Raw genomic sequence first — 57,671 nt, 5'->3', positions numbered from 1 at the left:
TCGGCCTCGCTGCAGGACATTATTCGCCGCCATCTGCAGCAATATGACGATCTGACCAATCTGGCCGACAAGGTCGCGATCCAGCTGAACGATACGCATCCGGCCGTCTCCGTCGCCGAAATGATGCGCCTGCTGGTCGATATTCATGGCTTCGAATTCGACAAGGCCTGGGATATCACCCGCAATACCTTCGGCTACACCAATCACACGCTTCTGCCGGAAGCGCTGGAAAGCTGGCCCGTGCCGCTGTTCGAACGGCTCCTGCCGCGCCACATGCAGATCATCTACGCCATCAACGCCAAGATCCTCGTCGAAGCCCGCAAGGCCCGCAATTTCAGCGACTCGGAAATCCGCTCGATTTCATTGATTGACGAGAACGGTGACCGGCGTCTGCGCATGGGCAATCTCGCCTTTGTCGGTTCGCATTCGATCAACGGCGTTTCCGCACTGCACACCGACCTCATGAAGGTCACCGTCTTCGCCGACCTGCACAAGCTCTATCCGGACCGCATCAACAACAAGACAAACGGCATCACGCCGCGCCGCTGGCTGATGCAGTGCAATCCCGGCCTGACCGGCCTCATTCGCGAGGCCATCGGCGATGAATTCCTCGACGATGCCGAGAAGCTGAAGCCACTCGACAAGTTCGCCCGGGACAGCGCCTTCCAGGAGAAATTCGCCGCCGTCAAGCGCGCCAACAAGGTGCAGCTTTCCAATCTCGTGGCCAGCCGGATGGGCATCAAGCTCGATCCGAATGCAATGTTCGACATTCAGATCAAGCGCATCCACGAATACAAGCGCCAGCTCCTGAACATTATCGAAACCGTAGCGCTCTACGATCAGATCCGTTCGCATCCCGAGCTGGATTGGCAGCCGCGCGTCAAGCTCTTCGCCGGCAAGGCGGCGCCGAGCTACCACAATGCAAAGCTCATCATCAAGCTGATCAACGACGTCGCCCGCGTCATCAACAATGACCCGTCGGTGCGCGGCCTGCTGAAGGTCGTCTTCGTGCCGAACTACAACGTCTCGCTGGCCGAAGTCATGGTTCCGGCCGCCGATCTCTCCGAGCAGATTTCGACCGCGGGCATGGAAGCCTCCGGCACCGGCAACATGAAGTTCGGCCTCAACGGCGCGCTGACGATCGGCACGCTGGACGGCGCCAATGTCGAAATGCGTGACAATGTCGGCGAGGACAACATCGTCATCTTCGGCCTCAAGGCGGACGAAGTCGCCAGCCTGCGTAGCGACGGCCATGACCCCCGCGCCGTCATCGAACGCTCGCGCGAGCTGTCGCAAGCGCTTGCGGCCATCGCGTCGGGCGTCTTCTCTCCCGACGACCGCAATCGCTATACCGCCCTGATCGAGGGCATCTACAGCCATGACTGGTTCATGGTCGCCGCCGATTTCGACGCCTATGCCTCCGCTCAGCGCGAGGTCGATATACTCTGGGCCGATCCGTCCGAGTGGTATGCCAAGACGATCAACAACACCGCTCGCATGGGCTGGTTCTCCTCCGACCGGACGATCCGTCAATATGCCAAGGAAATTTGGAGAGCCGGATGAAAAAGCCGAAAAGACCCGCTGACGGCACAAGCTTGAGGGACATTTCGGCAGACGAAATTGCTGCAATTCTCGCAGGCACGCATTCGGACCCGTTCGCCGTTCTCGGCGTGCATCGGACGGATGATGGGTTTGTGGCCCGCTGCTTCATTCTTGGCGCCGAGGCCGTGACCGCCATGGCACTGGACGGTTCCGTCATCGGCGAGCTGGATTGCCTTGATCCGGCGGGCTTCTTTTCCGGCGATGTGAAACTTACCAAGCAGCAACCGGTGCGCTATCGCGCCCGGCGCGGCGATGCCGAATGGGCGGTGACCGACCCCTACAGCTTCGGCCCGGTTCTCGGACCGATGGATGACTATTTCGCTCGCCAGGGCACACATTTGCGGCTGTTCGACAAGATGGGCGCCCATCCCATGAAGCATGAGGGCGTCCAGGGCTTTCATTTCGCCGTCTGGGCGCCGAACGCCCAGCGCGTTTCTGTCGTCGGCGACTTCAATAATTGGGATGGCCGGCGGCACGTCATGCGCTACCGATCGGATTCCGGCATCTGGGAGATCTTTGCGCCGGATGTGCCGGCCGGCGTAGCCTACAAGTTCGAAATCCGCGGCAAGGACGGCGTTGTGCTGCCGCTGAAGGCCGATCCCTTTGCCCGCCGGAGCGAATTGCGCCCGAAGACCGCTTCCGTCACGGCCAACGAATTGACCCAGGTCTGGGAGGATGCGGCCCATCGCGAGCATTGGGCGAGCGTCGACCAGCGCCGTCAGCCCATCAGCATCTATGAGGTCCATGCAAGCTCCTGGCAGCGCCGCGACGACGGTTCCATGCTGTCCTGGGACGAGCTCGCCTCGCGCTTGATCCCCTATTGTGTCGATATGGGCTTCACCCATATCGAGTTCCTGCCGATCACCGAGCATCCCTACGATCCGTCCTGGGGCTATCAGACCACCGGCCTCTATGCACCAACGGCCCGTTTCGGCGAGCCGGAAGGTTTTGCCCGCTTCGTCAACGGCTGCCACAAGGTCGGCATTGGCGTCATCCTCGATTGGGTGCCGGCGCATTTCCCGACCGACGAGCATGGCCTTCGCTGGTTCGACGGCACGGCGCTCTATGAGCATGAAGACCCGCGCAAGGGTTTTCATCCCGATTGGAATACGGCGATCTACAATTTCGGCCGTACCGAAGTTCTCTCCTATCTCGAGAACAATGCGCTCTTCTGGGCGGAAAAGTACCACCTGGACGGTTTGCGCGTCGATGCCGTTGCCTCCATGCTCTACCTGGATTATTCGCGCAAGCACGGCGAATGGATCCCGAACGAATATGGCGGCAACGAGAACCTCGAGGCGGTCCGTTTTCTCCAGTCGATGAATGCGAGGGTCTACGGCGCGCATCCGGGCGTCATGACCATTGCCGAGGAATCCACCTCCTGGCCGAAAGTGTCGCAGCCGGTCCACGAAGGCGGCCTCGGCTTCGGCTTCAAGTGGAACATGGGCTTCATGCACGACACGCTGAGCTATCTCTCCCGCGAGGCCGTGCATCGCAAGTACCACCACAATGAGCTGACCTTCGGCCTGATCTATGCCTTCTCGGAAAATTTCGTCCTGCCGCTCTCCCATGATGAAGTGGTGCACGGCAAGGGATCGCTGATTGCCAAGATGGCCGGCGACGACTGGCAGAAATTCGCCAACCTGCGTGCCTTCTATGCCTTCATGTGGGGCTATCCCGGCAAGAAGCTGCTCTTCATGGGTCAGGAATTCGCACAGTGGAGCGAGTGGAGCGAAGAGCGGGCGCTGGATTGGAACCTGCTGCAATATCGCATGCATGAAGGCATGCGGCGCCTCGTGCGTGATCTCAACTTCACCTATCGCAGCAAACCGGCATTGCATGCCCGCGACTGCGAGGGCGATGGCTTCGAATGGCTGATCGTCGATGATTTCGAGAATTCGGTCTTCGCCTGGCTGCGCAAGGCACCCGGTGAAAAACCGGTTGCGGTCATCACCAATTTTACGCCAGTTTACCGCGAGAATTATACGTTGCGCTTGCCGGCGGAGGGGCGGTGGCGTGAAATACTGAACACCGATGCCGACATTTATGGCGGCAGCGGCAAGGGGAACGGCGGGCGTGTCCAGGCCGTCAACGCGGGCGGAGGCGTACAGGCGACGATAACGCTGCCTCCGTTGGCGACCATCATGCTCGAACCGGAATTTTGAGATCATTACCGACAGGGAGGAATAAAATGGTAGAAAAACGTTTCCAGCCGCTGGCACGCGACGCCATGGCCTACGTTCTTGCCGGGGGTCGAGGCAGCCGATTGAAGGAACTCACCGACCGCCGCGCGAAGCCGGCCGTCTACTTCGGCGGCAAGACCCGAATCATCGATTTCGCCCTGTCCAACGCACTCAACTCCGGTATCCGCCGCATCGGTGTCGCCACCCAGTACAAGGCGCACTCGCTGATCCGCCATATGCAGCGCGGCTGGAACTTCTTCCGGCCCGAGCGAAACGAAAGTTTCGATATCCTGCCGGCCTCGCAGCGCGTGTCGGAAACGCAGTGGTATGAAGGCACGGCCGACGCGGTCTACCAGAACATCGACATCATCGAGCCTTATGGCCCGGAATACATGGTCATCCTCGCCGGCGACCACATCTACAAGATGGACTATGAATGGATGCTGCAGCAGCACGTCGATTCTGGCGCTGATGTCACCATCGGCTGCCTCGAAGTGCCCCGCATGGAAGCCGTCGGCTTCGGCGTCATGCACGTCGACGAAAAAGACCAGATTATCGACTTTGTCGAGAAGCCCGCTGATCCGCCCGGCATCCCCGGCAATCCGGATTTCGCGCTGGCCTCGATGGGCATCTACGTCTTCCACACGAAGTTCCTGATCGAATGCCTGAAACGTGATGCCGCCGACCCCAACTCCAGCCGCGACTTCGGCAAGGACATCATTCCCTACATCGTCAAGAACGGCAAAGCCGTCGCGCACCGCTTCGCGCAATCCTGCGTCCGCTCCGATTTCGAGCGCGAGGCCTATTGGCGCGACGTCGGCACGATCGACGCCTACTGGCAGGCCAATATCGACCTGACCGCCGTGGTGCCGGAACTCGACATCTATGACAAGTCCTGGCCGATCTGGACCTATGCGGAAATCAGCCCGCCGGCCAAATTCGTCCATGACGACGAGGACCGCCGCGGTTCGGCTGTTTCCTCCGTTGTCGCCGGCGACTGCATCATTTCAGGCGCGAGTCTCTACAACAGCCTGCTGTTCACCGGCGTGCGCGCCAACTCCTACTCCAAGCTGGAGGGAGCCGTGGTGCTGCCGAGCGTCAAGGTCGGCCGCCGAGCGCAGCTCAAGAATGTCGTCATCGACCATGGCGTCACCATTCCGGAGGGCCTGATCGTCGGCGAGGATCCGGAACTGGACGCCAAGCGCTGGCGCCGCACGGAAAGTGGTATCTGCCTGATCACCCAGACGATGATCGACAAGCTGGATATCTGAGGCATGAAGGTCCTTTCGGTTGCATCCGAGGTTTTCCCCCTGATCAAGACGGGGGGCCTGGCCGATGTGGCCGGCGCCCTGCCCATTGCACTGAGACCCTATGGTGTCGAAACCAGGACCCTCATCCCGGGCTATCCCGCGGTGATGAAAGCCATTCGCAACCCAGTGGTTCGCCTTGAATTCACCGATCTGCTCGGCGAACAAGCGACCGTGCTGGAAGTCGAGCATGGCGGCATTTCCTTCCTCGTGCTCGATGCGCCGGCCTACTACAGCCGCACCGGCGGACCCTATGTCGATGCCACGGGAAGGGATTACCCTGACAACTGGCGGCGTTTCGCCGCCTTGTCGCTGGCCGGCGCGGAAATCGCCGCCGGCCGATTGCCCGGCTGGCAGCCGGATCTGGTGCATGCCCATGACTGGCAATCCGCCCTGGTGCCGGTCTACATGCGCTACTATCCGACGCCGGAACTGCCGAGTGTGCTCACGATCCACAACATTGCCTTTCAGGGTCAATTCGGCCCCGGCATCTTCCCCGGCCTGCGCTTGCCGGCGCACGCCTTTTCCATGGAAGGCGTCGAATATTATGGCGATGTCGGCTTCCTCAAGGGCGGCCTGCAGACGGCCCATGCGCTGACCACCGTCAGCCCGTCCTATGCCGAGGAAATCCTGACGCCGGAATTCGGCATGGGTCTCGAGGGTGTCATCGCCAGCAGGGCGAACAGCCTCCACGGCATCGTCAACGGCATCGACGATGACATCTGGAACCCTGCGACCGACGCGATGATCGCGCAGACCTATAGCGCCGCGACACTCAAGGACCGCGCAGTCAACCGTGAGCGCGTCATCGAATACTTCGGGCTTGACCACGATGATGGGCCGATCTTCTGCGTCGTCAGCCGCCTCACCTGGCAGAAAGGCATGGATCTTCTGGCCGGCGTCGCCAGCGAGATCGTTCACATGGGCGGCAAGCTCGCCATCCTGGGCGCCGGTGATGCAGCGCTGGAAGGCGCGTTGTTCGCCGCAGCCGGCCGCCATCGCGGCCGCGTCGGGGTGTCGGCCGGCTATAACGAGCCGATGTCGCATATCATGCAGGGCGGTTGCGACGCGATTATCATCCCCTCGCGTTTCGAACCCTGTGGCCTCACGCAGCTTTATGGCTTACGCTATGGCTGTCTGCCGATTGTCGCGCGTACGGGCGGGCTCAACGATACCATTATCGACGCCAACCACGCCGCGCTGCAGGCCAAAGTCGCGACCGGCATTCAGTTTTCTCCCGTCACTGCCGGAGGGCTGCTGCAAGCCATGCGCCGTGCCATGCACCTTTTCCAGGATCGAAAGGTCTGGACGCAGATGCAAAAGCAGGGCATGAAATCCGACGTATCCTGGGGCAGAAGCGCAGAACGCTACGCCGCTCTCTACTCCAGTCTTGTCTCGAGAGGCGCTTAACCCGATGATTAAAACCGTATCCACCACCCCCTACGCGGATCAAAAACCCGGCACCTCGGGCCTGCGAAAGAAGGTTCCCGAATTCCAGCGGCCGAATTACGCGGAAAACTTCATTCAATCGATTTTCGATTCGCTCGAAGGCTATCAGGGCAAGTGCCTGGTCATCGGCGGCGACGGCCGCTACTACAATCGCGACGTCATTCAGAAGGCCATCAAGATGGCCGCCGCAAACGGCTTCGGCAAAGTGATGGTCGGCAAGGGCGGCATCCTCTCGACGCCCGCTGCCTCGCACATCATCCGCAAGTACAAGGCGTTCGGCGGCATCATATTGTCGGCCAGCCACAATCCCGGTGGCCCGACCGAAGATTTCGGCATCAAGTACAATATCGGCAATGGCGGCCCGGCGCCGGAAAAGATCACGGATGCCATCTACGAGCGCTCCAAGGTCATCGACAGCTACAAGATATCGGATTTTCCGGACATCAATCTCGACCGCATCGCCCGCGAAGATATCGGCGGCATGATCGTTTCTGTCATCGACCCCGTCGAAGACTACGCTGCCCTGATGGAGGAGCTGTTCGATTTCGGCGCCATCCGCAACCTGATCAGCCTCGGCTTCCGCCTCTGCTTCGATGCGATGAGCGCGGTCACCGGGCCCTATGCCAAGGAGATCTTCGAGATCCGCCTCGGGGCGCCCGATGGATCGGTGCGCAACTTCCTGCCACTGCCCGACTTCGGCGGCCATCACCCTGACCCGAACCTCGTCCACTGCAAGGAGCTCTACGACGAGATGATGGGCGACGATGCGCCCGACTTCGGCGCGGCATCGGATGGCGACGGCGACCGTAACCTGATCATCGGCAAGGGCATCTACGTCACGCCGTCGGACAGTCTGGCGATCCTCGCGGCCAACGCCAACCTCGCGCCCGGTTATTCGCACGGCATCGCCGGTATCGCCCGCTCCATGCCGACCAGCGGTGCTGCCGACCGCGTCGCCGAAAAGCGCGGCATTGGGATGTACGAAACCCCGACCGGCTGGAAATTCTTCGGCAACCTGCTCGATGCCGGCATGGCGACGATTTGCGGCGAGGAAAGCTCGGGCACCGGCTCCAACCACGTTCGCGAAAAGGACGGCCTTTGGGCTGTGCTGCTCTGGCTCAACATTCTCGCCGTGCGCGGCGAAAGCGTCGTCGATATCGTCACGCAGCATTGGGCCACCTACGGCCGCAACTATTATTCCCGCCACGACTATGAAGGCGTCGACACCGATGCCGCCAACGGCCTGATTGCCGCGCTGCGCGAGAAGCTGCCGACCCTGCCGGGCACGAAGTATGGCGATCTCACTGTTTCCGCCGCCGACGACTTCGCCTATCACGATCCGGTCGATAAGTCCGTCAGCCAGCATCAGGGCATCCGCATCCTGTTCGAGGGCGGCTCCCGTGTCGTCTTCCGCCTGTCTGGCACCGGCACGACGGGCGCGACCCTGCGCGTCTACATCGAACGCTACGAGCCCGACCCGACCCGTCACAACATCGAGACGCAGGAAGCGCTCGCAGACCTCATCACCGCAGCCCAGGAAATCGCTGACATCAAGGGCCGCACCGGCCGCGACGCCCCGACTGTTATCACCTGAACCTACGGATTAAGCCCCTTCTCCCCACATTTGCGGGGAGAAGGTGGCTGGGAGCCGCCGAATGAAGTGAAGCGGCGACTGGTCGGATGAGGGGCCTTCTCAAAATTCGCCGCGAACGCAGAACTTGCCGGACGCTCTGCCCCTCACCCCAGCTCTCCCCGCAAGCAGGGAGAGGGAACCATCTCTAGCGATCCGGAAAGCCCGCCAGACATGTCAGAGCCGACAATCCGCTGCCTTGGCGCTACCCTCACCGAAACGGGCATTGAATTTGCCGTCTGGTCCAGACATGCCGAACGGATCGAATTTTGCCTGTTCGATGCCGAGGGCAAGAAGGAAATCTCGCGCCTGCCATTGACCCGCGACGGCGACGAGCATCGCCTTTTCGTCAAGGGTGCCAAGGAGGGCATGCGTTATGGCCTGCGCGCCCACGGCACATACGATCCCGACCAAGGCTTGTGGTTCGATCCGTCCAAACTGCTGATCGATCCCTATGCCAAGGAGATCGACCGGCCGTTCCGATACGATCCGCGCCTCGGAACCTTCGGCGAAGACACGCAGGATCTCATGCCGAAGGCGATCGTCTCACGCGATGTCACTGTTGCCCCGGCCAAGCCGCTGTTTCAGCCGGGCGGCCTGATCTACGAGATCGCCGTCAAGCCGTTCACCATGCTGCATCCGGACGTGCCGGTGGAAAAGCGCGGCACGCTCGGCGCCCTCGCCCATCCCTCCGTCATCGCCCATCTCAAGCGCCTCCAGGTGAATGCCATCGAGCTGATGCCGATCACCGCCTGGATCGACGAACGGCACCTGCCGCCGCTCGGTCTCACCAACGGCTGGGGCTACAATCCCGTCGCCTTCATGGCGCTCGACCCGCGTCTCGTGCCCGGCGGTATCACGGAGTTACGCGAGACGGTCGCGGCTCTCCATGCCGAGGGGATCGCGGTCATCCTCGATCTCGTCTTCAACCACACGGGCGAAAGCGATCGCCAGGGGCCGACGCTATCGCTGCGCGGTCTCGACAACCCAACCTATTTCCGTCATCTGCCGGATCAGCCCGGCACGCTGGTCAACGACACAGGCACCGGCAATACCGTCGCCTGCGACCTGCCGGCGACGCGCAAGCTCATCATCGACAGCCTCCGCCATTTCGTCCAGCACGCCGGCATCGACGGTTTCCGCTTCGACCTTGCCACGGTGATCGGGCGGGGCACCAAGGGGTTCGATCCCGAAAGCATGACACTGCGCACCATGCTGGCGGATGACGTACTTCAGGATCGCATCCTCATCGCCGAACCCTGGGACATTGGTCCCGGCGGCTATCAGCTGGGGAATTTTCCAGCACCTTTTCTCGAATGGAACGACCGCGCCCGCGATGATCTCCGCCGCTTCTGGCGCGGTGACAGCAGGATCGGCGATCTGGCGACGATCCTTGCCGGCTCCTCCTCCATCTTCGGCCGCGACGGCCGCACGCAGACGCGCAGCGTCAACTTCCTCGCCGCCCATGACGGCTTCACGCTGATGGACCTCGTCTCCTATGCCGAAAAGCACAATGAAGCCAACGGCGAGAACAACCGCGACGGTCACAACGAGAATTTCTCCTGGAACAACGGCACCGAAGGCAAGACGGACGACCAGACCATCCAGAACAAGCGCCGCGCCGACATCGAAGCTATGCTTTCGACGCTCTTTGCCACGCGCGGCACGATCATGCTGACGGCCGGCGACGAAGGCGGTCGCAGCCAGCAAGGCAACAACAATGCCTATTGCCAGGACAATGCCATCACCTGGATGGACTGGTCAGCCCTCGACGAGGATCTGATCGGCCACACGGCGTGGCTTGCAGGCCTACGCCGCCGCTTCAGCGCCTTCAGCGATATGGACTTCTTCAAGGGGGACGGCGACATCCTCTGGTTTTCCGCCGCGGGTACGCCGATGTCCGTGCCGGACTGGGATGCACCGGCAGCCGACGTGCTCGCCATGGCAATCGAGACGCAAGACCAAGAAGCCGGCCGGCCAGTGCGACTCGCCATCCTCCTCAATCGCGCAGCCGACGAACTCCACGCCACGCTGCCACCATCCGAAAAAGGCGGTTGGTCGCTGTTGAGCCCGTCGGGTGAACCATTAGCCGGCGAGCAGATCACGATCCCCGCCCGCTCCGTCAGTTTCTTCGTCGAATTTTGACCCGGTTGCACTTTCTGTCCCAATTCGCCAGAAAGGGCCATTGACCCCTTAGACTGACGAGGATGGGAATGCCCGGCGATATCTCGCTTGTTGAAATCATGAAACGTGTGGGAACGGAGATCGGCATTTCCGATTGGCTCGCGGTCGACCAGACTATGATCGATACCTTCGCCGACGCGACGCACGATCACCAGTTCATCCACGTCGATCCCGAGCGCGCTAAAGCGGAAACGCCCTATGGCGGTACCATCGCGCATGGCTTTCTGACGCTCTCGCTACTCTCGGCGCTGAACTACAGCGCCCTGCCTAAGATCCGCGAGCAGACCATGGGCATCAACTACGGCTTCGAGAAGATCCGTTTCATGTCGCCGGTCAAATGCGGCGCGCGCGTGCGCGGCCGTTTCATGCTCGCCGAAACCCGGCTGCGCGGCGCCAATATGCTGATGCTAACCTATGATGTGACGGTCGAAATCGAGAATGAACGCAAGCCGGCATTGACTGCGACATGGACGACCATATCGCAGTTCGATCCGAAGGATCGGCCGGTAGAAGCCTGACCAGCCGGGATGCGGAGCCATTAAAGGCTCGCATCCTCCGCCGCTTCGGCCAGAAGGCCGAAGGCATAGTCAGAGAAGGAGCGCCAGACCTCGACGCGGAACGTTTCCTCGTCGAGCCGCAGCAGCACGACTTCGACCTTGCCAAACAGCGTGCGCGAGCAGGCGCCGACTGGGAAAGCCTGCAGCGAAAGATCCTGCGGGCAGCCGCCCGAAAGCGTTGCTTCCGCGCCGGGGCCGGACACGATCACGGCGGTATTGCGATGCGAGACATCGACTGCCGAGTGCAGCACGCCGGCCGAGGCCGCAAGGCCGACCAGATCGGCGCCGTTCTCATCGATGACGAGCCATTCGTCCGGGCCAAGCCAAAGGGCATGACGGCCGTTGGCGCTGGCAGAGGTCTTCGGCCGGTTCGGCATTTGCAGGCCGAGCGCCTGCGAAAGGCCGCCGATGGAATCGCTCGGCGCGCGCAGCGAAATGCGGCTTGCGGGCGCGGCAGGCGTCAGCCTGACGGTGGCGGAACCGCCGTGGCGGCCGGCGAGCGGCAGTTTACGGGTTGCAAGATCAACCATTGATCCGGCCTCCTTCCTTGTCAAAGAACACCAGATCCGTCACCTCGACTGATATCGTCTTGTCGGGCATCGGCACATAGAGCGTCTTGCCCAGGCGATCGCGGCCGCCGGCGACCAAAGCGAAGGCGATGGAGCGGCCGAGATTTTCCGACCAGTAGGCTGAAGTGACATGTCCGAGCATGGTCATCGGCTTCTGCTCATTGGGATCGGCGACAATCTGCGCGCCTTCCTCCAGCACCACCTTCGGATCGCGAGTGACGAGGCCGACGAGCTGCTTGCGGCCGTCCTTGATGAGATCAGGCCGCTTCAGGCCGCGGATGCCGACGAAATCCGTCTTCTTCTTGGAGACGGCCCATGAGAGACCGGCATCGTCTGGCGTCACCGTGCCGTCGGTATCCTGACCGACGATGATATAGCCCTTTTCGGCGCGCAGTATGTGCATGGTCTCGGTGCCATAGGCGCAGGCGCCCAGCGGCTCGGCCCGCGCCCAGACGGCTTCGAGAACCGACCGGCCGTAATCGGCCGGCACGTTGATTTCATAGCCGACCTCACCGGTAAACGAGACGCGGAACAGCCGCGCCGGCACGCCGCACACCTTGCACTCGGCCACGCTCATATGCGGGAAGGCCTCGTTGGAAAGATCGAGCCCCTCGACCAGCGGCTCGATGATCTCGCGCGCCTTCGGACCCTGCACGGCAATGACAGCCCATTGTTCGGTCGTCGACGTTAGCCAGACTTTCAGATGCGGGAATTCCGTCTGGAGATAGTCTTCCATGTGATGCAGCACACGCGGTGCGCCGCCGGTTGTGGTGGTCACGTGGAAGCGGTCGTCTGCCAGACGTCCGACGACGCCGTCGTCATAGACGAAACCGTCCTCGCGCAGCATGATGCCGTAGCGGCAGCGGCCGGGCTTCAGCGTGTCCCAGGCGTTGGTGTAGATCAGGTTCAGGAACTCCGCCGCATCCGGCCCGACCACCTCGATTTTGCCGAGCGTCGAGGCATCGAACACGCCCGCCACCTCGCGCGCCGTGCGGCATTCGCGGTCGACGGCCTGATGCATGGTTTCTCCGGCGCGCGGATAGAACCACGCGCGCTTCCAGTTGCCGACATCCTCGAAGATTGCGCCATGCGCCTCTTCCCAGGCATGCATCGGCGTCTTGCGGGCGGGATCGAAAAGAGACCCGCGCGAATGGCTGATCAGCGTGCCGTAAGTGACCGGCGTATAGGGAGCGCGGAAGGTGGTGAGACCCACCTGCGGGATATCCTTGCCAAGCATTTCGGCGGCGATCGCCAGCCCGTGCATATTGGAAAGCTTGCCCTGGTCGGACGCCATGCCGTTGGTGGTGAAGCGCTTGATATGCTCGATGGAATGCATGCCCTCGCGCACGGCAAGGCGGATATCCTTGGCGCAGACGTCGTGCTGGAAATCGACGAAGGCCTTGGCATTGGTGTCCGGTCCTGCGCCCTCGGCAGCACCGATCATGCCACCGGTCCATTCGAAAGCCTGCTCCGCCTGGAGCTGGATCTTTTCCCCGCCACTTGCTCCGGCTGCGCGCGCCATGAGCTCGCCGGCGGCAAGTGATTCCTCGATTGCCGCCTGCAGCCCGTCGGTGCCGTTGCATGCGCCGACGGAAAGACAATCCTGGACATAGGTGCCCGGCAGGAAACGCTGCTTCTCCGCATCGAACTTCAGCTTGCCGCGCGATTGCGAGAACAGATGCACCGACGGCGTCCAGCCGGCCGAAACCAGCAGCGCATCCACGGCGATCTTGCGAGAGCTGGAGCTGCCATTGCGCGCAACGGTCATGGACGAGACCCGCAGCTTGCCGGCCGTATCGACAACAGCATAATCAGCCATGACCTCGATGCCGAGCCGCTTTGCCTCGGCAACGACTGCCTCGCCCGGCCGCACCCGGCTGTCGACGATGGCAACGACTGAGACACCGGCGCGCTTGAGATCGAAAGCGGCTTCGTAGGCCGAATCATGCGCGGTATAGACGCCGATCTTGGCACCGACGGCGACGCCATAATGGTTGAGAAAGGCGCGCGCGGCCGATGCCAGCATGATGCCCGGCCGGTCGTTGTTCGGGAACACCATGTGGCGTTCGATCGCGCCCGTCGCCAGGACGACGCGCTTGGCGCGGACCTGCCACAGGCGCTCGCGCGGCAGGTTGCGGCCCGGCTTCGCCAGATGATCGGTCACCCGCTCGGCAAGCCCGAAGAAATTGTGATTGTAGTAGCCGAAGGCCGTCGTGCGGGTCAGCACCTCGACATTCGGCATCGCCTTCAGCCTGGCAACAATCTCCTGCGCCCAGGCATAGCCCTCGACGCCGTCGATCTTGACGCCGGTATCGAAGCGCAGCGCGCCGCCCGCTTCCGCCTGCTCATCGCAGAGGATGACCTTCGCGCCGGCTTCGGCAGCGGCCAATGCCGCCGAGAGGCCGGAAATGCCGGCGCCGACGACCAGCACGTCGCAATGGGCATAGCGGCTGGCATAGTGATCCGGATCCTCTTCCGTCGGCGCGACGCCAAGGCCGGCAGCGCGACGGATGAAGGGCTCGTAAATGTGCTTCCAGGCCGCCTTCGGCCACATGAAGGTCTTGTAGTAGAAGCCGGCGGCAAAGAAGGGCGACATCAAATTGTTGACGCCGCCGATATCGAAGGCGAGCGACGGCCAACGGTTCTGCGACTGCGCCTTCATGCCGTCGAACACCTCCTGCACGCTGGCGCGGACGTTCGGCTGGCGCCGGGCCGCATCGCGGGAGATGTCGAGCAGCGCATTCGGCTCCTCGGCTCCGGCCGACAGGATGCCGCGCGGGCGATGATACTTGAACGAACGGCCGACGAGATGAACGCCATTGGCAAGCAGTGCGGAGGCGACGGTGTCGCCTTCGAGCGCCGTGTAGCTTTTGCCGTCAAAGGTGAAGCGGGCGGTTCTGGCGGGCGTCAGACGCCCCTTGCCCGCAATACGATTGGCGCCGCTCATTCAGCAAATCCCTCTTTTTGTGCCGTCTGTTCTTGTTCGCACTGGCTCGGGGCTATCGGCTCGGATGCGCCCGGCAGCAGCGTTGAAGGATCCGGCTTCGGCTCGCCGGCCTTGTAGGTGCGGTAGAAATGGTCGCTCACCGTGTCGCGCGCCGCATTGAAGAAGCGGCCGCAGCCATGGATATGCCGCCAGCGTTCGAAGATCAGGCCCTTCGGATTGTCGCGCAGGAAGAAATATTCCTCGAATTCCTCGTCAGAGATCCCGGCGATATTGGCCGGCCGCACGATATGCGCGTCGCCGGCGTTGCGGAATTCGAGTTCCGAACGCTCTTCCTCGCAATAGGGGCAGTAAATCAGCAGCATCGTTTTCTACCTGTGTTAAAGCTCGGAGCCGGAAAGGCTTGTACCGGGAGGCTGCGCGCAAAGCTGCCGTCCCATGGTGACGAAAGGCGTTATGCGCTTCAGCAGCGCCTCCAGCGACCCGTAGGGTTTCAGCACGTTGGTCATCCCCAGATTGATCAGACTCATGCCCAGCAGATCCGTGTCGACTTCGAAAGCCCTCGTGGCCGCCGGCGTCTGTTCCGGCACGAAATAAACGGCCGGCTTGTTCAGCACCTTGACGCAGGCAAGCACGCCGCTTTCGGCCACGAACGGCCAATCCGCTTCGTCCTGTGCCTTGTGGATCACCTGCATGCGAACATCCCCGGCCCCCGGAAAGAGATCGCTGACCTTGGTCACGATCGTCCCTGCCGGAAGCGAAAATCCCGCCGCAAGAACGATCCCGACCGCCGCCAGCATCAATGCGCCACGGCAGCCGCTGCCGCCTCGTCGATCAATCGGCCAGTGCGGAAACGATCCAGATTAAGCCCGGCATTGAATTTGTGCGGCTCGTCGCGGGCAATCAGATGCGCAAACAGATTGGCCGAACCCGGCGTTGCCTTGAAGCCGCCCGTGCCCCAGCCGCAGTTGACATAGAGCCCCGGCACCGGTGTCTTCGACTGGATCGCGGACCGATCCGGCGTGTTGTCGACAATGCCGCCCCAGGAGCGCATCATCTTCACGCGCCGGAACATCGGGAAGAGTTCGCAGATCGCATCCAGCGTGTGGGTGATGATCTGCAGGCCGCCGGTCTGGCTGTAGGAATTATACTGATCCGTGCCGGCGCCGATAACGAGCTCGCCCTTGTCGGACTGCGAGATATAGGCATGCACCGTGTTCGACATGACGACGCAGGGGAAGATCGGCTTCAGCGGCTCGGAGACCAGCGCCTGCAATGGGCTCGACTGCAGCGGCACACGCACGCCCGCCATCTGCATGACAACGGTGGTATGACCGGCTGCGGAAACGCCGATCTTCTTGGTACCGATGAAGCCCTTGCTCGTGTCGACACCGGTCACGCGGCCGTCCGACCCGCGGCGGATGCCGGTCACTTCGCAATTCTGGATGATATGCACGCCGCGATCCGACGCCGCGCGGGCAAAGCCCCAGGCGACCGCATCGTGCCGCGCCGTGCCACCGCGACGCTGCAGGGCGGCGCCATTGATGGGGTAACGCGCGGTGCTGGAAATATCGAGCGGCGGACAAAAGGCCTTGGCCTGCTCCGGCGTCAGCCATTCATTGTCGATGCCGTAGAGGCGGTTGGCGTGGATATGCCGTTTGAACGATTGCTGGTCGTGCACATTGTGCGACAGCATCATCACGCCGCGGGGCGAATACATGACGTTGTAATTGAGATCCTGAGACAGCCCTTCCCAGAGCTTCATCGAATGCTCGTAGATGTGCATGCTCTCTTCATAGAGATAGTTCGAGCGGATGATCGTGGTGTTGCGGCCGGTATTGCCGCCGCCGAGCCAGCCCTTCTCGATAACGGCGACATTGGTGATGCCGTGCTCCTTGGCGAGATAATAGGCCGCGCCCAGGCCATGACCGCCGGCGCCGATGATGACGACATCATACTCCTTGCGCGGCTCCGGCGAGGTCCATTGAGCCTCCCAGCCCTTGTGAGCCCGCATCGCTTCCCTTGCCACGGCAAAAACCGAGTATTTACGCATTCGCCCTCAACTCCTTCAGGCATGACGCCCTTTTATGGGTCATACAGATCGCAAATCAAAAACCGACACAACGGCTCTTTTGCGACGCATTCAGGACCGGCTTTCGACACGGTGAAAAAGAATGGGCGAACGCAACGTCAAACCATCTGTGGAGTCTGTGCCGATGTGGCCGAATTCATGTCCGCTTGAAGAACAAACCACATTGTTGCGTCACGGGTAAAAAGAAGACACGCGGCAAGCGAATAAAAGGAAGTCATCAAAATTAGCAAAGCAAATTCGAAAACCGTTCCCTCTGCGTGACCCTTAATAGCGAGTACTCCGAAGCCGAAACCAATCAAAAACATCATAGCGAATTGCCCGCAAAGTGTCATCCAGCGCGCCCAGTTCACCCGTTTATGGACAACCAGCCAAACCCAGAAGATTTGGATGCAAAGAATCGCAATTTGTAAAATCGTGAAAGCCAATGGTGCTTCAGCAAAACGACTGGCCGTCCGATCCCAGTTCACCACCTGATTTATCAAAACAACCGCCACCCCAGCATATGTGAGGCGTTCGTAATATCGAACGCTCGTTGGCATGGTCTTATCGCTCATAATTCCCAGCTCCATCCTACTTGCGCTGTAGGTGACAAACCTTCACCCGGCCACCACGGCCGTCGCTGCGCCAGATGCATCCTTCCTTGCGCGGCTTATGGTTGTAAAGGTAGATTCTCGCGCGATGCTTGCTATCGAAGGTCTGGTTCGAAAAATCATGACCGCCGACGCGGACGTTCTTACCAAAACGCACCTCACCGGCTGCGGCAGGCGCAAGCATTGCAGCAAGAACGACCAAAGCAACCATGGGCATTGCAAGCAGCCTCCCGGCAGCAACGAGGCCGAGTGATTCCATAAAGTGATTCCTCCTCTCGCATCGGACGACTGAACGGACGCGCGAATGGTTGTGATACAGAACCTTTGCACCGGCATGTCAGCGGTCGCTAAACATCGAAAACCAAGTCCGCACCCTATACGGCGAAGGTACCAATAGCCCAATTCAGGGCTCGACAAGCCGCTTTTTACCCGGCAAACTCACGATCTGGCTAGACTTTGACAAACCGATCTGCTATCTCGCCTAACCAATCGCAAGGCTACGGCTGCGCGAACGTTATATTTTTGCCTCCTGGCGCCGCCGTCGCCGCTGGCATTAACCAAACCAAAGGAACGTGATTCTCGTGCAGGTACTTGTCCGCGATAACAATGTCGACCAGGCTCTCCGCGCTCTCAAGAAGAAGATGCAGCGCGAAGGCATTTTCCGCGAAATGAAGATGCGCGACTACTACGAAAAGCCGTCGCAGAAGCGTGCTCGTGAGAAGGCTGAAGCTGTTCGTCGTGTTCGCAAGCTGGCACGCAAGCGCGCGCAGCGTGAAGGCTTGGTCGCACGCTAATCGTCGTCTTTTCGACGTTTTCAGATGTATGTGTGGCGGGGGCGAGTCGTTCGCCGCCGCCTTTTTGATTTATTCTGCGTACAAATCGGATTAGATCAGAACAGCCTGATATGACGCATGGGAAAGCGAACCCGATAATGGCAATCACGACTACCGAACGGCTCCGTACTTCGAACCTGCTCTTTTTTGTTTCGAAGCGCGCCGCCGCACTGCCAGCTTTGGCGATTCTTGCCGCAATCAGCCTATCCGGCTGCCAGACTGCTTCCACCGATAACGTGATCCGCATCGACAAGGCGCAGGGCTCCTCGGAGAATATCGCTTCGCTGACCTCGGTCATCAATGCCAATCCACAGGATCCGGAAGGCTACAATGTTCGCGGTACGGCCTACGGCCGCGGCGGAGATTTCAGCCGCGCGCTTGCGGACTTCAATCAGGCGATACAGCTCAATCCGAAGTTCTATCAGGCCTATGCCAACCGCGCGCTTATCTACCGCAACATGGGCAAGCTGCCGGAAGCGGTCGCGGACTACAATGCCGCGCTGCAGATCAATTCCAACTACGACGTCGCCTATATCGGCCGGGGCAATCTCTATCGCCAGTCAGGTCGCGACGACGACGCGTTCAACGACTATTCCAAGGCGATCAGCTTGGGAACGACGGATGGCCGTGCCTTCAACGGCCGCGGCGTGATCTATCAGAAGCGCAATCAGCAGGATAAGGCGATCGACGATTTCTCCAAGGCGATCTCGCTGTCCCCGAACTCGCCCGAGCCCTACAACAGCCGCGGCATTTCCTATCTTGCACAGAACGACGACGACAACGCCTTCGCCGACTTCAACCATGCGATCGATCTTGACAACAAGGTCGCCCAATCCTGGGCGAACCAAGCCTTCGTCTACGAGCGCAAAGGCGACAAGGCGAAAGCCCGCCGTTCCTACCAGCATGCCGTCAACCTTGATCCAAACTACCAGCCGGCCAGAGATGGCTTGGCGCGCGTGGGCGCCGGCTCCTGACATAGCCGCATAGCAATGAGACGTTGAGCCGCCGACGATCCTTCGTCCGGCGGCTTTTCTTTGCGTCATCGAACGCCTAGTCTCGAATATCTCCCCATCCAAACGAGACCACGACATGCCCTCCCCCCAGAAAATCATCGTTATCGGCGCTGGCATCATCGGCGCCTCCATCGCCTGGCATCTCCAGCGCAAGGGTGCGTCCGTCACGACAATCGCGCAAAAGATTGGCGGCGAGGCAACACCGAATTCCTTCGCCTGGATCAATGCCAGCTGGGGCAATCCCGAGTTCTATTTTCATTTCCGTCACCGCTCGATGGCCGAATGGTCGCGGCTTGCGGCGGATCTGCCCGGTCTGCCACTGTCCTGGTGTGGCGGATTGTGCTGGGATATGCCGGAGGCCGCACTGGATGCCTATGCCGCGCAACATCATGGTTGGGGCTATGGCATACAGCCGGTCAATCGTGCGACGAGCGTCATGATCGAGCCGAACCTCGCCACCCCACCCGACTATGCGTTGCATATCGCCGAGGAAGGCGCCGTCGAGCCCGTTGCTGCAGCCGAGCTGCTGCTGCAGGACGCCGGTCGTCATGGCGTCGGGCTTCTGCACGGTGTCGAGGTGACAAGTCTATTGACTGAGAACGGCAGGATCGCCGGCGTCGAGACAAATGAAGGGCCGATGCACGCCGATCATGTCGTTCTTGCCGCCGGCGCCGGCACGGCAGCAATTGCCGCATCGGCCGGCATTCATGTGCCGCTCGAAACGCCGCCTGGTCTGATCGTTCATTCCCGCCCCACGCCGAAACTGCTGAACGGCCTGGTGATGGCTCCGGAACTTCACATGCGCCAGACGATGGAAGGCCGGATTATTGCCGGCGGTGATTTCGGCGGCACCGCTCCCGGCGACAATCCACAGAAAGCCGCAGGCGAGCTTTTCGCCAAGGTGAAGGCGGCATTGAAGGGAGGCGATGCGTTGGAACTCGATTTCCATACCATCGGCTATCGTCCGACACCGAAAGACGGCCTGCCCATCCTCGGCGGTGTCGACGCCAGGCCAGGGCTCTATCTTGCGGTCCTTCATTCCGGCGTCACGCTCGCGCCGCTCGTCGGGCTGCTGGCAGCGGAGGAAATCCTCGATGGCAAGGAGGTTACGGAACTCTCCCCTTTCCGACTATCGCGCTTCGCCTAAGGCGGACGATGGGGTGCGGACGCGCAACCACAACGATGCATCACCGCCCCGTAAACGCCCGGGATTATTTACGATTTCACGGCAATGAATTTTCAGATGTTGCAAGGCAATTTGCCGAGCCCTAACATGGGTGCCCTGAGAGTATGTAGCTCAGGGTCTAGGCATGGGGGCGCTTGGCATGATGACCGGAACCGTTATTCTTGCTTCCGCAAGCGCTCCCGATCGTCATCGAGGTACGATCGGTTGATCGCACCATGAGGAAGCTGCATTTCCCGAAGGCGTCGATTGGGGCTTATCTGATCGCCATCGCACTGGCGATTGCCTTGCCCATTCTCGCCTTCGTCGCGCTGCTTTTGGTCCAGCTCGAAAACAATGAACGCGATGCATTGAAAGGCGACACCGTTCAGGACGCCCAGTCTTTGGCCCGCGTGATCGATCGGCAACTGCAGGATATGGCGACGACCCTGCGGCTGCTCTCCTCTTCGCCTGAGTTGGAGCACAACGATATCGAGACCTTTTTCACCCGGACGGAGACGGTGTTGCGCACCGATGCGCTTTTCGTCCTGCTCCTGGAAAAGGATGGCCAACTTCGGTTGAACACACGCTGGCCGCTCGGCAAGCCGCTTGGCAAGACGGGCAACATCGCCGCGCTGCAATCGGCGCTGGACTCCGGACGCATCGAGGCGTCCGATGTCTTCGTAGGCCCGAACGCCCGTCGATGGGTCTATAACGTCACCCTCCCGCTCGATCATTCGCCGGCCGGCGCCGCATTGGCGATAACCCAGGATGCGGATCAGCTCGCCAAGCTCATCACGACAGAAGCGCTCCCCCCGGGCTGGTCGGCCGCGGTCCTGGACAAATCCGGCCACGTCGTCGCCGCCGGCGGCCCGACGATCCTTTCCCCCGGCGATACATTCAACAAGGATATTCTGCCCAAATTGATCGCTTCCAGCGGCGTCTATCAGGATGACAAGGTCCTGCCGCACTCGCTGCTCGGCTATGCGCAGATCTCCGGCTGGTCATGGAAAGCGGTCGTGTGGGGGCCTGTCATCTCGGCACAGGCATCGCTGATGAGCACATGGCGTTTCCTGATTTATGGCGGCGTCACATTGCTGCTGGTCGCGCTGATCGCCGTCTATGCCCTGGCGCGCCAGGTGCGCATAACCATACAGAGCATCGCCGACATGGCGGATCGCATGGGCCGGGGCGAGATCGTGTCGCCGATCGACAGCAGTGTCGTCGAGGCCAATCAGGTGGCCGTCGCGCTTTCCAACGCGTCCTTCGACCGCAGCGTCACCGAAGACCGGCTGCATTTCGTCATGCACGAGCTCGTCCACCGCACCAAGAACCTGCTGGCGCTCGCCCAGGCGATGACCCGCCAGCTCGCACGCCAGACAGATAGCGTCGATACCTTCCAGCGCGCGGTCGCCGACCGGCTGGAAGGATTGGCGCGCTCGATAGAGGTCCTGACCAGCGAGCAATGGTCCGGCGTCTCGCTGCGCCGCGTGATCGACATCCATCTGGCGACCTTCCTGCAAGGGCCGCAACAGCTCGACGTAAAAGGCAACGATTTCCTGTTGAAGCCCGAAGCGGTGCAGAATCTCGGCTTGATCCTGCACGAGCTGGCAACGAATTCGGTAAAATACGGAGCGCTCTCGGCCCCCGAGGGCAAGATTGCCATCGAATGGACGAACGAGCCAGGTGAGACCGGACCGATGATCCGGTTCGTCTGGACTGAAAGCGACGGCCCGCCGGTCAAACCACCGACCGAGACCGGCTTCGGCACGACGGTCACGAAAGCCCATGCCGCCGCATCCTTCAGCGGTCATGTCGAGATCGATTTCCGGCCCGCTGGCCTCGTATGGATACTCACCGCCCCGCGCGCCACGATGGAGCGCAAGCGAACATAGAACGGGTTACGATCGGGAATGGGGTGTGAACGTTACTCGTTCATAGCCTTGACGATCTCTTCCGTCACCTTCTTGGCGTCACCAAGCAGCATCATCGTCCCGTCCTTGTAGAACAGGGTATTGTCGATGCCGGCATAGCCGGAGCCGAGGGAGCGCTTGACGAAGAGGCAGGTCTTGGCCTTGTCGACGTCGAGGATCGGCATGCCGTAGATCGGCGAGGTCTTGTCGTCGCGCGCGGCCGGATTGGTGACGTCGTTGGCACCGATGACATAGGCGACATCGGCCTGCGCAAATTCGGAATTGATGTCCTCGAGCTCGAACACCTCGTCATAGGGCACGTTTGCTTCGGCGAGCAGCACGTTCATATGGCCGGGCATCCGTCCGGCGACCGGATGGATAGCATATTTCACTTCGACGCCGTGCGCCTTCAGGCGATCGGCCATCTCGCGCAGCGCATGCTGGGCCTGGGCAACCGCCATGCCGTATCCTGGCACGATGATGACCTTTGAGGCATTCGCCATGAGATAGGCTGCATCCTCAGCCGAGCCGAGTTTGACGGTCTTGTCGGAATTATCGGCGCCGCCCGACACGCTTTCACCACCGAAGCCGCCGAGAATGACCGAGACGAAGGAGCGGTTCATGCCCTTGCACATGATGTAGGACAGGATCGCACCGGAGGACCCCACAAGCGCGCCGGTGATGATGAGCGCCAGATTGCCGAGCGTGAAGCCGATGCCGGCGGCCGCCCATCCGGAATAGGAATTCAGCATCGACACGACAACAGGCATGTCCGCCCCGCCGATCGGCACGATCAAGAGCACGCCGAGCGCCAGCGACAGGACGACGACGGCCCAGAAATCGAAATGGCTTTCGCTTACCGCAAGGCCGATGATGAAAAACACGATCAGGATAAGCAGGGCGGCATTGATGATGTGCCGGTATGGCAGCAGGATCGGCTTGCCGGACATGCGCCCGTCGAGCTTCAGGAAGGCGATGATCGAACCGGTAAAGGTCAAGGCACCGATGGCCACACCGATCGCCATTTCGATGCGGGCCTCGGTGTGGATGGATCCGATATTGCCGATGCCGAAGGAGGACGGCGTATAGAGCGCCGACGCCGCCACCAGAACCGCCGCCAGGCCGACCAGCGAGTGGAAGCCGGCCACGAGCTGCGGCATCGAGGTCATTGGGATGACACGGGCAATGTAGGCGCCCGCTCCGCCGCCGATGGCGAGGCCGAGAACGATCAGCACGAAGCCGCCGAAGGACGGCGTCGCCAGCACCAACGTCGTGACGATGGCAATGCCCATGCCGATCATGCCGTACAGATTGCCGCGCCGGCTGGTTGCCGGATGGGAAAGGCCGCGCAGCGCCAGAACGAACAGGACGCCGGAAACCAGATAGAGGAAAGCCGCGATATTGGTCAGCATGCCGCCCTCACTTGTCTTTCTTCTTGTACATCGCCAGCATGCGCTGGGTGACAAGGAAGCCGCCGACGATATTGACCGAAACGAGCACCAGCGCCACGAAGCCGAAGCCCGTGGCCAATCCGCTGGCGGAAATACCGACCGCCAGCAGCGCGCCGACGACGATGACCGAGGAGATGGCGTTCGTTACCGCCATCAGCGGCGTGTGCAGGGCCGGCGTCACCGACCAGACCACATAGTAGCCGACGAAGATCGCCAGCACGAAGATCGCGAACTGGAAGACGAAGGGATCGATCGCCCCGCCGGTTGCGGCGCTGGCCGCCTCAGGCGCTTGTGCCGCAGCGGTCATGACGGCGGTAACGGCATCATTCAGTTGCTGGAGTGCCCGATCCATTGCTTGGCTGGCCATTTCAGAGATCTCCCTTCTTGACCGTCGGCTGGTCGGGATCGACGAAATTCGGGTGCACGACTTCGCCGCCATCGGTCAGCATCGTCGCCTTGATCAACTCGTCGGCGCGATTGAGGCCGAGGCTCTTGCTGTCCTTGTCGACCATCGTTTCCAGGAAGGTGACGAGGTTCTTGGCATAGAGAGCCGACGCGCTCGCCGGGATCCGGCCGGCCATATTGGGATATCCGACCACCCTGACGCCTTCGACATCGGCCACGGCGCCGTATTCAACGCCCTCGATATTGCCGCCGCGCTCGACGGCGAGATCGACCGCGACCGCACCCGGGCGCATGGCCTTCAGCATGTCGCGGCTGACAAGCCGAGGGGCAGGACGTCCAGGGATAAGCGCTGTTGTGATGACGATATCCTGCTTGGCGATGTGATCCGCGACCAGCGCTGCCTGCTTGGCCTGATATTCCCCGGACATTTCCTTGGCGTAGCCGCCGGCGGTTTCGGCGGCCTTGAACTCCTCGTCCTCGACAGCGATGAATTTCGCGCCGAGCGAGGCGACCTGCTCCTTGGCTGCCGGACGCACGTCGGTGGCCGACACCAGAGCACCCAGCCGCCTTGCCGTCGCGATCGCCTGCAGACCGGCGACGCCGGCGCCCATGACGAAGACCTTTGCCGCCGGCACCGTACCCGCCGCCGTCATCATCATCGGCAGCGCCCGGTCATAAACGGCGGCAGCCTCGATGACTGCCTGATAACCGGCAAGGTTTGCCTGCGACGACAGGACATCCATCGACTGCGCGCGCGTGATGCGGGGCATCAGTTCCATGGCGAAGCTCGTCAGCCCGGCGCGCGCCATCTCGACAAGGGCTGCCTCGTTGCCATAGGGATCCATGATGGCGATCACGATCGCGCCGGTCTTGTAGCCGGTCATCTCCTTGCTCGTCGGTCGCCTGACCTTGAGAATGACATCGGCCCGCTTGGCATCCTTCACAGCGCCGATACGCGCACCGATGGCCTCGTATTCGCGGTCAGGAATGCGCGAGGAAGCGCCCGCACCGGCTTCAATCACGACGTCGAAGCCGAGGCTTCTCATCTTTTTCACTGTCTCGACGGACGCCGCGACGCGCGCTTCCTCCGCCACGCTTTCCTTGGCCACGAAAACCAAATTACCCAACGACAACACCTCGCATCAAACGGCCGCACGCCCTAATGCGGTGGCGTGACAGCCCGCAGAATTACGGGAAGGCCCGAGCCAGATAGGCCCGGCGTCGATCAGCGCTGGAATGTCAGCGCAACAGGATAATGCTGGCGATGGAAAGAACAATGAAAATGAGGACGCCACCGAGGAAGCCGGCATGGCCGAAGAAGCCTGCCGCCATGGCGATCAACAATGCGGCAATGATCGCAGATCCGACCCGGGCGCTCGAGAGGAAAAGATTATAAGTCTTCTCATGCTCCTTGTAGTCCATAGGAGCACCGGTTTCAGCGGGTCCGGTATTATGTTCGGCCATTCAAAAATCTCCCCTCGATGCGCTCCTCCCGAAAGACCCGACAACAGACGGGCGGTTGGAGTTCGTCCTCAAAAGCCACGGCATCTGGTAAGGAGATGCCGCAGCCGAATTTCCTCTACCGAGGGGTTACACAAAGCGACGAAAAATGCAATGCACGAGAAGGTCGCATCAGTGCGCAGGCTAGCCGAATTGCCCGCGAATATCACGCCGGACGCCGCTTGCCAGTCTCGCGGTCGGCAGAATGGTCAAGGGAGGCGAGCCGGTATCCTCGCCGCGGGAAAACATCATGCGCCGCTCGCAGGGCTCGGAATCGAAGAACGGATATCGCTGCATCAGCTTGCCGCGGATCTCCTTTGATCGAGATGCCAGAAGCGTCAATTCGAAACCATAGGTCTTGGTCATGCGGGGCGGAACGACCGTATCGGCGTAGAACACACGCTTGTAAAAGGCCGCATGCGCCGGACGAATATGCTGCATCACCCTGTCGGTGTCGAAATAGATGGCACCCACGATCGCCGGTCTCAGCGTCAGATAGGGCAAGGCCGGCAATTCCAGCTCGAAATCGGGGTCGACGGCAAAGCGTGCCGGGTCGATCAACGTCATGCCGGCATCGAGGAAGGCATGAATTTCGTCCGGGAAAATGCCGGTTGACTGGCACACGCGATGATCCGGCGTGACATGGTGTATCCGCACCGTGCTCACCAGCTCCTCGTAATAGTAGACGCCGAAGATATAGGCATGGTCGTCGAAGTCTATGTCGTCGATCAGGTTCTTGGCCGCCACGGGCAAGACTGCGTGCGCCTTATAGGCCTTGTAACGCAGCCGCGCGACATCCTCCATGTCCTCGCTGCTTTCAATTCGGCGGTATTCTACGTGATCGAGCACCTCCATCAGCTTGCCGGCAAAGCCGCTTTCTTTAATACTCACATGAGTCATGGTTAATGTTCCGTTATGATTAACGGAACATTATTGGTATTAAGAGAAAAATTGATCAATGTTTGTTTCAAATTTTCATTAACTATTCGTTCATAAAGGTTAATTTTTCAACGAATACCGGTATAGATTCGAATATGATCAGGTTCTGAATATTGCATTACTGCTATTCATGAAGGTGCGCATGCGGCCACCGGAACCATCCTATGAAGGCACAGGCCTGATATTCGTGGAGGCAGTCAGGTGACTGTCAGCTCTGGTCTGATGTGGAAAGAACGACGTGAATGGCATGCACCGGCGGGGCGGTGAGACACGGTCGTTACTATGCGCCTTTCAGGGCAGGTGCTTCAGCGACGCGGTCTGAAAAGCTTCGACCGCCTCACGCGACATTGTCCTGCCGCAGGGCCGGCTGCCGGCGGCTGAGGCTGTCGACCATCTCGGCGACTTGTTCGCGCGACACGGGAACAGAGAACACATAACCCTGGATGATGTCAGCCAGGTTCTTCTCAACGACTAGCGCCAGTTGCTCGAGCGTCTCCACACCCTCGATCACGATGTGGAGGCTGAGGGCGCGGGAGAGATCGACGATGCCGCACAGCAGCTTGAAACGACGGCTGTCGGTCGTGATGTCGCGGACGAAGGAGCGATCGATCTTGACGACATCCACGGGCAGCGAATCGAGATAGCTAAGGCTGGAGAAGCCCGTTCCGAAATCATCGATGGCGACCGTGATGCCTCTGGCACGCAGATCGGCAAGAATGGACCGGACTGTCGCCACCTCGTCCATCAGGCAGCTTTCCGTGACTTCGAGATGCAACCGTGACGGCTCCAGCCCCGATGCTTCCAGTGCATCCATGACGATATCGACGATGTCGTTGCTGCGCAGATCCTGTGCCGAGAGGTTGACCGACACCGACACTGGCGCTGGCCATGAAACGCAATCCCGACAGGCCTGGTTGATCATGAAGCGGGTGATACCGCCAACGATGCCCATCTCCTCGGCGATCTGCACGAAGATGTTGGGAGGGATGGAGCCCTTCTCCGGATGAATCCATCGCGCCAGGGCTTCGCAGCAATCGATGCGGGAGCCATCCGGCGTGAACATGGGCTGATACACCGCCTGAAGGCGGCCGGCTTCCACCGCCTCGCGCAGATCCTCCTTCAGCTTTTGCCGCTCGACGTAGCGCGCATCCATCTCCTCTTCGAAGGCGGTGCAGCCACCCTTCATCCGCAGCTTGGCATCGAACAGCGCCAGGTCGGCCTTGATCTGCCATTCCTCCGAGCGGAATTCGCGGCTCGACATGGTCACGTAACCGCCGCTGAAGGAAATCCGAAAGCTGTTGCCATCCACATCGTAAGTGCCCGTCACCGCGGCATGCAACGCCTGCACGCAGCTACCCACGTCCGACGCGCCATCCTCATTCGGGAAAAACAGCACGAACTGATCGCCCACCAGACGCGCGGCAAGCGCCGTGGTGCCGGCAAGCTCCTTCAGACGCTCAGCGATGGCGACCAGCAGACGGTCTCCGGTCACATGCCCCTTGGTGTCATTCACATGTTTAAAGTCGTCGACATCGAGAACCAGGATGCCGATCTGGCTTTCTCTGGTGCGAGCGGCAAGCTGCTCCTTGACCAGCTCGACGAAATATTCACGGTTCGGCAAGCCCGTCAGTGGGTCGTAGCGCACCATATGCAGGATCTTGCGCTCCGCCCGGATACGCACTGTCACATCCTCGAAGATCAGGATAACGACACCGTCGGCGCGACGGCTGGCCGCGAACTCCAGAAACTGATCCTCATTGAACTGAATGAGCGTGCGGGAGAGCGAACCGCTGACGAGTTGCGCCATCTGCCGCTGGATCAATCCAGGCAAGGAGCCGTCGATGAATGCATGACGCGCACCATACCGCAGCACGACGTCGAATTCGCAATCCTTCAGCTGCTCCTGATGTGTGAAATTCAGGAGTTCGCATGCCTTGCGATTGACCACGAGGATACGGTTATGGGCATCCAGCATGAACAGGCCATGCGTCATATTATTGAGCGCGGTGTCGAACCGGTCGGCAATCTGCGATATCTCACGCGACGCGATGACATTCTTATAGAGAAACTCGCGCACGCCGTTTGCCATCGCGCGCGTCGTCAACCCGAAGGGAACGAGCATGATGGAAACGATCGCCTTATAGAGCTGTTGCGACATCAGGCAGGCGATGATGATCGGCAGGCAGCATGCCAGGGTCTGGAGGTCGATCGCTTTCTGGGAACCATAGTTGCGGCCGACGATCGACACCATCGACGCCATGGTCACCGCGATGCAGATGAATTCAGCCAGCGGATCCTGCACGATCAGGATGGCATAGCCGCTGCCGATGCCGAGAATGGACGCGGTTGCCGCAGCACCGATCACATAGCGGGTTTCCCAACGAGCGATATCGGCACGCGCGAAGCTGTGCTTGTCGGCGGCATCGAATAACCAGAAGGAGTACATGCGTAACGCAAAGACAGCGGCAAAAGCCAGGCACAGAACGAGATATATATTTGCACGCGTACTCAGGAAAACGACGACGTATGTCAGGATGTGAACGAACACCCCCGTAAACAGCGTTTTACGGTTTCCGAAAAGCGAACTGACGAACGACAGATAGACATCTGTCGGTACGGTGTCCGGGCTTGGAGGCTTCATTCAGAGTTCCCCTGATGCGGCGGACACCCTAGGTGAAACGTTTTAAAATTTGATTGCCCAAATAGGATGCATCCGGGCGAATTTACCAATCATGCCGGTAACTTACGCTGATTTAAAGTTGCACACCACATCGTATTCGCGCATTCACCTAACGATTACTCTACCCGCGATATATGTTTCAAGTCACTCATGAAAAGCAGAGTATTACCGAGGCTTAAACAACGTCGATCAAAGTTTGCCCGCCCGCTGCTGGATCATCATGAACGTATCGAAAGTATATTCCGAGAGCTGCATCCAAAGATAGGCATCCTTTTTATAGGCTACCTGATCCTCATAGATACGTTTGAAGTAGGCGTTCGACTTTGAAAGATCGGCGTACAATCCGCTGGCCGCCTGAAAACAAGCTTCCATGATCTCCTGGCTGAAAGGACGAAGCGTCACGCCCTGCTGCACGATATCCTTCAGCGCGTGGGGGTTCTTGACATCATATTTCGCCAGCATGTTGGTGTTGGCGAAGGCACAGGCATCGGCCAGGATCGCCTGATAGTTTTTCGGAAGCGCGCCCCATTTTTCCAGATTGAAGAAGGCGTGCACGACAGCACCGCCCTCCCACCATCCGGGATAATAGTAGTATTTGGCGATCTTCTGCAGCCCGAGCTTCAGGTCGTCGTAGGGGCCGACCCATTCGGCGGCATCGACCGTGCCCTTGTCCAGCGCGTCGTAAACGCCACTGACGGCAATGTCCTGTTGCGGTATCACGCCGATCTTCTCGATCACCTTACCCGCAAGGCCCGCGATGCGCATCTTCAAGCCCTTTAGATCATCCAGCGTATTGATTTCCTTGCGGAACCAGCCGCCCATCTGCGCCCCGGTATTACCGGCCGGGAGGCCCATTATGCCTTGCGTGGCATAGAACTCGTTCATCAGTTTGTTGCCGTCGCCCTGGTAGAACCACGCATTGGTAAGCCGGGCATTCAGGCCGAAGGGAATGGCCGTGCCAATGGCGTAGGTCGGGTCCTTGTTCCAGAAATAATAGGAACAGGTGTGCGCGGCATCGACCGTGCCGGCGCTCACCGCATCGGCAGCCTGCGCGCCAGGCACGATTTCGCCGGCTTCATAGGTCTGGATGACGAAATTGCCGTTTGTCGCGTCGGAAACATGCGCGGCGATATCCTCGGCACCGCCGTAGATCGTATCCAGGCTCTTCGGAAAGGACGATGTCATCTTCCAGGTGATCTTGGGATATTCCTGGGCCAGGGCCGGGCTCGCAAGCGCGGAGGCGGCAGCACCCGCGCCAACTGCTCCTGCCCGCCTGATGAAGGAACGGCGATCCATTGAAATCTCCCATACGGACGGCATTGCTGGGGAACGACGTTCCCGGTCATGGCGCAAGGCATGGAACTAACCACGCCGCACACGGTCTTTCAAGTTTGCTTTCGCATCGCATTATGGCGATTCCTGTACATCCTCATGACGAACGGAAACAAAGCCTTATCGAAACCGCTCCGCGTTGCCGGCCGCGCGCTCTTCGCGTAGATTTGCAGCCGGGATAATCCGCCCTCGGATTGACATCATGATCATTCAGGGGTCTCAACGAATAATCGTTTCGCATCTTCCGGAGCCTTGAATGTCCAGACCGATCATCGCCATTCCCGCAGACATCCGCGAGTTCGACGGCGCGACCTGGCATGCGGTGCAGCAACAATACGTCCAGGCCACCGTCAAGGCTGCGGGGCTGATGGCGCTGATCGTCCCGGCGCTGGAAGCAGAGAATGATGCGGACGCCATTCTGGACCGCGTCGACGGACTGCTCGTCTCCGGCTCTGCCAGCAACGTTCATCCATCGCTCTATGGCAAAGAGGCTCTTGAGAGCGACGGTCCTTTCGATCCGGCACGCGATGCGACATCTTTGCCGCTCATCCGCCGAGCCATCGATCGCGCCATTCCCATGCTTGCCATCTGCCGCGGCATTCAGGAACTGAACGTCGCCCTCGGCGGCACGCTTGCAAGCGAGATCCACGAACAGCCGGGCATCTGGGACCATCGCAAGCCGCAGAATGTCGATCGCGATACGATGTATTCCATCCGCCAGAGCGTTTTCGTCAAGGAAGGCTCCTGCATCGCCCGCGTCGTCGGCCCGGGCGAAGTGCGGGTCAACTCGCTGCATCGCCAGGCGATTGCCGATACGGCCCCGAGACTGCAGGTAGAGGCTCTGGCCGAAGACGGCACGATCGAAGCCGTCTCCGTCATCGGCGCGAAGGCCTTTGCCGTCGGCGTGCAATGGCATCCGGAATATTGGGCGGAAACGGACTCGCCGTCACGCAAGCTCTTTGTGGCATTCGGCGACGCCGTGCGCGACTATGCTGCGAGCAAGGAGCGGCTCGTCGCCGCTTCTCATCAGCAAAAAGCCGTTTGATCAGCCGCGCGGCTTGACCGGAGTTTCCGGCACCGGCGTCAGCGGCTTGCCCTTTTCGAACCACTCGATGATGTTGTCGGCGACGAGATCGGCCATAGCGTCGCGTGTTGGCACAGAGGCGGAAGCCACATGCGGCAATAGCGAAACGTTCGGCAGCGTGAGATAGCCGGCCGGAACGTTAGGCTCGTCGTAAAACACGTCGAGGCCGGCGGCGCCGAGCGTTCCGTTGCAGAGTGCCGCGATCAGGGCGTCGTCGTCGACGGACCAACCGCGACCGACATTGATGAACACGCCTCGCGGTCCAAGCGCCGAAAGGATCTCGGCATTGATCACCTTATGCGTTTCCGGCGTCTTGGGCACGATGGAGATCAGCGTATCCACCGATTGAGCCATCTCCTTCAGGGTCGGATAGTAGTCGTAGGGCAACGAGTCGCGCGGCGAGCGCGTGTGATAGCCGATCTTCACCTTGAACGGCTCAAGCCTTCTCGCGATCTCCAGGCCGATGCGGCCGAGACCGTAAATGCCGACTCGGCGTCCCTTCATCGAGAAGGGCGAGAGCGGAAAGGCACCATCCTTCACCCAGCGCCCATCGCGCAGCCAGCTTTCCGCTTTCGGAAATTGCCGCAGCGTGTTCAGCAGAAGAGCGATCGCCGTGTCGGCAACTTCATCGTTCAGGACATCGGGCGTGTTGGTGACGACGATCCCCTTCGAGGCGGCATGCTTGACGTCGATGCCGTCATAACCGACGCCGAAATTGGCGATGACTTCGAGATGCGGAAAGGCATCGATCCAGGCGGCATTCACGCCACCGGCGACCGCAATGCCGCGCACACGCGCCGCGACGTCCGCATCGACCTGAGGCCCATCGGTGCGATCGACGGAGACGACCTCGAATTGCTTCCCAAGCCTTTCAAGAACACGCGGGTGTATCTTCCCCGGAACGAGGACGGTAGTGCGATTATCGGACATGGATCTTCCTCTTGAGAAACGGTTCGGCGCTACTGGCGAGCTTTGTAGGGCGTCGTCGACTGGCGGATGCGCATTTCCGGCTTGATAAGATGAATACCATCCGGCTCATGGCTTCCCGCTAACCTATCCAAAAGTGCTCGGGCTGCAAGCCTTCCGACCTCGGCCTGGCCGTTCCACACGGTGGTCAGCGCAGGCGTTGCGATCGCCGCCTCCTCCAGGTCGTCATAGCCGGTGACCGAGATGTCCCGTCCCGGCACGAGACCCGCGCGGGAAATGCCGTTCATGAGGCCGATGGCGACCAGATCGTTCCAGCAGACCGCCGCGGTCGGCTTCTGCGGCAGCGACAGGAAATGCACGGCTGCCTCGAAACCGCCCTGCTTGGAGCGCGCGCCGGGAATGCGCAGATCGGGATCGACTTCGATGCCCGCCTTGCGCAGCGCATTGACATAGCCCTGATAACGGTCGCGCCCGGTCGAGGTCTGGTCCGTGCCGCCGATCATGGCGATGGTGCGATGGCCGAGGCTGATCAGGTGGTTGGTCGCAAGCGAAATTCCGTAGCTGTCGTCGCCGCGAAAGGTCGGCAGATCCAGCGCCTCGATCTGGCGCGCCACAAGGATGGCCGGCATGCCGTTTTCTTCCGCCAGCTCGAAATCTTCGGGCGGCGTTCCAATCGCCGGCGACATGATGACACCGTCGCCGCCGAGTTGCAGCAGCGTCTCGATGAAGGTCCGCTGCTTCTCGACCGAATCATAATGGTTGGAAAGGATGAAGGTGTGGCGGCTGCGGTCGAGCTCGCTTTCGATCGCCTTGAGGATTTCCCCGTAAAAGGGGTTCATGATGTCGTGAACGACGACGCCGATGATCCCGGACCGCGATGTCCTGAGACTGGCCGCGCGACGGTTGTAGATATAACCCAGCGCGCGAGCCTGATCCTTGATCTTTTCGCGCGTGTTGGTCGCGACCAGCGGACTGTCGCGTAAGGCTAAGGATACCGTTGCTGTTGAAATGCCAAGCGTTTCCGCAATCGTCGAAAGCTTTATCTTTTGCGCCACGCGCACCCTCCCCGTGAAACGCAGCCATATTCACATTCCGTCGTTTAGCGATTCCGGAATTTAAAATATTTAATTAAAAGGTTTAATCACGTCGTGCAACTTGAATTCTCGGGGATTCTCAAAATTCGTCTTCGTCCTCGTCGTCATCCCCGGCCTGGAGATTGCTTTCGATCGCCTTGAGCAGGCGCACGAGCGAGCGGATGTCCTTCTCGGAGAAGCCGCGTGTAGCGAGTTCGTCACAACTGGCCGCCGAGCTTTCGATCTCGCTGACGCTGTTGCGCCCCGTTTCGGTAAGATAGACCTTGGTCAATCGGGCATCCTCGGCATCCGGCCGCCGCTCGACGAAGCCCTGCGCCTCCATGCGGCCGATCGTACGCGTCATCGTCGGCGCCTTGACGCCGAGCTTCTGCGCCAGCGATCCGGCGGGTAAGCCATCGCTTGCAGCGAGCGCGAGAATGACGCCATCCTGCCCGGCATAAAGACCGCTCGCCGTAAGGCTCCGCGTTATCACCGTACGCATCGACCGCGCCGCCTGCGTCAATGCTGGCGACAGATCGGCAAGCGTGTAGTCGCGGTGATCCTTCTTTTTACCTGACTTACTTTTCTTCCCGACCTTGTTCTTCTTACCCATCGTGATTCCGTTGACCTTTTCGCCGATGCGCCATCACGCTATGACATTGCGCAGGTTATTGACATAAACAAGAGGCACACCCTCAGATGGCGCATCCTTTGCCATGTTTCGACGACAATGATGGGACATTGACGCCGCGGGAGCGGGCAAACTGGATCGCCGTGCTGCCGCTTGGCGCCTATGAGCAACACGGCCCGCATCTGCCCTTCGAGACCGACACGTTGATCGCCGAAGGCATCGTCTCGCGTCTGAAGGTCGCCCTGCCCGCCAATTTACCCGTCACCTTCCTGGCCGTCGAGCCTGTCGGCTACTCCGTCGAGCATATGGACGTCGCCGGTTCGAAGACCCTGGCCTTCGACGAAGCCATCTGCCGCTGGCTCGGCATCGCCGAGCGGATGAGCGGGCTCGGCATCCGCAAACTCGTCATGCTCAATGCCCACGGCGGAAACTCACCGCTCATGACCATCGTCGCGACGGAAGCGCGCGTGCGCTTCGCCATGCTGGCGGTGGCAACCAGCTGGACCCGCTTCGGCATTCCGGACGGACTGATCGCGCCTGATGACAAGGCCATCGACATTCACGGCGGCGATATCGAGACTTCTGTCATGCTTGCCCTGCATCCTGAAAAAGTCGATATGTCGAAGGCTGCGGATTTCCCATCCCTGCAGTCCGACTATATGCAGCGCTTCAAGCACTTGCGAGCCTATGGGCCGCATGCATTCGGCTGGAAGATGTCCGATCTGAGCACTCAGGGTGTCACCGGCAATGCTGGCGCCGCCACAGCGGAAAAAGGCGAAAGGCTGATTGCGCATGCGGTGCAAGGGCTTGTCGAACTGCTTGAGGATGTCGACAGCTTCGATGTGACGACGCTGACCTGACCACGCGGCCCAATCTCCTGATCCCAAACCTAATGTGATCTTATAACATACAAAAGCCTTTGAACTGACGTTGCCAACTCCTTATATGGAACCCGATCAATGTCCGCTCCCCGGGGCAACCTTCCATATTTCGAGGCTCCCATGACCGAAACAGCCACGCAAAAGCCCATTCCCGTTACCGTTCTCACCGGCTATCTCGGCGCCGGCAAGACGACGCTGCTCAATCGCATCCTCTCCGAAAACCACGGCAAGAAATACGCCGTCATCGTCAACGAGTTCGGCGAGATCGGCATCGACAACGACCTCATCGTCGAGTCGGATGAAGAAATCTACGAGATGAACAATGGCTGCGTCTGCTGCACGGTGCGCGGCGACCTCATCCGCGTCGTCGAGGGCCTGATGCGCCGCCCTGGCCGCTTTGACGGCATCATCGTCGAAACGACGGGCCTTGCCGATCCGGTTCCCGTCGCCCAGACCTTTTTCATGGACGACGACGTCCGCGCCAAGACCGAACTCGACGCCGTCGTTGCGCTTGTCGACGCCAAGCACCTGCCGCTGCGCTTGAAGGACAGCCGCGAGGCCGAAGACCAGATCGCTTTTGCTGACGTTGTCGTCATCAACAAGTCCGATCTCGTATCGCCGGCCGAGTTGGCCCAGATCGAGGACATCGTCCGCGCGATCAACCCGGCCGCCCGCGTCTACAAGACGACCCGCTCCGGCGTCGACCTCGCCCGCGTGCTGAACCAGGGTGCCTTCAATCTGGAACGGGCTCTCGAAAACGACCCGCATTTCCTCGAGCACGGCCATGACGACCATGTCTGCGGCCCGGATTGCGATCATGACCATCACGACCATGATCACCACCATCATGGCCACGACCATCACCACCATGATCATGACCACGACCACCATAGCCACGCCCCTTCGCCCATCCACGACGTGACCGTGCAATCGGTGTCGCTGCGCGGCGGCGAGATGAATGCGGAGCGCTTCTTCCCCTGGATCCAGAAGATCACGCAGACTCAGGGGCCGAACATCCTGCGCCTCAAAGGCATCATCGCCTTCAAGAACGATCCGGAGCGCTATGTCGTCCAAGGCGTGCACATGATCATCGAGGGCGACCATCAGCGTGCCTGGAAGGATGGCGAAAAGCATGAGAGCCGCCTGGTCTTCATCGGCCGCGAACTCGACCGCGAAAAGCTGGAAGCAAGCTTCAAGGCTTGCGAGGCGTCTGCCTGATGCCGACTGTCGCTCCGCTTGATATCGACGGCCACGTTCTGGCCGTCGAATTTTTGGGGGACACCCCCTTCTTCGCCAGCGCCGCCGGCGCAATCCATCGCCTGGAAGGTGGAGACAAGGTCACCGAGGCACATCGGGGCATGCTGACCTGCATTCGCGACCCCCATAGCGACAGCCTGATTTCCGGTGGCGAGGACGGTAAAGTCCTGCGGATTGCGGCCGATGGCAGTGTGACGGTTCTGGCCGAGGTCCCGCGCAAATGGATCGGGCAGATTGCCGCCGGTCCGCAGGGTGCGGTGGCCTACTCCTATGGAAAGAGCACCTTCGTGCGGCTGTCCGACGGCACGACGAAGGAGTTTCCGGAAGAACGCACGGTCGAGGGCATCGCCTTCGCTCCCAAGGGCTTGCGCATCGCCGTCGCCCGCTACAACGGCGTGTCGCTTCACTGGGTCGGCATGAGCGCGCAGCCGGTCAATCTGGAATGGAAGGGCGCCCATACCGGCGTCACTTTCTCGCCGGACGGCCAGTTCATCGTGACAACCATGCAGGAAAACGCCCTGCATGGCTGGAAGCTGGATGTCAAGCCAGGCGCCGAAGCCAGGCACATGCGCATGACGGGCTATCCCGCCAAGGTGAAATCCCTGTCCTGGTCCAACAAGGGCAAATGGCTCGCCTCTTCCGGCGCGCCGGCGGCGATCGTCTGGCCCTTCCAGGGCAAGGACGGACCGATGGGCAAGGCGCCGCTCGAGCTCGGCACCCGCGCCAACATCATGGCGACCTCGGTGAAATTCCACGCCGCCGAGGATATTCTCGCCATCGGCTTCATCGACGGCATGATCCTGGCGGTCCGTCTTGGCGACGCCAAGGAAGCGCTCTTGCGCCGGCCGGGCAAGGGTGCGATCACATCGATGAGCTGGAGCAAATCCGGCAAGCTGCTCGCCTTTGCCTCCGAGGCCGGCGATTGCGGCGTCGTAGACGTTTCCGGTTGAACAGAAAGACAGGATCATGCCTCAGTCGGGAACGGCAATTGCCGGAAATGCCCCTGCCCCAGCCGAAAACGTCTGGGATGTGATCCGCCGCGAGGCCGCCGATCTCGCTGAGCGCGAGCCGACGCTCGCCCCGCTGCTGCGAGCGCAGATCCTGGCCAGCCGCTCGGATGCAGACAGCCTTGCCAATGTGCTCGCCGCACGGCTTTGCGTCGTCCGGATCGAGCACGACGATCTGCTTTCGCTGCTGTCCGGCGTGCTGGCGCGGCATGTCGCAATTCTGCAAGCGACGGAGGCCGATCTCGTCGCCGTGCGCACCCGCGATCCCGCCTGCACGACCTATCTGCATGCGCTTTTGAATTTGAAGGGCTTTCACGCCCTGCAGACCCACCGCATCGCCCATGCGCTCTGGACCGAAGGCCGCACCGAAATCGCCAGCTGGCTTTCCAACCTCGTCTCGCTCGTCTTCGGCCCGGATATTCATCCGGCGGCCAGGATCGGTTCTTCCATCATGCTCGATCATGGCTCCGGCATCGTCATCGGCGAGACAGCCGTGATCGAGGATGAGGTTTCCATCCTGCAGAACGTCACGCTTGGCGGCACCGGCAAGGAAAGCGGAGACCGGCATCCGAAGATCCGCCACGGCGTGATGATCGGCGCCGGCGCCAAGATCCTCGGCAACATCGAAGTCGGTGCCTTCAGCAAGGTGGCGGCGGGCAGCGTGGTGGTGAAGCCCGTCCCACCCCACTGCACCGTTGCCGGCGTCCCGGCCACGGTGGTGCGCATCCACCCAGCCGACGAGATCCCGGCGGAAACGATGGATCAGAATATCTAATTCTAGTTTCCGAGCCATCGTGGCCACCCCTCCTTCGAGGCTCCGCCCCCTTCGACAGGCTCAGGGGCTGCGCACATCGGGATAAGGCGGGGTGAGTTCGGAGCCACGACAAACGATTGAGCCTTCTTTGCCGCCAAGTGGGGAAGAACTAGCCCTCATGGTGAGGAGGCCCACGGGGCCGTCTTGACCCCCGAGGGCGGGTGATCAGCTGCCTCCCCCGCCCGTGACATAAGGTAGCATCGCCAGCGCCGTTATGTCTCGCCAGCATACAAACCTCTCCGTCATCTCAGCAAAATCAGCCGCCCAGCCGCACCCCTCACGCGCGCAATCCTCCTCCCCTTCATGGAACTGTCATACTCCGTTGATAGCTCGAAAGAGTTCTCTATGCCCGGCGCGGCGCAACAAGCGCCGGAGCAATGCCCCCACTCGAAGAGGATATGACGATGACCAGTCTTTCGCGTCGCGCCGCCCTTGCAGCCGGCAGCGCGCTTACCCTTATTTCGCTCTGTTCCACCGCCGGCGCCGCCGATATGGCGCCCGCGCCGAATACCGCAACGCCGATCAAGCACCTGGTGGTTATTTTCCAGGAAAACGTCTCTTTCGACCATTACTTCGCGACCTACCCCAAGGCCGCCAACATCGCCGGCGAGCCGGAATTCAAGGCCGCCGACAACACGCCGACCGACATCAACACGCTGGCAAATGCGGGCCTGCTGGACAACAATCCGAACAAGACCAACACGGCGAACGGCGCCGACGCCGCAGCCCCCTTCCGCCTCGATCGCACGCAGGCGGCCACCCAGTCCCAGAACCACGGCTATACTGCCGAGCAGGCCGCCTATAACAATTTCGCCATGGACCTCTTTCCGGCCAATACCGGCAGGGGCACCAAGGGTGCGGCCGGCGCCTTCGGCACGAAGGGCCAGGTCATGGGCTATTATGACGGCAACACCGTCACCGCCCTCTGGAACTACGCTCAGCATTACGCACTGAACGACAATTCCTTCTCTACCAACTTTGGCCCCTCGACCCCCGGCGCCCTGAACCTCATCTCCGGCCAGACCAATGGTGCCATCCTGCCGCCCGGCTACACGTTGGAAAGCGACGGCACCTATTCGAAGGGGCGCATCGTGCCCGATGGCAGCGGCGGCTGGACCGCGATCAGCGATTTCGACCCGACAGGCGACGTCTGCTCGACCGGCCAGACGGCCCTGATGTATGGCAAGAACATCGGCGACATGCTGAACGAGCACAAGATCACCTGGGGCTTCTTCGAAGGCGGCTTCGACCTGACGTTGACCAACCCCGACGGCACGACCGGCTGCAAGCGTGCGACCACCTCGACCGTCACCAAGGTCAACTACACGGATTACATCCCGCATCACCAGCCGTTCCAGTACTACGCCTCGACCGCCAATCCGACGCATGCGCGCCCGTCCTCCGTGGCCGCGATCGGCACCACGGACGCCGCCAACCATCAGTACGACACAACCGACTTCTATGCGGCGCTGAAGAACGGCAACATGCCGGCCGTCAGCTTCCTGAAGGCGCCTGCCTATCAGGACGGCCATGCCGGCTATTCCGACCCGCTCGACGAGCAGGAATTCGTGACCCAGCTGGTCAACACCGTCCAGGACTCGCCGGACTGGAAGGACACCGCCATCATCATCCTCTACGACGACTCCGATGGCTGGTATGATCACGCCCATGCAGTCGTCAATCCGTCCAAACTCGGCGTCAAGGGTTATGACGTGCTGACAGGTGGCGACAGCTGTTCGACCGGCACGCCGCTGCCCGGTGTGAGCGGACAGCCGGCCCAGGGCCGTTGCGGCTACGGCACGCGTCAGCCGCTGCTGGTCATCTCGCCCTACTCCAAGGTCAACTTCGTCGATCACACGCTGACCGACCAGACCTCGGTCATGCGTTTCATCGAGGATAACTGGATGGGCGGCGCCCGCCTTGGCGGCGGCTCATTCGATGCCATCTCCGGCTCGCTGAAGGCCATGTTCGACTGGTCCAAGGGCGATACGCCGAAGCTGATCCTCGATCCGAAGACCGGCAACCAGGCCTCTTGATGCACAAAGGGGGGACGAAAATGCCCTTGCAGATCGACCGCCGTCTCCTGCCCTTCATCGCACTCGCGGGCCTATCGCTCGCGAGTGCGGCCATTGGCGCGGCAAGCAAGCCGGTCGCCAATGCTGCCGCCACGGACGGCTATGACAGCCCGGCGCCGCTGAGTGCCGTCGCCCAGCTCGGCAAGCAGCTCTTTTTCGATCCGACGCTATCGGGCGGCGGCCAGATGTCCTGCGCCACCTGCCACGATCCCGGCAATCATTATGCGCCCGCCAACGATCGCGCCGTGCAGCTCGGCGGCCCGCATCTCGACCAGCCGGGCATCCGCGCCGTGCCGAGCCTCGCTTACAAGATGTCGACGCCTTCCTTCTCGGTCGGGGCGGAAAGCGCTGCCGACGAGGCTGCCGAAGCCGCGCCGATGACCGAAGCTTCAGGCGTGGCACTCGCCAACGCGCCGGCGGCCATAGCCGGGCCGCTGACGGCGCAAGCCGTCGTCAAGGCCGATTCGACCGCTCCGGATCTAGTGCCGCAAGGCGGAATGTTCTGGGATGGACGCGTGGATTCGCTGGAAGAGCAGGCTTTGCAGCCGATGATCTCACCGTTCGAAATGGCGAATGTGGATGCGGCCACCGTCTATGCGAAGCTGAAGAAAGGCTACGGCAAGGACATCTCCGCACTCTTCGGCAAGAATATCCTCGACGATCAGGACATGACGATCGCCGAAATCGGCTTCGCCCTTGCCCGCTACCAGATCGAGGAGCCGTCCTTCCATCCCTATACGAGCAAATATGATTATTACCTTCGCGGCAAGGCGGTGCTCACGGATGCGGAAGCACGGGGATTGAAGCTGTTCGACGATCCGAACAAGGGCAATTGCGCCTCGTGTCACCTCGACAAGATGACCGGCGACGGACAGATGCCGAACTTCACGGATTTCGAATTCGAAGCCCTGGGAGCGCCGCGCAATCCGGCCATTCCGGCCAATGCCGATCCGAACTACGACGATACCGGCATTTGTGGCCCGCTGCGCAATGACACCTATTCCGCCCAGCCGCAGAATTGCGGGCTGTTCAAGACGCCGACATTGCGCAACGTCGCCGCTCGCCACGTCTTCTTCCACAATGGCGTCTATCGCACGCTCGAGGACGTGACGCGCTTCTACGTCAAGCGCGACACCAATCCTGGGAAGATCTATCCGAAGGATGCCGGTGGCAAGGTGATGAAATACAACGATCTGCCTGAGCAGTACCGGGCCAATATCGACGTCATCGACGCGCCGATGAACCGCAAGCTCGGCGACGCACCGGCGCTCAACGACGTCGAGATCGCCGATGTCGTCGCATTCCTGAAGACGCTGACGGACGGTTACGACCCTGCGAAGGAAAGTGTGAAGGCGGCGAATTAAGCCGCTTTTTCAACGGCTTCTTTGGGCTGGGTCTGAAACTCGACGCGATCCCGCCCGTTGCGCTTGGCGCGATAAACGGCTTCGTCAGCTCGTTCCAGGAGCCGTTCGAGGCTGTTGCGGCCCTCGGCAATACCGATCGACAAAGTCGGCGAGACCTGTAGGTCGCTTTCCCGCGACATGGCATCGGCGAAGGCTGCACGAATGCGTTGCGCCAGTCGCACCGCCTCGTCCGCCGCGGTGTATTCGACGACGAGCACGAATTCATCCCCGCCCTGACGTGCCACGATGCCTCGGACGCCAAGCTGCGATTTCGCCACCTGCACGAAGAGACTGAGGATGCGATCCCCCACCGCATGGCCATGGCTGTCGTTGAGCGTTTTGAAATGATCGATGTCGATCAGGAACACGGCAACGGGCAGCCTTCCGGCCAGCCGCGTATAGGCGCTGGCAAGACCGCTGCGGTTCATCGCGCCGGTCAGCGGATCGTGATGGGCAAGCTCGATCAGCTTGTTACGGTTGCGCTCGGAAGCCATCAGAACAATGGTGATGCCGCGCAGGCAGATGAAAACCGCGGCCGTCAGCGCCAGCCACTGATCGCCGCTGGGTTTGTCGAACAGGCCGTCGCCACCCAGCCGGCCCAGGAGGGCAAGCGTTGCCCGTCCCGCAAAGATCAACGATGTCGGGGCAAAAAGGCCAACGAGGATCCAGCCGGAAGCCAAAGTCTCGCGCCGGACAAGCCTGTATCCCTCACGCATGATCGCGAGATCGCAGAAACTGAAGATGAAGGAGAGATAGGCGATGCGCGGCAAATAGCTGGCGCCGTCATCGAAAACGAGAAACAAGGGCAATGAGCCGATGGCGATGACGGCAGCATAGCCCCGTAAATCGATGGGTTTTCCGGCAAAGATCTTGATAGCCGCGAGCAAGGCTACGTAACCCGCCAGCGTCAGGCTGTTCGCCACGCCGACCGTTATGAAATCCGGAGCGATATCGCGCAAGGCGACGCCGAGAGAGCCAAGGCCCAACAGCACATTGCTTCCGCCCCACCACAGAGGCCAGCGTTCGAACCGTCCCGTCGCAAACGCGAGAAGCTGCACGCAGCCCAGCACAAGACAAGCGAAACCACAGACAACATAGATCGTCCGCAGATCCAGCACCATGATGACGTCGTCCCTTGTCGACCCTCTGAGAGTTCGAGGATACGACAGGCCGCTTGCGGTTCTCTTAATTCAACATAGCAAATTGAGGCTGTCTCGCTGCGGTTTGCGAGGCAGCCTCGGCGTCTCAGGCGGCCCTTGCGACAGGCGGCTGGGCCAGCTTGCGACCGCTGGCGACGATCATGCCGGCAGCGCCGTTGAGCCAGCCTTCCTTGAGTTCAAGAGCGAGGAAGCGCTCGCGCTGGAACGGGCCTGGCATCACCAGATGGCGGGTCTTTTCGGCAAAGAAGCCGAAACGCTCGTAATAGGGTGCATCGCCGACGAGCAGGATGGCGCCATGGCCGCGCTTCTTGGCTTCCAGGATGGCGGCGCGCATCAGCGCCGAGCCCATACCCTTGCCTTCATACGCAGGATCGACGGCCAGCGGACCGAGCAGCAGCGCATCGACCGGACGGGTCTCGCGATCGACGCCAGCTTCGACGTTCCATAGGCGAACCGTGCCGATGACGTGGCCGGTGCGATCGCGCGCGACCAGTGCCAGACCTTCGGCCGGAACGCGGCCCCGGCGCAGCTTTTCCGACGACTTCTTGCGGCGGTCGGCGCCCATGGCGCGATCGAGCAGATTTTCGCGAGCAACGACGTCGCCTGCGTTTTCCAGGTCGAGTGTGAAAGTAGTGGGCGCAAAGAATGCGCGGACAGAATCAAGAACAGCGGCCATCTCGGCCTCCCGTTGCCCAATACCGTTATCAGCGGTGGTGACAAATAATTGTGAGGGTGCCGCCCCGGCTGATTACGGGGTCGGCAAAGTCAGACCTTAGATGATGTAGGCCTTCAGCGGATCGAAACCGTTGAACGCCACAGCCGAATAGGTCGTGGTGTAGGCGCCGGTGCCTTCGATCAGGACCTCGTCGCCGATGGTGAGCGTCACCGGCAGCGGATAGAGGTTCTTCTCGTAGAGCACGTCAGCGGAGTCGCAGGTCGGGCCGGCGATGACGCAGGCTTCCATCTCGTCGCCGTCGCGCTCGGTGCGGATCGGGTAGCGGATCGCCTCGTCCATGGTTTCGGCGAGACCGCCGAACTTGCCGATGTCGAGGAAGACCCAGCGAGCGGCATCATTGTCCGACTTCTTCGAAATCAGGACGACTTCAGCCTTGATCACGCCGGCATTGCCGACCATGCCGCGGCCCGGCTCGATGATCGTGTGCGGGATCTGGTTGCCAAAATGGGCGCGCAGAGACGCAAAGATCGCCTTGCCATAGGCTTCGGCAGACGGAACGTCGCGCAGATACTTGGTCGGGAAACCGCCGCCCATGTTGACCATCTGCAGGTGGATGCCCTGCTTGGCCAGCGAGACGAAGACGCGCTTGGCATCGGCAAGAGCCGCATCCCAGGCATCGACCTTGGTCATCTGCGAGCCGACGTGGAAAGACACGCCGTAGGATTCCAGACCCAGCTGATGGGCATAGACGAGCACGTCGACAGCCATCTGCGGGACGCAGCCGAACTTGCGCGACAGCGGCCATTCGGCGCCTTCGCCATCCGTCAGGACGCGGCAGAACACACGGGCGCCGGGAGCGGCACGCGAAATCTTCTCGACTTCCTCGTGGCTGTCGACGGCGAAGAGGCTAATGCCGAGCGCATGCGCACGGGCGATATCGCGCTCCTTCTTGATCGTGTTGCCGAAGGAGATGCGGGCAGCGGTCGCGCCGGCGTCGAGCGCCATTTCGATTTCGGCGACGGACGCGCAATCGAAGTTGGAACCGAGGCTTGCGAGCAGGCGCAGCACTTCCGGAGCCGGGTTGGCCTTGACGGCATAGTAGATGGCGCTGTCCGGCATGGCATGACGAAAGGCACGAAAATTGTCGCGGACGACATCGAGATCAACCACCAGGCAGGGACCGTCCGGACGTCGGGTAGCGAGAAAGTCGCGAATACGTTGCGTGGTCATGTCAATTCCCTTTCAATTCCAATAGCTCCGGGGAAAACCCAGAGGACAAAGGGCGACGCTCATTCGCTCAGGAACCAGCCGGTGGAGACCCCGGTACCGTGCAAATGCGCGAAGCGCGGATGATGAACGAGTGCCGCAAGCGGCGCTAATTCGCTTTGTCTGCCATGGATTGGAGGGATTATCCCAACCGCACTTCCGGCAATGAAGGTGTGCCTCTTCAGTAACCCCGGCTGATGGAAAGCCGGGAGAGAACAAAAAGGCCCGCACCGTCGTTGCTTTAGATGTCCTCGCATTTTTCGGTTGGCCGAAATAGCGACTGGAGGGGTTAGTTCCAGGTACCTTACCGATTTTCTCACCACATCGAGGATCGGCGGACACCCACGGGCACGTGCGACTTTGGGCTGATCGGGAAATAGGTATATTCGCCGTCATAATCAAGAAAATTTTTCACCCGCGTCCTAAAAAAATAATTGAACAAACCGGCGGGTTTTGTTCAACATCCGGCAACAATTAACGGGAGACTTCACCATGGACACGTTGACCCGGATTCGCGCCTTTATCGACGTGGTCGAAGCCGAAGGATTTTCAGCGGCCGCGCGCAAGACCGGCCGCTCCAAGGCGCTTCTCTCCAAATATGTCCGTGAGCTCGAAGACGAGCTCGGGGCGCTGCTGCTCAACCGCACCACCCGCCAATTCTCCATGACCGAAGCCGGCCACACATATTATCGCACCGCCTCCGACATCCTGAAGGAGATCGACAATCTCGCCGACCTCGTTCGCGAGAACAACCAGCAGCTCAAGGGACGGCTGCGCGTCTCGGTGCCGCGCACCTTCGTCGATGCCGAGGTCGGGCAATCACTGATCGATTTCGCCAAGGAAAATCCCGACCTGGCACTGGAAATCGCCGCCGACGACCGTTTCGTGGATCTGATCGAGGAAGGCTTCGATGTGGCCGTCCGCATCACCAAGCTTGAGGATTCCGGCATGATCGCCCGCAAGATCTCGGATTTCCGCGTCCATCTCTGCGCAACCCAGGAATTCCTCGATCGCTATCCGGCCTTGGAGCACCCGACCGATCTTGCACGAGTGCCTTTCATCATCGACAGCAACAACCGTTCGCAAGGCAATATTCGCTTCGTCGATGCCGACAGTACCACCTTCAACGTCGCCATCACCGGCACGCTCGAGGTCAACAGTCCGCATGCGACTTTGCGAGCTGCCCTGAACAGTCTCGGCGTTGCCGTCGTTCCGGATTTCATCGGTCGCAAGGCGATCGAAAGCGGCCAATTGTTGACGCTGTTCAACGATTATCTTCCGACCGATCGCGGCATCTATGCGGTCTATCCGCATCGCCGCTATCTCCCGGCCAAGGTGCGTATGTTTGTGGACTACCTGCATAACTGGTTCCGCAAGAACGGCTGAGCGGCGCAGACGGGCCGTCCGGTCCCAATTCCGTCTTATTTTCTGACCAGAAGTCGAAGTGAATCAATGCTCGCGAAACATATCGGACGCATGAGAAAATCCACGATTATCCACACTGCCGCCCTCGCGGGGGGTCTGCTGCTCGCGCCCGCCGTGGTGTCGGCGCATCCGCATATTTTCGTGGAAGCGCGCCTGGAGGTTCTGGCCGGGCCGGACGGCAACGTGCAGGAATTGCGCAACGTCTGGCGCTTCGATGAGGTGTTCTCCTCCTCCGTGCTGATGGACTTTGACAAGAACACCAATCTGAAGCTCGATCCCGACGAGCTGAAGGAAGTCGGCAAGACGGTGCGCGATTCCCTCGCCGAGTACGAGTATTACACGAACCTGACGCTTAACGGCAAAACGATCAAGGTGGCCAAGCCTGACGTCATCAATGTCGATTATCGCGATGGTCAGCTTCTCATGTTCTTCGCCGTCAAGCCGTCCGAGCCGATGCCGCTGACGAAGGGCAACAAGCTCAGCTTCGGCATCTACGACCCGACGCTCTACACATCGATCGACTTCCCGAACGACAAGGAACTGGTGACGGAGGGCGACGCCTTCAAAAGCTGCACGCACCAGATCGTCCGCCCCAATCCGGACGAAGTCATCGCCGAAAACAGGACGACATTGACGGATGCCTTCTTCAACGATCCGACGGGAACGACCATGTCGAAGCTCTTCGCAACGCGGATAGACGTCCAATGCTGATTTCGAAACCATGGCGGTTGCTTCCAGTGGCAATGCTTGCCCTTCTCGCGGCAGCGGGGCTTGCGCATGCCACGGGATCCCCGCTGGGCATCGGCACGGCCGAACCGAGCTTCCAGCCGACGGGCGGCCCGCTGGCGCCCATCTTCCTTTATGTGAATTACGAGCAGCAGGCTTTCTACCGGGCTCTCACCAAATCGATCGAAGCGATGCGCCAGGACCCCTGGCAGCTCTGGACGCTGATCGGTCTCTCCTTTGCTTATGGCATCTTCCACGCAGCCGGCCCCGGCCACGGCAAGGCGGTCATCTCCTCCTACATGGTCGCCAATGAAATCGAGCTGAAGCGCGGCGTCGCCATCTCGTTCGTCTCCGCGCTGATCCAGGGCGTCGTCGCAGTCCTCGTGGTCGGAGCCGCTTATTTCGTCCTGCGCGGCTCCGGCATCACCATGACGATGGCCACCAACGCCATGGAGATCGCGAGCTTCGTCATGGTCATCCTGTTCGGCGGCTGGCTTCTGTTTCGCAAGCTGCGCACGATGATCCGGAACAGGGCACAGTACCGCAAGGTCCAGCTGGCGACCTCCGCGGGCCCGATCGGCCTGGCGCTTTTCGAAGACGCCGCAACCGGCACGGGCCCCGCCAGAAGCCTTTCCCGCAGCCGCGCAGCTGCCATGCCTGCCGCCGACGGCTATCAATGCTATGACCCCGCTCACGCGACAGGCGACGGCGCCTTCTGCGAGACCTGTGGCCATGCGCATCTTCCCGATCCAAAAATGCTGTCGAACGAGCAGTTCAGCGCCCGTGAAGCCGTGTCGGCGATCATCGCTGTGGGTTTGCGGCCTTGCTCCGGCGCGCTGCTGGTCATGACCTTTTCGATGCTGAACGGTCTCTATCTCGGCGGGCTGCTATCGGTGCTCGCCATGTCGATCGGCACGGCGCTCACCGTCTCGCTGCTTGCGATCATCGCCGTTTTCGCGAAGGGTACCGCCGTGCGTTTCACCGGCCGCGGTTCGAAGCTTTCGACATGGGTCGGCGATGGCATCGAAATTTTCGGTGCCTTGCTGGTCATCTGCACCGGCGTCATCCTCCTCGGCGCCTCGTTGCAGACCTGACGGGAACCGAACCTACAGGCCCTTGCGCCTTTGATAGCGAGCCCTGAGCCAGAACACGAAGAAGAAGGCCAGGATGACCAATACGCCGAAGCCGGTGCCGAGCCATGGCGAAATCGTTCCGAGCCAGACGATGACGTTCGGCATGAGATAGAGCACGGCTGTTGCGACCAGCAGAATAATACCGGCGGCGATCGCCGCCGAACGGGTGTCGCTTTTTCTGTCCGTCAAATCGCCGATCCCTAGCGCGCCGTGAAATGTTTCGGCGAAGGCTTAGGCCAGCCGCCGATGAAAGGCAACGGTCCCCAGAGCAATTCCAGCAAAAGTGCGCTGCGGCTTTCCGTCCGAAATTGCGTAAAAACAATAGCATAGAGCGGTAAAGCGATCCCATGAAACGCTTTACCGCGCTGTCCGTCAGAGTTGCACTTTGGCGCCCGCAACCGTCGCCTCGATATGATCGACCAGCGCATCGGCCAGGCCGAGCCGCCCGGCAAGCAGATCGAGATAGCCGCGCTCGGCCCTGGAATCCGGCTCGATTGCGAGGCGCGAGGCCGTGTAGACCTGCACTCGCTGCTCCTCGGTCTGCGCCGAGGCGACGATGGCGTCGAGATCGACGGGGTTGGCAAGCTCGCGCTGGAAGAAGGCTTCCGCCTCGGAGCCGACGCCGGCCTCCTGCACCTTGCCGAGAATGCGCTGACGCTCCGCGTCATCGATATGGCCATCAGCGCGGGCAGCTGCGATCATTGCCCGGACCAGGGAGAGCGCAAAATCATTGCTCGCGACTGCAGGTGCAGTGCTGAAGCCGGAGTTCGACGGCGGCGGCAGGAATTGCGGCTCGGCCTGCGGAACCGATTGCGGCGCCGGCTGCGGCTGATTGCCGTCCCTATAATTCTTGTAGGCCTGATAGCCGAGCCCGGCGATAGCGGCGAGGCCGCCGAGTGCCAGCGCATTGCCGGCGACCTGGCGCCCGGTTTTCGTGCCGAGCAGCACGCCTGCGATGGCGCTGGTCGCCATCGGGTTATCCCTGGCGAGATTGATTGCCTGGGTTGCCTTGTCTTTCACGCTTCCTTGCATTCCTGGAACCTGCGACCCCAGGAATTGGTCAAGAAGCTTGCGGGCGTCGATCATCTGAATGGTCCTCCGTCCTTTTGATGGTGAAAGGGAGATAGGAAGCGCAACCGCAAATACAAATCCGCGACAAAGAAAAAGGCGCGCATGAAGCCATGCACGCCTTTGAAATCGATGGGAGAGAAATCGTTCAGCCCTTGAGGGCTGCGGCCTCGGCTGCGAGCTTGGTGATCCCGGCCCAATCGCCGGCCATAACCAGCTCTTTCGGCGCGACCCACGAGCCGCCGACGCAGATGACGTTCGGCAGCGACAGATAATCATGCGCGTTCTTCAGCGAGACGCCGCCGGTCGGGCAGAAGAGCGTGCCTGATAGCGGCGAGGACAGAGCCTTGAGATAGGCGGCACCGCCGGCCTGTTCGGCCGGGAAGAACTTCAGCACCGTGTAGCCCTCCTCGCGCAGGGCCATGACCTCGCTTGCCGTGGCAGCGCCCGGCAGCAGCGGCACATGCGAGGCGCGGGCGGCATCGAGAAGCTCCTGCGTCGTGCCGGGGCTGACGATGAACTTGGAACCGGCTTCGACGGCCGCGTCCCACTGGGCGACGTTCAGGATCGTGCCGGCACCGACTTCGGCGCCCTCCACCTCTTCGGCGACGGCGCGGATGGCGTCGAGCGCGCCGGCGGTCCGCAGCGTGATCTCGATTGCCTTCAGGCCGCCGGCAACCAGCGCCCGGGCAAGCGGAACGGCCGATTTCGCATCATCGACGATCAGCACGGGAACGACCGGCTGCAATTTCAGAACGGAAAGAAGCTTCTTGGTTTTCTCGCCCATGGTCGGTGCGCTCCCTTAAAACGATTGAAATCCGGCCTTCGAATAGCCTTCCCGAAGGTGCTTGTCGAGACAAAAGCCCGCGTTAGATACGACGGGTAGGAAATCGCCAGAACTTGCTATAGTCTACTCTGATCTGTGCCGGTGGAGCATGTCAAACGCATGGCAAAAGAGATCGAGCGGAAGTTTCTGGTGCGCGGCGATCACTGGCGTGATTTCGTCTCCGAGAAGCTTATCCTGAGACAAGGCTATATCGCCTCCATGGACGATCGTTCAGTGCGCATAAGGCTGACGAACGACAAAACGGCGACCCTGACGATCAAGATCGGCAGGTCGTTGACGCGTGACGAATTCGAGTATGAAATCCCTATCCCCGACGCGGAGGAATTGCTGGGAACGGCAATCGGTCTTGTCATCGAGAAGACCCGCCACAAGGTGCCTTTCAAGGGATTTGTCTGGGAAGTGGATGTCTTCCGCGGCGCCCATCGCGGCCTTGTGATCGCTGAGGTCGAGATGGAGGACGAAAGCGATGCTCCGGAACTGCCGGACTGGATCGGCCGCGAGGTGACCGGCGAATACCGCTATTCCAACCAGGCCCTCGCGACGCAGTTCGAACAGGAATACGATGAGCTATCGCATACGGCCTGACCGGCCCCTTGATGACGAGGTGCAAAGGGTCGCCGCGCATCAACTCGGCAAGGCGATGGCCGTCCTGACGGACCGACCGCAAGGCCTGCACGAAGCAGTGCATGCCGCCCGCAAGAACATCAAGCGCGTGCGCGGCCTTTATCGATTGATCGCCCCGCGCGCGCGCGAATTTCAGCAGCAGGAGAATGACAGGCTTCGGGACATGGCCCGTACGCTCTCAGGCGTGCGTGACGCCACGGCACTGATCGAGGTCAGCCACTATCTGCAGGCGACTGCGACGTCCGAGGACGAGCTTCACGCACTCGCTCGCGTCACCGAGGTCCTGACAACCCGGCGTGACCGCTTGTCAGAGGCAGAGACCGACCTTGAGGACAAGGCACAGGCGGCAATCGCCACCTGTGGCGAAGCGATCCAGGCGCTGAAAGGTGCCTCCTTCGAGAGCGGCCGGCGCGACACCGCCCGCCTTTTCCAGAAAAGCTGGCGCAGGAACGGCGACAAGGCCATGCAGGCACTCTCCGAATGCCAGGGCGAAGCTGCCCATGCGGAGAGCTTTCACGACCTGCGCAAACGCAGCCAGGACTGCTGGATGCACCATATGCTGCTGCGGGATGTCTGGCCGGCGGCCATGCATGCCAAGCAACTCGAGGCCAAGGCATTGGTCGACGTACTCGGCCGCTATCTCGACCTGTCGATATTATCCGGCGTCGCGGACCGCGAGCCGCATCTTTTCAATGGAAGCGACGACCGCGCACGTTTGCTGGAAGCGATCATCTCCCGTCAGCAGACTGCTCGCGAGGAAGCGCTGAACAGGGGCCGCTGGGTCTTTGCCGACAAGCCGGAGCGCGAGGCGCGAACGATCAAGCGACTTTGGCTAGAGATGGCGGAATGAAGCACTTGCCGCGACATTATGCCGATCACGCAGGGCTTCCGCGTAAATCCTGATTGCCTGGTGACGCACAAAATTGTATTTCCCCCGCATGACAGACATCCTTTCCAGCCCACGGCATGAGGCGACCGGCGCATTCCTCGTTGCGGCGCTCTACCATTTCGTTTCCTTTCCGCGCTTCGAAAGCCTGCAGGAGCCGCTGCTTGCGCTCTGCGAGGCAAACCGCGTCAAGGGCACGCTGCTGCTCGCGCACGAGGGGATCAACGGCACCATCGCCGGCACGGACGCCGCCATCGGCACCGTGCTCGGCTTCCTGCGGGCGCAGCCGGAATTTTCCGGCCTGGAGCACAAGGAAAGCCGTGCGTCGAAAATGCCTTTCGTGCGCATGAAGGTGAAACTCAAGAAGGAGATCGTCACCATGGGCGTCGAGGATATCGACCCCACCAGGGTCGTCGGCACCTATATCGCGCCGAAGGACTGGAACGCGCTGATCTCCGATCCCGATACCATCGTCATCGATACCCGCAACGATTACGAGACGGCCATCGGCGTCTTCAAGGGCGCGGTCGACCCGAAGACGAAGACTTTCCGCGAATTCCCCGAATGGGTGCGCCAGAATGCCGGCCTGCACAACAAGCCGAAGATCGCCATGTACTGCACCGGCGGCATCCGCTGCGAAAAGGCGACCGCCTTCATGAAACAGCAGGGTTTCGACGAGGTGTTCCATCTCAAGGGCGGCATCCTGAAGTATCTGGAGGAAGTGCCGCCGGAAGAGAGCCTGTGGGAAGGCGCATGCTTCGTCTTCGACGAACGCGTCTCCGTCGAGCATGGCCTGAAAGAGGGCAATCACAAGCTCTGTCACGCCTGCCGCCAGCCGATCACCGCGGAAGAAGTGACATCGCCCTTCTACGAAGCGGGCGTCTCCTGCAGCCATTGCTATCATGAGCGCAGCGAGGAAGATCGCGAGCGCTATCGCGAAAGGCAGCGGCAGATCGCGCTCGCCCGCAAGCGCGGGCAGGAGCATATCGGCGGCTGACGATCTCAGGCGGCGGCGACACGCTCTTCATCGAGGACAGTCGCCATCTGCGCGGCAAGGCGCTTACTGATTTCGGCCTCCGGCATAGGCTTTCCGTAGAAATAGCCCTGCAACTCGTCGCAGCCGAAGCCCTGCAGCGCCCATCCCTGCTCTTCCGTCTCGATGCCTTCGGCGGTGACGGGAATGTCGAGCGAGCGGGCCAGCGCCACCGTCGCCTGCAACATCTCGCGGGCGCTGCTGTCCTCCAGTATATTCATCGTCATCGAGCGATCGATCTTGATGCGATCGAAACCGAATTGGCGCAGATAGCCGATGGAGGAAAAACCGGATCCGAAGTCGTCGAGGGCCACCTTGACGCCAAGCGCTTTCAGCCGCTCGATCGACCGGCGGGTGCGCTCCGGATTTTGAATGATGTAGCCCTCGGTGATCTCTAGCGTAACGCGATCGGCTTCGATGGCCGCGCTGTTCAGAACGTTGCGAACATAGTCGGCGAATGCGGGATTGCGGAATTGCCCCGGCGAGACGTTGACGGCGATCCGCAGGTCCGGCCAGCGCCGTGCCGCCTCGCAGGCCTTGCGCAGGACCAGCAGCCCCAGCGCCTCGATCAAGCCGCTGGTTTCGGCAACGGGAACGAAGTCATCGGGCGGAACCGGCCCATGACCGGGCCGGTTCCATCGCACGAGCGCCTCGACACCGATCATGTGGCAGCTCGACGCATCCACCAGCGGCTGATAGGCGACGGTCAGCTCCTCCATTTCGATCGCGCGGCGCAGATCGAGCTCCAGGGCGTTGCGTTCCTCGCGATGGGCGTCCATGGCCGTCTCATAACAGGTCATGCGGGCACGGCCGGCTTCCTTGGCCTTGTACATGGCAAGGTCGGCGCGACGCACCAGCTCCTCGCGGTCGATCCGACCTTCCGGTGAGCTGGCGATACCGATGCTGGCACCGACCACCACCACCCGCCGGCCGATTTCCAAAGGCTCCGAAAGAAAATCCAGTACCTGTTCCGCCAGCCGCAGCGCCGGCGCATCGTTGAGCTCCCGGGTCGGAAAGGCAATGGCGAATTCATCGCCGCCGAGCCGCGCCAGTGCCGCATGGGGCGGAACGAGGACGCCCAGGCCTGCAGCCACAGCGCGAATGAGCTGATCGCCGGTGCCATGCCCATAGGAATCGTTGATTTCCTTGAAGCCGTCGAGATCGAGATAGAGAAGCAGAACATTGCCGCCGTCGCCGCGCGCCTGCTCGACCAGGCGGTCCACATCGAGGCGCAGCCCTTCGCGATTGAGAAGGCCGCTCAAGCGATCCCGAAGAGAGCCCTGTCGCGCCTGGACTTCCTCCGCGCGCAACCGGCGCCCCGCCAGCGATCCCAGAATGAGCAGCACGACGAAGAACAGCCCGACCAGACCGAGCGCGCCGAGCACCAGCGGACGGACCTGCTGATAACTGAGGTCACCCGGTTGGCGCGAATTCCAGATCAGCCGTCCCAGCGACATGCCGAGCGGATCGACTATGGAAACGGCATAGCGCACGACGGTATCCGGCGGCACCAGCTTGAGACCGCTGATGACATAGGTATTGGACAGCATCGTGATCCTGGCGGCATCGAGATAACGCACGAGGATCAGGTAGCGCCGCTGGCCTTCGGGCACGGGAATACGGCCGGATCTTTCCCGGATCGTCGCGGCCGCGGCAGCGGCAATGCCGTTGCTGGTCATGATATAGCCGCCCGCTTCGGGCACTCCGGTCACACGCGTCATCCGGGCCTGGTCGACCAGAGCCCAAACGGCGGTGCCGAGAATGCCCTCGATTCCCTCCGTCACCAACTCCCCATCGTGATAGGCGACGATCGGCTTGTTGTTGTCATCGACGATGACGGCGATATCGAACAGGGCGCCATTGGAGGATATGTCGCCGTAATTGCCGGCGATCCAGCCTTGCTCGTCCTTCCCGTAGATACTTCTCGCGGCATCATTGCGCGCCGAGTGATCGTGCAGCGTCGCCTCGAGCTGTCCTTGAAAAGTCTTGAGGGCGCCGACCGTCGTTTCCCAGGAACGTTCGTCATCCAGCTTATTGGAGTAATCGGCGACGCGACCGATCGCGGTAAGCACCATCAGGGTCACTACGGCAACGACTACTGCGAAAGAAATCAAAACGGCCGTCACGATGGAATGACGACCGATGTGCGTACCTCGCCCAAATGACTGTAAAATTGCGCCCAACGCCTTTTCTCCTTGGCATGGAAGTCTGCCGTCAGGTCTTCAACAAACGGTTAAGGCGAGTTCGAGATCCCTACAGGACGGAGTTATATGTCTGCCGCTGGCGATGGAATTCACGCCTCTGTGCAAATCGCCTCCGCGAAACGGCTGAGACTGGCCTGCAACAGGCCGCTTTCGCGCGCCTGCGACAGAATTGCCGCCTGCGCCTCATCGCCCTTGCCAGCGATCGGTAAACGCAAAAAGGCATCCGACACGATGCGTAGCGACATGGTCTGCAGCACGTCGGCAAGTTGTTCCAGCACAAGGTCGCCGCGATGAGAGGCATGCGCGAACATCAGCGGCTTGAACGGCACCTCGTCGCGCGACACCAGCCAGTCCAGCGCATTCTTGAATCCGCCGGGAATGCCATGGGCATATTCGGGGCAGGAGACGATCAAGCCATCGGCTTCGCTGATCTTCCCGGCGAATTTTGCGACGACAGGCGGCGTCCTCTCGCCCTCGTCATCCGGATTGAAGATCGGCAGGCCGGCGATCAGATCGCAGATTTCGATGGTGATGCCCTCGGGGCATGCGAGCCGCAGGGCTTCCAGCAGCCGACGGCTGGCCGAAGCCTGCCGCTGGCTGCCGCAGAGTGCATAAAGGAAAAGCGGAGGCGAGCTCATGCGCTAGACCTAACAGGCTCCACCGATTCGGACGATAGCTATCCCCCTTGAGGGGGAGGGTCGGACCAGAGGTCAGGGGTGGGCTGACCATTGCGGACACCGGAGGTCACCCCCACCCGCGCGTTCCGTGCGACCTCCCCCCAAGGGGGAGGCAGAACCGCATCAATCCGCCTTGTGGTTGCCCTTCGGGAATTGGGCGGCGAGCTCTCGGTACCATTTGCCGCTTTTCTTCACCGTGCGCACCTGCGTCTCGTAATCGACATGCACAAGGCCGAAGCGCATGCGATAACCCTCAGCCCATTCGAAATTGTCCATCAGGCTCCAGGCGAAATAGCCGCGCATCGGATAGCCGTCCTTGATGAGATCGGCGACGATACCGAGATGCTCGATGTAGTAATCGAGACGCGGCTGATCATCGACCTCGCCTTTGACGATCCCCATGTTGTAGCAGGCGCCGTTCTCGGTGATGTAGCACTCCGGCAGCTCGTAGCGCTTGTTGAGATCCTCGACGACGTGCTTCAGGCCCGGCGCGTAGATTTCCCAGCCGATATCGGTCTTCACGTCGCTGACCGGCGGCGCTTCCTTCGTCCACGGGAAATCGCCGCTCTTGGAAGCGTCGTCGAAGACGCGCATCGGCATGTAGTAATTCAGGCCCCACCAATCGAGCTTCTGGTTGATGGTCTTGAGGTCGCCATCCTCGATGACAGGCATGCGGTCGCCGAGCGCCCCGACGAAATCCTTCGGATACTCGCCCTTGAAGATCGGATCGAAGAAGGCGCCGTTGTGGAACTGATGGGCGCGCTCGACCGCAGCCAGATCTTCGGGACGGTCAGAACCCGGCAGGATAGAGGCTGCGTTGAGCACGATACCAACAGGCACCTTCGGCGCCACGGAACGGATCGCCTCCACGCCGAGACCGTGGGCCAGGTTCATATAGTGCATGGCGTAGAGTGCCGCCTGCATGTTGCGCTCGCCCGGCGCATGGACGCCGTAGAGGTGGCTCAGCCAGACGATGCACCACGGCTCGTTGAAGGTGGCGACGGAATCCAGACGGTCGCCGAGGCGTGCCATGACGGTCTTGGCGTAGCGCTGGAAGGCATGCGCGGTCGACCGCGCCGTCCAGCCGCCGTCGCCGGCAAGCGTCAGCGGCAGATCCCAATGATAGAGCGTTGCGAAGGTCTTGATACCGCGGGCCTTGCAGCCGTCGACGAGACGATCGTAGAAGTCGAGGCCTGCCTCGTTCACCGGGCCGGTGCCGTCGGGGATGATGCGCGGCCAGGCGATCGAGAAGCGATAGGCTTCGACGCCCATCTCCTTGATCAGATCGAGATCCTGCTCCAGCCGGTTATAGTGATCGCAGGCGACATCGCCATTCTGGCGCTGAAAGACGCGGCCGGGCATGTTGGCGAAGGCGTCCCATATCGAGGGCTTGCGGCCATCCGCCTTGGTGGCGCCTTCGATCTGGAAAGCGGCGGTGGCGACGCCGAACGTGAAATCGCCGGGGAAGCGATCGGCAAGAAGCTTCGGATCGATCATGATGAAAATCCCGTCTGTTATAGGCTTCGTTGGCTGCGGTTTAGCCAAGCCGCGTGACAAAGTACAGTGCCGATATCAAAGAGCTGCAACGTTACAGACCCTGAAAATGCGAGCCGGCTACCGGTTTTTCGGAAGATTGCTCCGACTGGCGCCAGAGCCTTTCGGGTGGTCCGATAACATCAATGTCAACAGTCGTGACTTGTGTTTTCGACCTGGATCAATTGAGGGTAGCAGTCATTTCCCAAACGGAAGGACCGAAATGCTCCCTGTGCTCCACTCTCTCCACCCTTATCTGCTGAGCCTCCTGCGCATCGTCTCGTCGCTCGTGCTGTTCAGCTATGGAACGCAGAAGATCCTGCATTTTCCCGCCGCTCAAAACGTGCCATCCGCCTGGTCCTTGCCGTGGATTGCCGGTCTGCTCGAGCTTGTCCTCGGCTTTCTCGTTCTGATCGGCTTCCAGACACGGATCGCTTCCTTCGTGCTGTCAGGCCTGATGGCTTTCGCTTATTTCCTGCGCCATGCGCCGCAGAGCTTCTATCCCGCGCAAAACGGCGGCGTCTCCGCCATTCTCTTCTGCTTCATTTTCCTGTTTCTCGTCGGCGCCGGCAGCGGCCCGTTCAGTGTCGACGCGCTGACAAAGCGCAAGCAGGAACTTGCCGCCTGAACTGCGATTTCTCCATGAGTTCGAGGCGGCCTACGCCGCCTCGAACAAGAAGCTCGAACCCTACAGCTTGATCCAGGCGCCATTGCGCTTCGAGGAGGCAACGCAAGCCTCGACGAAAGCAACACCCTTCACGCCGTCATCGACGGTCGGATAGATCACGGCGGGATCGACGGCCACACCCTTCTTGCGGGCGTTGATGGCGCGCGCCGCCTCGGTGTAGATCGTGGCGAAGGCTTCGAGATAGCCTTCCGGATGGCCGGACGGGATACGCGAAACACGGGCCGCAGCAGCTCCCGAG

Annotated in this window: 52 protein-coding genes (2 of these 52 running past the window's edge); 25 read left to right on the top strand and 27 right to left on the bottom strand. The window is 61.0% G+C overall.

What is annotated here, in order from left to right; genetic code table 11:
• From FHT29_RS01160 to FHT29_RS01130, 7 genes are all read left to right on the top strand, one after another.
• Positions 1 to 1,563: the 3' portion of a glycogen/starch/alpha-glucan phosphorylase gene (locus FHT29_RS01160; RefSeq protein ID WP_037196357.1), read on the top strand. Its footprint begins 900 nt before the window's first position; only the last 1,563 of its 2,463 coding nucleotides appear in the window; its start codon lies off the left edge, out of view; its stop codon occupies positions 1,561 to 1,563.
• Entirely contained in the window at positions 1,560 to 3,767 is a 2,208-nt protein-coding gene (gene glgB / locus FHT29_RS01155) for a 1,4-alpha-glucan branching protein GlgB (RefSeq protein WP_037196355.1), read from the top strand. Before FHT29_RS01160 ends, glgB begins: the two co-directional genes overlap by 4 nt.
• A gap of 26 nt (positions 3,768 to 3,793) precedes the next feature.
• Positions 3,794 to 5,056, top strand: a complete 1,263-nt coding sequence (gene glgC, locus FHT29_RS01150) for a glucose-1-phosphate adenylyltransferase (protein WP_034503413.1) — start codon at positions 3,794 to 3,796, stop codon at positions 5,054 to 5,056.
• A 3-nt stretch (positions 5,057 to 5,059) separates the two neighbouring features.
• Complete coding sequence (glgA, locus tag FHT29_RS01145; protein ID WP_047555316.1) at positions 5,060 to 6,502, top strand: glycogen synthase GlgA; 1,443 nt, start codon at positions 5,060 to 5,062, stop codon at positions 6,500 to 6,502.
• Between the two features lie 4 nt (positions 6,503 to 6,506).
• Positions 6,507 to 8,135, top strand: a complete 1,629-nt coding sequence (locus FHT29_RS01140) for an alpha-D-glucose phosphate-specific phosphoglucomutase (RefSeq protein ID WP_047555315.1) — start codon at positions 6,507 to 6,509, stop codon at positions 8,133 to 8,135.
• Positions 8,136 to 8,345: 210 nt separating this feature from the next.
• Complete coding sequence (glgX, locus tag FHT29_RS01135; protein WP_168599013.1) at positions 8,346 to 10,316, top strand: glycogen debranching protein GlgX; 1,971 nt, start codon at positions 8,346 to 8,348, stop codon at positions 10,314 to 10,316.
• Positions 10,317 to 10,384: 68 nt separating this feature from the next.
• Entirely contained in the window at positions 10,385 to 10,873 is a 489-nt protein-coding gene (locus tag FHT29_RS01130) for a MaoC family dehydratase (RefSeq protein ID WP_047555313.1), read from the top strand.
• A gap of 20 nt (positions 10,874 to 10,893) precedes the next feature.
• On the opposite strand, the gene FHT29_RS01125 is transcribed toward FHT29_RS01130, so the two are convergent.
• The 7 genes from FHT29_RS01125 to FHT29_RS01095 form a co-directional block, all read right to left on the bottom strand.
• Positions 10,894 to 11,442 carry a sarcosine oxidase subunit gamma gene (locus FHT29_RS01125; protein ID WP_037196349.1) on the bottom strand — a complete coding sequence of 183 codons (549 nt, stop codon included), beginning with the start codon at positions 11,440 to 11,442 and terminating at the stop codon, positions 10,894 to 10,896.
• Positions 11,435 to 14,428, bottom strand: coding sequence for a sarcosine oxidase subunit alpha (locus FHT29_RS01120; RefSeq protein WP_047555312.1), 2,994 nt, complete (start codon positions 14,426 to 14,428; stop codon positions 11,435 to 11,437). Before FHT29_RS01120 ends, FHT29_RS01125 begins: the two co-directional genes overlap by 8 nt.
• On the bottom strand, positions 14,425 to 14,790 hold the full coding sequence (locus tag FHT29_RS01115; protein WP_047555311.1) for a sarcosine oxidase subunit delta: 366 nt from the start codon (positions 14,788 to 14,790) through the stop codon (positions 14,425 to 14,427). Before FHT29_RS01115 ends, FHT29_RS01120 begins: the two co-directional genes overlap by 4 nt.
• A 15-nt stretch (positions 14,791 to 14,805) precedes the next feature.
• A complete protein-coding gene (locus FHT29_RS01110; protein WP_037196346.1) occupies positions 14,806 to 15,225 on the bottom strand; it encodes a hypothetical protein in 420 nt (139 codons plus the stop codon).
• Positions 15,225 to 16,478, bottom strand: coding sequence for a sarcosine oxidase subunit beta family protein (locus tag FHT29_RS01105; protein WP_047555310.1), 1,254 nt, complete (start codon positions 16,476 to 16,478; stop codon positions 15,225 to 15,227). Before FHT29_RS01105 ends, FHT29_RS01110 begins: the two co-directional genes overlap by 1 nt.
• Before the next feature lie 137 nt (positions 16,479 to 16,615).
• Positions 16,616 to 17,071 carry a hypothetical protein gene (locus FHT29_RS01100; RefSeq protein ID WP_131511946.1) on the bottom strand — a complete coding sequence of 152 codons (456 nt, stop codon included), beginning with the start codon at positions 17,069 to 17,071 and terminating at the stop codon, positions 16,616 to 16,618.
• 16 nt (positions 17,072 to 17,087) lie between these two features.
• Positions 17,088 to 17,324, bottom strand: a complete 237-nt coding sequence (locus tag FHT29_RS01095; RefSeq protein WP_052211992.1) for a hypothetical protein — start codon at positions 17,322 to 17,324, stop codon at positions 17,088 to 17,090.
• A gap of 364 nt (positions 17,325 to 17,688) precedes the next feature.
• Here FHT29_RS01095 and rpsU point away from each other — a divergent pair, with 364 nt between their 5' ends.
• From rpsU to FHT29_RS01075, 4 genes are all read left to right on the top strand, one after another.
• Positions 17,689 to 17,901 (top strand): 30S ribosomal protein S21, encoded by a 213-nt coding sequence (gene rpsU / locus FHT29_RS01090; protein WP_003585885.1) that lies wholly within the window; start codon positions 17,689 to 17,691, stop codon positions 17,899 to 17,901.
• A gap of 137 nt (positions 17,902 to 18,038) precedes the next feature.
• Entirely contained in the window at positions 18,039 to 18,914 is an 876-nt protein-coding gene (locus tag FHT29_RS01085) for a tetratricopeptide repeat protein (protein WP_037196343.1), read from the top strand.
• A 115-nt stretch (positions 18,915 to 19,029) separates the two neighbouring features.
• Entirely contained in the window at positions 19,030 to 20,100 is a 1,071-nt protein-coding gene (locus FHT29_RS01080) for an FAD-binding oxidoreductase (RefSeq protein ID WP_047555307.1), read from the top strand.
• A 254-nt stretch (positions 20,101 to 20,354) separates the two neighbouring features.
• Complete coding sequence (locus FHT29_RS01075; protein ID WP_037196585.1) at positions 20,355 to 22,010, top strand: sensor histidine kinase; 1,656 nt, start codon at positions 20,355 to 20,357, stop codon at positions 22,008 to 22,010.
• 32 nt (positions 22,011 to 22,042) lie between these two features.
• Here the strand turns inward: FHT29_RS01075 and FHT29_RS01070 are convergent, their stop codons facing one another.
• From FHT29_RS01070 to FHT29_RS01040, 7 genes are all read right to left on the bottom strand, one after another.
• Positions 22,043 to 23,437 (bottom strand): NAD(P)(+) transhydrogenase (Re/Si-specific) subunit beta, encoded by a 1,395-nt coding sequence (locus tag FHT29_RS01070; RefSeq protein WP_037196584.1) that lies wholly within the window; start codon positions 23,435 to 23,437, stop codon positions 22,043 to 22,045.
• 10 nt (positions 23,438 to 23,447) lie between these two features.
• On the bottom strand, positions 23,448 to 23,846 hold the full coding sequence (locus FHT29_RS01065) for a proton-translocating transhydrogenase family protein (RefSeq protein WP_037196341.1): 399 nt from the start codon (positions 23,844 to 23,846) through the stop codon (positions 23,448 to 23,450).
• Position 23,847: 1 nt separating this feature from the next.
• Positions 23,848 to 25,011 (bottom strand): Re/Si-specific NAD(P)(+) transhydrogenase subunit alpha, encoded by a 1,164-nt coding sequence (locus FHT29_RS01060; protein ID WP_037196340.1) that lies wholly within the window; start codon positions 25,009 to 25,011, stop codon positions 23,848 to 23,850.
• A gap of 112 nt (positions 25,012 to 25,123) precedes the next feature.
• Positions 25,124 to 25,348 (bottom strand): aa3-type cytochrome c oxidase subunit IV, encoded by a 225-nt coding sequence (locus FHT29_RS01055; RefSeq protein WP_037196339.1) that lies wholly within the window; start codon positions 25,346 to 25,348, stop codon positions 25,124 to 25,126.
• Between the two features lie 180 nt (positions 25,349 to 25,528).
• Positions 25,529 to 26,284 (bottom strand): hypothetical protein, encoded by a 756-nt coding sequence (locus tag FHT29_RS01050; RefSeq protein WP_037196338.1) that lies wholly within the window; start codon positions 26,282 to 26,284, stop codon positions 25,529 to 25,531.
• Between the two features lie 376 nt (positions 26,285 to 26,660).
• Entirely contained in the window at positions 26,661 to 28,964 is a 2,304-nt protein-coding gene (locus FHT29_RS01045; protein ID WP_047555306.1) for an EAL domain-containing protein, read from the bottom strand.
• A 228-nt stretch (positions 28,965 to 29,192) separates the two neighbouring features.
• Complete coding sequence (locus FHT29_RS01040) at positions 29,193 to 30,299, bottom strand: TRAP transporter substrate-binding protein (RefSeq protein ID WP_037196336.1); 1,107 nt, start codon at positions 30,297 to 30,299, stop codon at positions 29,193 to 29,195.
• Positions 30,300 to 30,591: 292 nt separating this feature from the next.
• On the opposite strand from FHT29_RS01040, the gene FHT29_RS01035 reads away from it, so the two are divergent.
• On the top strand, positions 30,592 to 31,380 hold the full coding sequence (locus FHT29_RS01035) for a gamma-glutamyl-gamma-aminobutyrate hydrolase family protein (protein ID WP_047555305.1): 789 nt from the start codon (positions 30,592 to 30,594) through the stop codon (positions 31,378 to 31,380).
• Here the strand turns inward: FHT29_RS01035 and FHT29_RS01030 are convergent, their stop codons facing one another.
• The 3 genes from FHT29_RS01030 to FHT29_RS01020 all read right to left on the bottom strand — a co-directional run bounded on the left by FHT29_RS01030 (position 31,381) and on the right by FHT29_RS01020 (position 34,032).
• Complete coding sequence (locus tag FHT29_RS01030; protein ID WP_047555304.1) at positions 31,381 to 32,349, bottom strand: 2-hydroxyacid dehydrogenase; 969 nt, start codon at positions 32,347 to 32,349, stop codon at positions 31,381 to 31,383.
• Positions 32,350 to 32,378: 29 nt separating this feature from the next.
• A complete protein-coding gene (locus tag FHT29_RS01025) occupies positions 32,379 to 33,401 on the bottom strand; it encodes a LacI family DNA-binding transcriptional regulator (protein WP_037196333.1) in 1,023 nt (340 codons plus the stop codon).
• 118 nt (positions 33,402 to 33,519) lie between these two features.
• Positions 33,520 to 34,032, bottom strand: a complete 513-nt coding sequence (locus tag FHT29_RS01020) for a MarR family winged helix-turn-helix transcriptional regulator (protein ID WP_037196332.1) — start codon at positions 34,030 to 34,032, stop codon at positions 33,520 to 33,522.
• A gap of 86 nt (positions 34,033 to 34,118) precedes the next feature.
• On the opposite strand from FHT29_RS01020, the gene FHT29_RS01015 reads away from it, so the two are divergent.
• The 6 genes from FHT29_RS01015 (at position 34,119) to FHT29_RS00990 (ending at position 41,448) form a co-directional block, all read left to right on the top strand.
• Positions 34,119 to 34,910, top strand: coding sequence for a creatininase family protein (locus FHT29_RS01015; RefSeq protein ID WP_047555303.1), 792 nt, complete (start codon positions 34,119 to 34,121; stop codon positions 34,908 to 34,910).
• A gap of 141 nt (positions 34,911 to 35,051) precedes the next feature.
• On the top strand, positions 35,052 to 36,149 hold the full coding sequence (locus FHT29_RS01010) for a GTP-binding protein (protein WP_047555302.1): 1,098 nt from the start codon (positions 35,052 to 35,054) through the stop codon (positions 36,147 to 36,149).
• Complete coding sequence (locus FHT29_RS01005) at positions 36,149 to 37,138, top strand: WD40 repeat domain-containing protein (RefSeq protein ID WP_168599012.1); 990 nt, start codon at positions 36,149 to 36,151, stop codon at positions 37,136 to 37,138. Before FHT29_RS01010 ends, FHT29_RS01005 begins: the two co-directional genes overlap by 1 nt.
• 16 nt (positions 37,139 to 37,154) lie before the next feature.
• Positions 37,155 to 37,970, top strand: a complete 816-nt coding sequence (gene cysE, locus FHT29_RS01000) for a serine O-acetyltransferase (RefSeq protein WP_168599011.1) — start codon at positions 37,155 to 37,157, stop codon at positions 37,968 to 37,970.
• 443 nt (positions 37,971 to 38,413) lie between these two features.
• On the top strand, positions 38,414 to 40,045 hold the full coding sequence (locus tag FHT29_RS00995) for an alkaline phosphatase family protein (RefSeq protein ID WP_168599010.1): 1,632 nt from the start codon (positions 38,414 to 38,416) through the stop codon (positions 40,043 to 40,045).
• A 20-nt stretch (positions 40,046 to 40,065) separates the two neighbouring features.
• Positions 40,066 to 41,448 (top strand): cytochrome c peroxidase, encoded by a 1,383-nt coding sequence (locus tag FHT29_RS00990; RefSeq protein WP_047555440.1) that lies wholly within the window; start codon positions 40,066 to 40,068, stop codon positions 41,446 to 41,448.
• Here the strand turns inward: FHT29_RS00990 and FHT29_RS00985 are convergent.
• The 3 genes from FHT29_RS00985 to odc2 all read right to left on the bottom strand — a co-directional run bounded on the left by FHT29_RS00985 (position 41,445) and on the right by odc2 (position 44,553).
• Positions 41,445 to 42,608, bottom strand: coding sequence for a GGDEF domain-containing protein (locus FHT29_RS00985; RefSeq protein WP_168599009.1), 1,164 nt, complete (start codon positions 42,606 to 42,608; stop codon positions 41,445 to 41,447). The genes FHT29_RS00990 and FHT29_RS00985 overlap by 4 nt on opposite strands.
• Positions 42,609 to 42,732: 124 nt before the next feature.
• On the bottom strand, positions 42,733 to 43,323 hold the full coding sequence (locus FHT29_RS00980; protein WP_168595335.1) for an N-acetyltransferase: 591 nt from the start codon (positions 43,321 to 43,323) through the stop codon (positions 42,733 to 42,735).
• A gap of 96 nt (positions 43,324 to 43,419) precedes the next feature.
• Positions 43,420 to 44,553 carry an ornithine/lysine decarboxylase gene (gene odc2, locus FHT29_RS00975; RefSeq protein ID WP_037196325.1) on the bottom strand — a complete coding sequence of 378 codons (1,134 nt, stop codon included), beginning with the start codon at positions 44,551 to 44,553 and terminating at the stop codon, positions 43,420 to 43,422.
• A 528-nt stretch (positions 44,554 to 45,081) separates the two neighbouring features.
• Here odc2 and FHT29_RS00970 point away from each other — a divergent pair.
• From FHT29_RS00970 to FHT29_RS00960, 3 genes are all read left to right on the top strand, one after another.
• The gene (locus FHT29_RS00970; RefSeq protein WP_037196324.1) at positions 45,082 to 45,975 is read left to right on the top strand and encodes a LysR family transcriptional regulator; all 894 of its coding nucleotides are present in this window, start codon (positions 45,082 to 45,084) and stop codon (positions 45,973 to 45,975) included.
• Positions 45,976 to 46,065: 90 nt separating this feature from the next.
• Positions 46,066 to 46,725, top strand: coding sequence for a DUF1007 family protein (locus FHT29_RS00965; protein WP_168599008.1), 660 nt, complete (start codon positions 46,066 to 46,068; stop codon positions 46,723 to 46,725).
• Positions 46,719 to 47,834, top strand: coding sequence for a nickel/cobalt transporter (locus tag FHT29_RS00960; RefSeq protein WP_168599007.1), 1,116 nt, complete (start codon positions 46,719 to 46,721; stop codon positions 47,832 to 47,834). The genes FHT29_RS00965 and FHT29_RS00960 overlap by 7 nt, the downstream gene beginning before the upstream one ends.
• Before the next feature lie 12 nt (positions 47,835 to 47,846).
• Here FHT29_RS00960 and FHT29_RS00955 read toward each other — a convergent pair whose 3' ends face one another.
• The 3 genes from FHT29_RS00955 to FHT29_RS00945 all read right to left on the bottom strand — a co-directional run bounded on the left by FHT29_RS00955 (position 47,847) and on the right by FHT29_RS00945 (position 49,728).
• Complete coding sequence (locus tag FHT29_RS00955; protein WP_034505356.1) at positions 47,847 to 48,062, bottom strand: hypothetical protein; 216 nt, start codon at positions 48,060 to 48,062, stop codon at positions 47,847 to 47,849.
• Positions 48,063 to 48,245: 183 nt separating this feature from the next.
• Positions 48,246 to 48,959 (bottom strand): tellurite resistance TerB family protein, encoded by a 714-nt coding sequence (locus FHT29_RS00950; protein ID WP_047555298.1) that lies wholly within the window; start codon positions 48,957 to 48,959, stop codon positions 48,246 to 48,248.
• A 130-nt stretch (positions 48,960 to 49,089) separates the two neighbouring features.
• Positions 49,090 to 49,728, bottom strand: coding sequence for a 2-dehydro-3-deoxy-phosphogluconate aldolase (locus FHT29_RS00945; protein ID WP_037196320.1), 639 nt, complete (start codon positions 49,726 to 49,728; stop codon positions 49,090 to 49,092).
• A gap of 159 nt (positions 49,729 to 49,887) precedes the next feature.
• Here FHT29_RS00945 and FHT29_RS00940 point away from each other — a divergent pair, with 159 nt between their 5' ends.
• From FHT29_RS00940 to FHT29_RS00930, 3 genes are all read left to right on the top strand, one after another.
• Entirely contained in the window at positions 49,888 to 50,373 is a 486-nt protein-coding gene (locus FHT29_RS00940; protein WP_037196580.1) for a CYTH domain-containing protein, read from the top strand.
• Positions 50,351 to 51,262, top strand: a complete 912-nt coding sequence (locus tag FHT29_RS00935) for a CHAD domain-containing protein (RefSeq protein WP_037196319.1) — start codon at positions 50,351 to 50,353, stop codon at positions 51,260 to 51,262. The genes FHT29_RS00940 and FHT29_RS00935 overlap by 23 nt, the downstream gene beginning before the upstream one ends.
• 88 nt (positions 51,263 to 51,350) lie before the next feature.
• Positions 51,351 to 52,295 (top strand): rhodanese-related sulfurtransferase, encoded by a 945-nt coding sequence (locus FHT29_RS00930; protein ID WP_047555297.1) that lies wholly within the window; start codon positions 51,351 to 51,353, stop codon positions 52,293 to 52,295.
• 5 nt (positions 52,296 to 52,300) lie between these two features.
• Here the strand turns inward: FHT29_RS00930 and FHT29_RS00925 are convergent, their stop codons facing one another.
• The 3 genes from FHT29_RS00925 to FHT29_RS00915 form a co-directional block, all read right to left on the bottom strand.
• Positions 52,301 to 54,514 (bottom strand): EAL domain-containing protein, encoded by a 2,214-nt coding sequence (locus tag FHT29_RS00925; protein WP_047555296.1) that lies wholly within the window; start codon positions 54,512 to 54,514, stop codon positions 52,301 to 52,303.
• Between the two features lie 110 nt (positions 54,515 to 54,624).
• Complete coding sequence (locus tag FHT29_RS00920; RefSeq protein ID WP_047555295.1) at positions 54,625 to 55,173, bottom strand: NADPH-dependent FMN reductase; 549 nt, start codon at positions 55,171 to 55,173, stop codon at positions 54,625 to 54,627.
• A 162-nt stretch (positions 55,174 to 55,335) separates the two neighbouring features.
• Positions 55,336 to 56,709, bottom strand: a complete 1,374-nt coding sequence (locus FHT29_RS00915) for a GH1 family beta-glucosidase (protein ID WP_047555294.1) — start codon at positions 56,707 to 56,709, stop codon at positions 55,336 to 55,338.
• A 259-nt stretch (positions 56,710 to 56,968) separates the two neighbouring features.
• Here FHT29_RS00915 and FHT29_RS00910 point away from each other — a divergent pair, with 259 nt between their 5' ends.
• Entirely contained in the window at positions 56,969 to 57,373 is a 405-nt protein-coding gene (locus FHT29_RS00910) for a DoxX family protein (protein WP_037196311.1), read from the top strand.
• A gap of 60 nt (positions 57,374 to 57,433) precedes the next feature.
• On the opposite strand, the gene FHT29_RS00905 is transcribed toward FHT29_RS00910, so the two are convergent.
• A protein-coding gene (locus FHT29_RS00905) for a Gfo/Idh/MocA family oxidoreductase (RefSeq protein WP_047555293.1) crosses the window boundary here: on the bottom strand, positions 57,434 to 57,671 show its 3' portion. It continues 950 nt past the right edge of the window; the window shows 238 of its 1,188 coding nt (coding positions 951–1,188); the start codon falls outside the window, past its right edge — the gene reads right to left on this strand; its stop codon occupies positions 57,434 to 57,436.

This window comes from Rhizobium sp. SG741 (genome assembly GCF_012275435.1).
Taxonomy (GTDB): domain Bacteria; phylum Pseudomonadota; class Alphaproteobacteria; order Rhizobiales; family Rhizobiaceae; genus Rhizobium; species Rhizobium lusitanum.
The sequence above is the reverse complement of the archived record's forward strand: the minus strand, read 5'-3'. Positions and strand labels throughout refer to the sequence as shown.

Bases quoted from the DNA above. Each gene is read 5' to 3' on its own strand.
- glgB (WP_037196355.1), top strand. From the start codon at position 1,560: ATGAAAAAGCCGAAAAGACCCGCTGACGGCACAAGCTTGAGGGACATT.
- glgC (WP_034503413.1), top strand. From the start codon at position 3,794: ATGGTAGAAAAACGTTTCCAGCCGCTGGCACGCGACGCCATGGCCTAC.
- glgA (WP_047555316.1), top strand. From the start codon at position 5,060: ATGAAGGTCCTTTCGGTTGCATCCGAGGTTTTCCCCCTGATCAAGACG.
- FHT29_RS01140 (WP_047555315.1), top strand. From the start codon at position 6,507: ATGATTAAAACCGTATCCACCACCCCCTACGCGGATCAAAAACCCGGC.
- glgX (WP_168599013.1), top strand. From the start codon at position 8,346: ATGTCAGAGCCGACAATCCGCTGCCTTGGCGCTACCCTCACCGAAACG.
- FHT29_RS01130 (WP_047555313.1), top strand. From the start codon at position 10,385: ATGCCCGGCGATATCTCGCTTGTTGAAATCATGAAACGTGTGGGAACG.
- FHT29_RS01125 (WP_037196349.1), bottom strand. From the start codon at position 11,442: ATGGTTGATCTTGCAACCCGTAAACTGCCGCTCGCCGGCCGCCACGGC.
- FHT29_RS01120 (WP_047555312.1), bottom strand. From the start codon at position 14,428: ATGAGCGGCGCCAATCGTATTGCGGGCAAGGGGCGTCTGACGCCCGCC.
- FHT29_RS01115 (WP_047555311.1), bottom strand. From the start codon at position 14,790: ATGCTGCTGATTTACTGCCCCTATTGCGAGGAAGAGCGTTCGGAACTC.
- FHT29_RS01110 (WP_037196346.1), bottom strand. From the start codon at position 15,225: ATGCTGGCGGCGGTCGGGATCGTTCTTGCGGCGGGATTTTCGCTTCCG.
- FHT29_RS01105 (WP_047555310.1), bottom strand. From the start codon at position 16,478: ATGCGTAAATACTCGGTTTTTGCCGTGGCAAGGGAAGCGATGCGGGCT.
- FHT29_RS01100 (WP_131511946.1), bottom strand. From the start codon at position 17,071: ATGAGCGATAAGACCATGCCAACGAGCGTTCGATATTACGAACGCCTC.
- FHT29_RS01095 (WP_052211992.1), bottom strand. From the start codon at position 17,324: ATGCCCATGGTTGCTTTGGTCGTTCTTGCTGCAATGCTTGCGCCTGCC.
- FHT29_RS01085 (WP_037196343.1), top strand. From the start codon at position 18,039: ATGGCAATCACGACTACCGAACGGCTCCGTACTTCGAACCTGCTCTTT.
- FHT29_RS01080 (WP_047555307.1), top strand. From the start codon at position 19,030: ATGCCCTCCCCCCAGAAAATCATCGTTATCGGCGCTGGCATCATCGGC.
- FHT29_RS01075 (WP_037196585.1), top strand. From the start codon at position 20,355: ATGAGGAAGCTGCATTTCCCGAAGGCGTCGATTGGGGCTTATCTGATC.
- FHT29_RS01065 (WP_037196341.1), bottom strand. From the start codon at position 23,846: ATGGCCAGCCAAGCAATGGATCGGGCACTCCAGCAACTGAATGATGCC.
- FHT29_RS01055 (WP_037196339.1), bottom strand. From the start codon at position 25,348: ATGGCCGAACATAATACCGGACCCGCTGAAACCGGTGCTCCTATGGAC.
- FHT29_RS01050 (WP_037196338.1), bottom strand. From the start codon at position 26,284: ATGACTCATGTGAGTATTAAAGAAAGCGGCTTTGCCGGCAAGCTGATG.
- FHT29_RS01045 (WP_047555306.1), bottom strand. From the start codon at position 28,964: ATGAAGCCTCCAAGCCCGGACACCGTACCGACAGATGTCTATCTGTCG.
- FHT29_RS01040 (WP_037196336.1), bottom strand. From the start codon at position 30,299: ATGGATCGCCGTTCCTTCATCAGGCGGGCAGGAGCAGTTGGCGCGGGT.
- FHT29_RS01035 (WP_047555305.1), top strand. From the start codon at position 30,592: ATGTCCAGACCGATCATCGCCATTCCCGCAGACATCCGCGAGTTCGAC.
- FHT29_RS01030 (WP_047555304.1), bottom strand. From the start codon at position 32,349: ATGTCCGATAATCGCACTACCGTCCTCGTTCCGGGGAAGATACACCCG.
- FHT29_RS01020 (WP_037196332.1), bottom strand. From the start codon at position 34,032: ATGGGTAAGAAGAACAAGGTCGGGAAGAAAAGTAAGTCAGGTAAAAAG.
- FHT29_RS01015 (WP_047555303.1), top strand. From the start codon at position 34,119: ATGGCGCATCCTTTGCCATGTTTCGACGACAATGATGGGACATTGACG.
- FHT29_RS01010 (WP_047555302.1), top strand. From the start codon at position 35,052: ATGACCGAAACAGCCACGCAAAAGCCCATTCCCGTTACCGTTCTCACC.
- FHT29_RS01005 (WP_168599012.1), top strand. From the start codon at position 36,149: ATGCCGACTGTCGCTCCGCTTGATATCGACGGCCACGTTCTGGCCGTC.
- cysE (WP_168599011.1), top strand. From the start codon at position 37,155: ATGCCTCAGTCGGGAACGGCAATTGCCGGAAATGCCCCTGCCCCAGCC.
- FHT29_RS00995 (WP_168599010.1), top strand. From the start codon at position 38,414: ATGACCAGTCTTTCGCGTCGCGCCGCCCTTGCAGCCGGCAGCGCGCTT.
- FHT29_RS00990 (WP_047555440.1), top strand. From the start codon at position 40,066: ATGCCCTTGCAGATCGACCGCCGTCTCCTGCCCTTCATCGCACTCGCG.
- FHT29_RS00985 (WP_168599009.1), bottom strand. From the start codon at position 42,608: ATGGTGCTGGATCTGCGGACGATCTATGTTGTCTGTGGTTTCGCTTGT.
- FHT29_RS00980 (WP_168595335.1), bottom strand. From the start codon at position 43,323: ATGGCCGCTGTTCTTGATTCTGTCCGCGCATTCTTTGCGCCCACTACT.
- odc2 (WP_037196325.1), bottom strand. From the start codon at position 44,553: ATGACCACGCAACGTATTCGCGACTTTCTCGCTACCCGACGTCCGGAC.
- FHT29_RS00970 (WP_037196324.1), top strand. From the start codon at position 45,082: ATGGACACGTTGACCCGGATTCGCGCCTTTATCGACGTGGTCGAAGCC.
- FHT29_RS00965 (WP_168599008.1), top strand. From the start codon at position 46,066: ATGAGAAAATCCACGATTATCCACACTGCCGCCCTCGCGGGGGGTCTG.
- FHT29_RS00960 (WP_168599007.1), top strand. From the start codon at position 46,719: ATGCTGATTTCGAAACCATGGCGGTTGCTTCCAGTGGCAATGCTTGCC.
- FHT29_RS00950 (WP_047555298.1), bottom strand. From the start codon at position 48,959: ATGATCGACGCCCGCAAGCTTCTTGACCAATTCCTGGGGTCGCAGGTT.
- FHT29_RS00945 (WP_037196320.1), bottom strand. From the start codon at position 49,728: ATGGGCGAGAAAACCAAGAAGCTTCTTTCCGTTCTGAAATTGCAGCCG.
- FHT29_RS00940 (WP_037196580.1), top strand. From the start codon at position 49,888: ATGGCAAAAGAGATCGAGCGGAAGTTTCTGGTGCGCGGCGATCACTGG.
- FHT29_RS00935 (WP_037196319.1), top strand. From the start codon at position 50,351: ATGAGCTATCGCATACGGCCTGACCGGCCCCTTGATGACGAGGTGCAA.
- FHT29_RS00930 (WP_047555297.1), top strand. From the start codon at position 51,351: ATGACAGACATCCTTTCCAGCCCACGGCATGAGGCGACCGGCGCATTC.
- FHT29_RS00920 (WP_047555295.1), bottom strand. From the start codon at position 55,173: ATGAGCTCGCCTCCGCTTTTCCTTTATGCACTCTGCGGCAGCCAGCGG.
- FHT29_RS00915 (WP_047555294.1), bottom strand. From the start codon at position 56,709: ATGATCGATCCGAAGCTTCTTGCCGATCGCTTCCCCGGCGATTTCACG.
- FHT29_RS00910 (WP_037196311.1), top strand. From the start codon at position 56,969: ATGCTCCCTGTGCTCCACTCTCTCCACCCTTATCTGCTGAGCCTCCTG.